Here is a 57,104-nt window from a genome sequence, read left to right as displayed (position 1 = left end):
TTAATTATAATGTTTGTTTAATGTTTATTAAATTGAAATAAATATTAAACAAAATTTGACTATTGTTAATCTTGCTCGTATAATTGTTTAGTGATAATAATAAAACATTAAACATTATGACTGCATTAGAATTCTCCAACCACATTCAGCTAGCTGCGGGTTCGTTGAAGCCGGTGGCCATGAACCTTACCCGCAACGCCGATGATGCCAAAGACCTGGTGCAGGAAACCCTACTAAAGGCTTTGTCTAACCGGGAGAAGTTTCACGCCGGTACCAATTTGAAGGCCTGGCTTTACACTATCATGCGGAACACGTTCATCAACAACTACAACAAGATTACGAAGCGAAGCAGCAATATCGACAGCTCGGAGTATCTGCAGTACCTGAACACCGACGATCGTTTCGTGACCGTTAACAAGGGCACGGCCGCCTTTGTCATGAGCGATATCAAAGCCGCCATCTCAAAACTTAACGAAGAGCACCGCAAGCCTTTTATGATGTATTATATTGGGTATAAGTATCTCGAAATAGCTGATAAACTGAATATTCCGATTGGCACGGTAAAGAACCGCATTCACATTGCCCGCAAGGAGTTGAAGAAACTGCTGCAAGTTTACGGCGACTAGCTACAACTTAAACCAGATAAATTAGTAAATTTCTAAATGACGCAAAAAAAGGTAATTGTAATCGGGGCGGGCTTTTCGGGGCTTTCGACTGCCACCAGCTTGGCAGCCCAAGGATATGAGGTGACGGTGCTCGAAAAGAATGCTACGCCCGGCGGTCGCGCCCGCAGCTTCGAAGCCGATGGCTATACCTTTGATATGGGTCCTAGTTGGTACTGGATGCCCGATGTATTTGAGTCCTACTTCAACAAGTTCGGCAAAAGTGTTTCCGATTACTATGACCTTGTTCGGCTTGACCCGTCCTATGCCGTTGTATTCGGCAAAGACGATTTTGTGGAGCTTCCAGCCTCTCTCGATGAACTTAAGGCACTGTTCGAAAAATGGGAGCCAGGAAGTGCCGCCCGCCTCGATAAATTTTTGGAACAGGCCGCCTATAAGTATGAGGTCGGAATAAACCAGCTGGTGTATAAGCCTGGCCGCTCCGTGAGTGAGTTCATGAGTCTACGCCTGCTGCTGGATGTGCTTCGGATGGATGTGTTTCAATCGATACATGCGCACATCCGCCGCTTCTTCTCGCACGAGAAAATTATCAAGCTGATGGAGTTTCCGGTGCTGTTTCTCGGAGCACTGCCGCAAAACACCCCGGCACTTTATAGTTTAATGAACTATGCCGACATCAGCCTAGGTACTTGGTACCCGATGGGCGGCATGTATAAGATCATCGAAGGGATGGTGCAGCTGGCGGAGGAGAAGGGTGTCGCATTCCTTTATAACCAGGATGTGCAAGAGATAGAGGTGGAGCAAGGTATAGCCCGCCGCGTGCGCACCGCTACGGGCATGTTCGAAGCCGATGTGGTGGTGGCCAGTGCCGATTATCACCATGTAGAAAGCAAACTGTTGGCGCCTGCCTACCGCAGCTATACCGCGAAGTATTGGGACACGCGGGTTATGGCGCCTTCCTGCCTGATATTCTACCTCGGTATTGGTAAGAGGCTTGACAACCTGCGCCATCATAATCTGTTCTTCGACGAGGACTTTGGTCCGCATGCGCACGAAATATATACTGACCCCAAATGGCCCTCCAAGCCCCTGTTCTATGTGTCGGCACCCTCCATGACAGACGCTAGCGTAGCGCCGGAAGGTTGCGAGAACCTGTTTGTGCTCATGCCGGTGGCACCTGGCCTGGAAGATACCGAGGCGCTGCGGGAGCAATACTACAACCTTCTCCTGGACCGGTTGGAGAACCTCACCAAACAGGAAGTGCGGAGCGCCGTAGTATATAAACGCAGCTATGCCCACCGCGACTTTATATCAGATTACAATGCCTTTAAAGGCAATGCCTATGGCTTGGCAAACACGCTGCTACAGACGGCCTTGTTGAAGCCCAGCCTGAAAAGCAAGAAAGTAAAGAACCTGTATTATGCCGGTCAGTTAACGGTGCCGGGACCAGGTGTGCCGCCATCCCTTATTTCGGGGCAGGTCGTGGCAAAGGAAGTGGCGAAGGATTATGCGTTGGCTCCGGGTCAGCGATTACCAGTAAGCAATTAACTCCCCTGAACCTATGGAGCTATTCAAAGACACCTGCCTGAAGTGTAGTAAACTGATCACCGAGGCCTATAGTACGTCCTTTACACTCGGCATCAAGACACTGCACCGCAAATTTCACGCGCCCATTTACGCCATTTATGGTTTTGTGCGCTGCGCTGACGAGATTGTGGACACTTTTCACGACTATGACAAGCGTAAGCTGCTAAATGAATTCAGCCGCCAGACCTACGAGGCTATTGAACAAGGTATAAGCCTGAACCCTGTACTGCACGCTTTCCAGTGTGTGGTAAACGAATATAACATCGACCGTGCATACATAGAAGCGTTCCTGAAAAGTATGGCCATGGACCTGGATGACCATGTGTACGACCCGGCTCTGTATAAAGAATACATCTATGGTTCGGCGGAAGTGGTGGGGTTGATGTGCCTGAAGGTGTTCTGTGAAGGCGACGAAGCGCTTTTTGAGCGACTCAGAAAACCAGCCTGCAGTTTGGGGGCAGCCTTTCAGAAAGTGAACTTCCTGCGCGACATGCAAAGCGATTACAAGGAGCGGGGCAGGGTATACTTCCCGGCCGTGGATATCAAGACCTTCAACAATGCCAGCAAGGAAACCATAGAAGCTGATATTGCCAAAGACTTTAAAGATGCCTACGCGGGGATACTGGCTTTGCCCCGCTCGGCACGCATGGGCGTATACCTGGCCTATGTCTATTACCTGAAGCTTTTCCGGAAAATCAAACACCTGCCGGCAACCCATATATTGAATGAGCGCGTAAGAGTACCTGATAACACAAAGTTTGCCTTACTTTTGGGCTCCTATGTCAGGTACCAACTAAATGCCATTTAATATCGTGAAGATCAGCTTAGCAATTCTTTCTGCCTTACTCATACTTTGTTCGGCGGCGCTCGCCGACAATTCCAAAGCATACAAACTGCCTGAGCTGCGCAAGCAGTTTCTGGAGGCCAGCCAGGACGGCAAGGCGGGCAAGGAGTTTTATGAGCTGCTGAGCAATTACGAGGACGGTAATCCTGTGGTGCTGGCTTACAGGGCAGTGTCCGAAGCCATAATGGCCAAGCACGGCTGGAACCCATACTTTAAAATGAAGCACTTGCAGGCCTCCGCCGAAATATTTGAGAAGGCCGTGAAACTGGACGCGTCCAACCCCGAGATCCGGTTTTTGCGCTTCACGGTGGAGCATTATGTGCCGCGCTACCTGAACATGAGCAAAAACCTGCAGGACGACAAGGCGAAGGTTATTGCGGGCTTACAGCGTCACCCAAAATCGGGATTGTCGACAGAAATGGCCCGCAGTATTCGCGATTTCCTGTTGACAAAGGACCATTGTACCGAACAAGAAAAGCAAAAACTGAGAAGTATACCGCTCTAAACCCAATGCCGCTATACCTGTATCTGAACATCTTCACCATTCTGTTTCCCCTGTTGCTTTCGTTCGACAGGAAAGTGGCTTTTTATAAAAAGTGGCCTTACCTGTGGCCAGCCATTATCATCAACGCAGTACTGTTCATCATTTGGGACGAGTTATTTACACAGGCTGGCGTTTGGGGCTTCAATCCGGAGTATCTAGTTGGTGTATACCTGTTCAATCTGCCGCTCGAAGAAGTGCTTTTCTTTATAACCGTGCCTTATGCCTGCGTCTTTATTTATGAATGCCTGAACGCCTACATCACCAAAGACCTGTTGCAGCCTTTTGCCAAAGCGATCACCTTTGTGCTTATCCCTGTGCTCTTGATCGTAGCGATCTTTAATCTTGAGAAGCTTTATACCTCCATCACCTTCACTTTGCTGGCGGCTATGTTAGGGCTGCATTACTACTTTTTCAATACTCAAAAGTTGGGTCGTTTCTATCTGGCTTATATTGTACATCTTGTGCCTTTTTTATTGGTAAACGGTGTACTCACCTACCTACCGATTGTCTGGTATAACAATAGCCATAACCTGGGCTTGCGTATTGTGTCTATACCTGTAGAAGATACAATGTACTCTATGCTCATGCTTTTGCTCACGATTTCGATCTACGAGGGTTTGAAACAGCGATTCTCGGTTAAACAATATCAACATTTGGCTGTATAAAGGTATATGCGAAACCTTCACGTCACGATCGACTCAAACTCAGGCTTTTGCTTCGGGGTAGTCTATGCCATCCAAATGGCAGAGGACATCCTGGACGAGCAGGGGTATCTCTACTGTTTGGGCGATATCGTGCACAACGATGTGGAGGTGGAGCGTCTGCAGAAGCGGGGCTTGCGCATTATCGACCATGACCAGTTGCGTGAACTGAAGCACGAATCGGTGCTGATACGGGCGCATGGCGAGCCGCCTTCAACTTATAATATTGCCCTGCAGAATAACCTGACACTTATTGACGCTTCTTGCCCTGTGGTGCTCAAGCTGCAAAACCGGATAAAAACTTCGTACGACAAAGACGAGCGAATCTTTATTTATGGCAAGCACGGGCATGCCGAAGTGATGGGGCTGCTGGGGCAGACAAGCAACAAAGGGATTGTGTTCGAAAATATAGAAGAGCTTATGCAGCACGATCTGCCGCCAAAAATTACGCTCTACAGCCAGACCACCAAAAGCACCAACAGTTTTTACAACATCAAGAACACGCTCGAGCAAAAGGGGTACGAAGTAGATTCCAACGACACCATTTGCCGGCAAGTGTCCAACCGTGACAAAGACCTTCGAAAGTTTGCCGCTCAGTTTGATAAGATTATCTTCGTGTCGGGTACTAAGTCGAGCAACGGCAAAGTGCTGTACCAGGTATGCAAGGACACGAACCCGGCCACGTACTTCGTTTCGAAGGTGGATGAAATAAAGCCCGAGTGGTTCGCCGATGGCGATAAGGTGGGGATTTGCGGTGCCACATCCACGCCAATGTGGCTGATGGAAGAGGTACGGGGATCCTTGCTGCGGGAATCGGTATAGTCAGGTATAGCATGTGCCCGAAGGCGAGCGATTATCTTTGGTCAAAATTATGGCAAGGTCAATGAAACAGGATAACAGAGGTGTAGCGATTGCGGCTATTATTGTGGCCTGCTGGTTTGGCCTGCTCTTTTACCTATTGCGCTTCCCGGTCGACTTTGCTTCGCCGCTGCCTTACCTGTTCCTGTTGTTGCAGACACACCTGTATACCGGACTTTTTATTACCGCCCACGATGCTATGCACGGGGTCGTGGCTCCCGGTCGTCCCAAGTTGAATCGCCTTATCGGCACCGTCACGGCTTTTTTGTTTGCCTATAACTGGTATCCGCGACTGCTACCGAAACATCACCAGCACCACCAACATGTAGCCACAGAGGAAGACCCAGATTACCACCACGGTTCTTTCTGGCCCTGGTACTATAGCTTTCTGAAAAACTATATCACGTGGTGGCAAATTGTATTGATGGCTATTACCTATAATGTGCTGCAGCTCTTTTTCCCGATTGAGAATGTGGTTATGTTTTGGATGGTGCCCGCTATACTGGCTACGTTTCAGCTTTTCTACTTTGGTACCTACCTACCCCATCGTGGCGAACATGCGCCCGAAAATCGGCATAAGTCAGGCACACAGGCCAAAAATCATTTGTGGGCCTTCGTGAGTTGCTATTTCTTCGGTTATCACTATGAACACCACGACAAACCCTATCTGCCTTGGTGGCAGCTGTACAAAGCAAAAGGGTAGCCGATTAAAAATCAGCTACCCTTTTGCTTTATTAAGGTATAAGCGACTTAGTGCGCGCCAGCTTCCTTTCGGCAGCAATCATCCAGCTTGTTGTAGGCACGCGGTGTGGCCGGTTTGTCGTCAGCGTCATAACCGGTTTCATTTACGGCCTTGCGGATTTTGCCTTCGTTGGTCTTCTTGCTGTCATATGTCACGGACAGCATTTTAGAGTCCACATCCAGTGTCGATGCTTTCACGCCTTTCTCGTAAGCCATCGCTTTTTCCAAGGTCTTTTTACACATGCCGCATACGGCCGAAGTTTTGATTTGAACCGTCTTTTCGTTGCCATTCTGTGCCTGCGCGCTAATTGTAGCGAAGAACATCACAAGAGCTAGACTGAGGTTTCTGAAGATTTTCATGTTCTGAATTTTTATTGGTGAATATTGGATGAGTGATAATGATTTGGTTTCGAACTAAGTCGGTGTAGTCAAGCAAATGGTATGCCGTTACTCTATTTTAAAGCGCATGCCGGCATAAATAACCCGCCCGGTAATAGGTCCCCATACCATGCTGGCGTCGAAAGCAGGGCCAAAGGGATTATCGGCTCCTCTGATCGCATCCGGCTGGCGGAAGTTCAGCAGATTCTCGCCGCCCAGGTATAGCTCCCAACGTTTGAAGGCCCGCGACACCTGTCCGTTTAAGGTATAGAATGCGTCTGACTGGCGAGCGCTCGTTGCACCGCCGTGGCTCTCCATGTAAGCAAGTGGCATTTGCCCAAAGTACTGTGTTGTGAGGTCGGCGCGCCACTTGTCGAACGGCGTTGCGAAGCCCAGGTTCACAAAGAAACGGTGCTGCGGGATCATAGGGCGCTGCTGCGTCGTGCCGTTGTAGGTGGTCTGCACATCATAGTACTTATAGGCTGTCTTCACGTCAAAGCCTTTCAGGACTTCGTACTGCAGTTCCGCCTGAAAACTGCGGGAGAAGGAGCGGCCCTGTAGGTTGTAAAAGGCAATCTGGCTGGCGCTTGTATACATGTCGGCTACCACCTGGTTTTGGAATGTGGTGTAATAGTAGTCGGTGATGAAAGCGCCCGGACGCCCGCCCAATTCAAAGTACTGCGTGAAAGAACCGCCCAGGTTCCAGGCCTTCTCCGGCTCCAGTTCTTCCCCGAACACAAAGGCACGGTTGCTGACCAAGGCCGCCGTATTCTCCGAAATCGGGTTGGCAACCCGGAAACCCTTGCCTGCCGCTAACCTGAAAATGGTGTTCTGCGTGAGGTCGTACTTGATGTTCAGACGAGGGGTGAAGACCGTGCCGTAGAGGTTGTGGAAGTCCGTGCGGGCGCCGGCCACTACGGTCAGATTTTCGGAATTGTTGAAGATGTACTCTGCGAAAATGCCCGGTACTCGTTCTGTGCGGGCTAGTCTGGACTGTTCCAGGCGCTCGGTGTAGTCATCGTAAAGGAAGCTGGCTCCCACTTTGTAGGTATGGCCCGTATGCCCGATGATGGACTGGAATATCAACCGCAGATCCCCGGTGTTCTGCTCGCCATTGTACTGCCGACGGCCATAAATGGAGTTGAACTTATGGTGCACAGCTGAGGAGATAAAGCCCAGGCTCTGGTAAGGCTTGCCCGGAAAGGTATAAGAGGTCTTGTTGTAGAAGGACAAGCGGTCCGTCTCCGACTCGGTGCCATAATGCTGATTTGGCCCAATTGGTTCTCCTTTCACGTAGTCCATTTGTCCGCCAAGTTTTGTCTCGCGCAAGGCGTTCACGCCAAACTCCGACACCCAGGTATTGCCATGGGTATACTTCCACTTATTGTACACATTGTGGTGCGTACCCAGCGCCAAATCCATAAAACCGTCATTGTTGCGGTCCACGCGGTTACCCAGGTGGTCGGAGTGCAGCATGAGCAACGTGCTCCATTCTGGGCTCACCTGCGCCGACACGTTCAGGTTGGCATCGAGCTTGGCAAGGCTGTTGCCATACAGGTTCAGGTATAGCCGTTCACTTTTCTCCGGATCCTTCAGCTTCACGTTCACCTGCCCCGAAATGGACTCATATCCGTTCAGTGCCGAGCCCATCCCTTTGATGATGTCTATCGACTCGATGTAGGTGCCCGACAGGTAGTTGAGGCGATAGGGGGTGGAGAGGCCGCGCAAGGCCGGCACATTGTCGGTGGTGAGCAAGGTATAGGCACCGTCCAGCCCCAGCATCTGTATCTGTTTAGCACCCGAAACCGCATCAGTGGTCGTTACTTCTACCGAGGCGTTCGTCTCGAAACTCTCTGCCAGGTTGCAGCAAGCCGATTTCTCCAGGTCGCGCGTCGTGATGATCTGCGAGTTGGTCGGGGTGAGGGCTGAGTAACGTGTTTGCTGTCCTTCGACCACCACTTCCCTGAGCGAGCTTGTCGGGGAGAGTGCGATGGTGATGGCAGTTTTGCCGCTGACGTCAACCGTATCGGGCTTGTAGCCCAGGTAAGACACGATAATATGTGGGCTGACGGCGTCGGAAAGCTGCAGCGTGAAGTTGCCGGCGGCATCGGTCGAAACGCCTTTAGCGGTACCCAACCACACGACGTTGGCGCCGATAAGCGGGGAATAATTGGTTTTGTCTACCACCTTGCCTGTGAGTTGCTGGGCAGTAGCGGGGTATAGGATCATTATGAAGAGTGCGAGCGTACCCAAAGCAAGGTATAGGTGTCGCACGGATTTAGCTAAAATCATCTTTCTTTTTCGTTTAAATCTTGAGCATGCAGGTATAGGCGCAGGTATAGCGCCAGCGCCGAGGGTTGCAGCAAAGACTAGACGATAAGAATACTAAGCAGGTGGAGTAGCTGAATGCCGTACAGCGGGGGGGAGCTGTCGGAGTAGGTAAGGATTCGCTGATCGGTGGCGATAGTCGGAGCCCAAGTGGTAAAAAGTGGCGTGAAGGCTACCGCAAAGAAAACCGGAACTTCCAGCGACAGGCTTTTAAGAGAAGAAACTGGTTCCAGCTTTTCAAAGGACAGCTCTGTTGTGCAGCAATCGTCCTCGTTAGCTTCTTGTGGATCAGTGTCTTGACAGCAATCATCCGCCAGCTCCTGCGCAGCAGGCATTCTCAGGCCGGTCATCAGGCACAGCTGCTCACTTAAGGCCACGCCAAAAGAGCCCAGCAAAATGCTCAGCGTCAGCAGTAGCGTAACCGTATGGTGGGGCATCTGATTCACGTCACAAATATAGGGATAATCTTCCCACTTTCATGGCAAAATTTATCCACTCTCGGGATAAAGCCCCACTTTGCTCCACATTCTCCACTTTGTCCCACTTTTGCCGAAATCGTACCAATTGTGGGGCGTCTTATACATAATTACCTGGTTAAAACATTGGTATTCAGTTGGTTGAAATATATAGTCTCTCGTATATTAACGAACGGTCATATTTTATGCAAATAAACTTATCCGCAAAATGAGGGTCCGAAATGTGGATAATGTGGATAAGTGGGGTGGATAACCGTAATTTATCCACAAAGTGGTAAAAAGTGGGAGATTGTGGTTGCGGTGTTTTGGTGAATCGTTACATTTGTATACTCCGAAAACTATACGGATATAACTGTCACAATACATGAACTTCCTGTCTGGCGAATACGAATGCAAGATTGATCCGAAGGGAAGGTTGGTTTTACCTGCAAAGATAAAAGCCAACTTGCCGGAGGCGTCTGGCAATCATGTCGTTCTGACGAGAGGCTTCGAACCTTGCCTCGTACTCTACCCAAAATCAGAGTGGAAGACGATTTACGACAAGGTGGCAGGTCTGAACGAGTTTAATGAGGAGTACCGCCAGTTTCAGCGCAATTTCTTCCGTGGCAACACGGAGATCGAGCTGGACGGCACGGGTCGATTTATCGTGCCCCGCACCATGGCCCGCTTTGCCGAACTGGAGAAAGAGGCGATCGTGGTAGGCTTAGGCAACCGTGTCGAGATATGGAACCCGGACAGGTATGAAGACTTCCTGATTAAGGACCAGCAGAGTTTCTCGCAACTGGCCGAGAAGTTTTTAGGAGATAAACCGGCGGAAGCGCCTTTGATTTAAATGGAGTACCATAGACCGGTTATGCTGCAGGAGTGCATAGACGCGCTGGCAATCAAGCCGGATGGCGTGTATGTGGATGTGACGTTTGGAGGCGGCGGTCATTCCAAGGTAATCGCCAGTAAGTTGACAACAGGTCAGCTGTACTCGTTTGACCAGGACCGCGACGCGGAGGAAGAGTCGAAAAAGATCGACAGCCCGGCTTTTACGTTTGTTCGCGCCAACTTCCGGGACCTGAAGAAGTATCTGCGCCTGTACCGCGTGAAAGAGGTAGACGGAATTCTGGCTGACCTGGGCGTGTCATCGCACCAGTTCGACGAAGCTGAACGCGGTTTCTCAACCCGCTTCGACGGGCCGCTGGATATGCGCATGGACTCTGAGTCAGGTATACCGGCAAGCGAAGTCGTGAACACTTATAGCCAGGAACAGCTGCACAAGATCTTCGGCATTTACGGCGAGGTGAAAAACGCCAAGACGTTGGCCGGTGTGATTGTCTCGCAGCGTGCCCGCCAGCCGATCGCCACAATAGGTGAGTTTAAGCAAGCGATCAGTTCCTGCACACCGCGCGGGAAAGAGAATAAATACCTGGCGCAAGTGTTTCAGGCGCTGCGCATAGAGGTAAACGACGAGCTCAAGGCGCTCGAGGAAATGCTGGAGCAGGCTGCCGAGGTGCTCAAGCCCGGCGGACGACTGGTGGTGATGTCTTACCACTCGCTCGAAGACCGGCTAGTGAAGAACTTCATCGGCAAAGGCAAGTTTTTCGGAGAGGTGGAAAAAGACCTGTTCGGGAACGAGAAAAAACCGCTCGACGCCGTCAACCGCAAGCCGATCACAGCATCCGAGCAGGAGCTGCTCGAGAACAGCCGCTCACGAAGCGCCAAACTAAGAATCGCAGAGAAAAGATAGCGAATGCAGAAATAGAATTAACCAACCGTGTAGTAACCTAAACTTAACTATGGCTCCTAACCTTATGACTAAGAAAGCTGCCGCGCCCAAGGGCAACACGCTGCGCGTGAAGCCAGAGGAAAAGGTGAAGCCGGAGGCAAATGCTAAAAACAAGGGATTCAGTCTGTTTAAGTGGCTGGACAAATACACCAACGTTGATTTTTTGTTTCAGGAAGGCGTACCGACCAAGTACCTGCCACATGTGCTTTTCCTGACAGGCATAACGCTTTTCTACATCGGCAACACCCACTACGCCGAGAAGACCATCCGCAAAATAGCTAAGATCAAAGTAGAGACGGAAGACCTCCGGGCCGACTATACGACCCTGAAGTCTGATTATATGGGTGCCAGCAAGCAGTCTGAAGTGGCGCGCAATGTGGCTCCGCTGGGCCTTGTAGAAAGTTCATCTCCACCTTATCAAGTAGAAGTTGCGGCAGATGAATATTAAAAAATCCATCGTACTGCGTGTTCGGATCGCGTTTTTGCTGGTCTGTCTGTTTGCCTGTGCCATCGTGTACAAGGTAGTGCAGATACAGGTGCTGGACGGTACCAAATGGAAGCAAATCTCGAAAGAGCGCCGCATCCGATACCAGCCGGTGCCGGCTACCCGTGGCAACATCTATTCCGACAACGAGAGCATACTGGCTACGTCGCTGCCCTTTTACCGTGTGGCCTTCGACCCGGCTATCGCCCAGGCCGAGACCTTTAACGCAGGTATAGACTCGCTGGCTATGTTGCTGTCACGTTTTTACAAAGACCAGTCACCGGAGCACTACCGTCGCAAGATTAAGAATGCGCGTCATGCCGGCAGAAGGTATATCAGGCTGAACAGTCGCCAGATCAACTACCAGGAGAAGAAGATGATGGCGAGCTGGCCGATCTTCCGGGCGGGCAAAAACAAAGGCGGCGTGATCTTCGAGAAAGTGGAGAAGCGCTTTAAACCTTTCGGGATGCTGGCAGAGCGTGCCATTGGTTTTATTAACGAGGACAAGAATGGCGCTGGTTTGGAGTATAGCTTTAACGGCGATTTGGCGGGCACCGATGGGGAGGCCCTTTTTGAGCGTATAGCGGGCGGTAACAAACCGATCTACGATGGCACGGAGGTAGCTCCGCAGAACGGCTACGACATCAAAACCACCATCGACATCAACCTGCAGGATGTGGCGGAGAACGCCCTCTACAAAGCGCTGGTGGAAAAGAACGCCGACTACGGTTGCGTGATTCTGATGGAAGTGAAGACCGGAGAGATCAAAGCGATGGCCAACCTGGGCAAGACCAAGGGAGGTTTTATCGAAGACTATAATTACGCTGTTGGTAACCAGGGACGTACGGAGCCGGGATCTACCTTTAAGCTGGCATCCATGCTGGCCTTGTTTGAGCATACCGATCTGGATCTGACGGACACCGTGGACACGGGAGACGGAAGGTACCGCATTAAGAACACAACCATGACCGACGTGAAAATCGGCGGTTACGGCAAGATCACGACGAAGGAGGTGTTTGAGAAATCCTCCAACATTGGGGTGGCAAAGCTGATCCAGGAGAACTTTAAAGACAACCCGCAGGCCTTTGTGGATTACCTGCACAAGTTCGGATTGAGCAGCACCTTGGGTTTCCAGATGGACGGCGAGGCAAGGCCATACATCAAGAACACCAGTGACAAAACCTGGTATGGCACTACGCTCACCTCTATGTCTATTGGCTACGAGATGAAGCTGGCTCCGCTGCAGACACTGGCGCTTTACAATGCCGTGGCAAACAACGGCGTGAAGGTGCAACCGATTATCGTGAAAGAGATCCGTCGTGCCGATCAGGTGATCCAGACTTTCCAGACCCGTGTACTGAACGATCGGATCGCTTCTGAGGAAACCATTAAGAAAGTACGGGCCATGCTGGAAGGCGTGGTGCAGAACGGTACCGCCAAGAACATTAAAAGTGCCGACTACAAAGTGGCTGGCAAAACCGGAACTGCCCGTAAGGTGAAAGACGGCAAGTATGTGAAGCTATATTCGACTTCCTTTGCCGGTTATTTTCCGGCTGACAACCCGAAGTATAGTTGCATTGTGATTATTGACAGTCCAAGAGGGGTGAACGTATACGGCGGCGATGTGGCCGCACCGGTATTTAAGGAAGTGGCTGATAAGGCTTACGCCCGCGATCTGGCCATGCACCAGCCGCTGCGTGCCCGGGTGGTGCCGAATAAAGACAGTTTGCCACAGGTGAAAGCCGGCAGCTTCGACGACCTGAGCCTGATTCTCAACAAAATCGGTATCAGCAGCCACTCTACCGCTACGCACGATGACGAGTGGGTGCGCGTAACACCGCAAATGCGCTCACTCAAGTTTGAGCCGAACCCGGTACAGGGCGGGCAGGTGCCTGACGTGACCGGTATGACGCTGCGCGACGCGTTGTTCATTCTGGGCAACCAGCACCTGAAAGTGCATGTGGAGGGGATGGGCAAGCGTGTAATGAAGCAATCGGTGCAGCCGGGCACAGAAATTAATAAAGAGACTAAAATTACGATCGTACTGAGCTAATGCAGCTATTACAGGACATATTAAAAGATGTAACCGTGCTGGAAAGCCATGGTCCGCTGCATGTGCCGGTCGAGTCCATTGCCTTCGACTCGCGTCAGGTGCAAGAGGGGGTGCTGTTTGTGGCCATGCGTGGCGTTCAGGTGGATGGGCACGACTTCATGGCGAGAGCCGCAGAGGCAAAAGCCGCAGCCATTGTGTGTGAGGAATTACCGGCAGACCTGGCTGAAGATGTTACTTATATCAAAGTGAATAACAGCGGTCAGGCCCTTGGCTTGATGGCTTCTGCGTTTTACGGCCATCCGTCCAGAAAACTGAAATTGGTGGGCGTGACGGGTACCAATGGCAAAACCACTTCGGTTACTTTACTGCACAAATTGTTCCGCGAACTGGGCTATCATGTAGGGATGATCTCCACAGTGCAAAACCAGATCGACGAAGCCGTTATCCCCTCAACGCATACCACACCAGACGCTGTATCGCTGAACGCGCTGTTGGATAAGATGGTGAAAGCAGGATGCGCCTATGCCTTTATGGAGGTAAGTTCGCATGCCATGGTGCAGCAACGGGTGGCAGGTATAACCTTCGCCGGCGGCGTTTTCACCAACATCACCCATGACCATTTGGACTATCATGGCACTTTTGATGAGTACATCAAGGCAAAAAAATCATTTTTTGATATGCTGCCGGCGGGTGCATTTGCCTTGATTAATGCCGACGACAAACGTAGTCCTGTCATGGTGCAGAACTCGAAAGCCGATGTGCGCTATTTCTCATTGCGCAAGGTAACCGATTTCAAAGCACGCCTGATCGACAACACGCTGCAGGGATTGCATCTGGAAATAGACGGGCACGAGATCTGGGCGAAACTGATAGGGGCATTCAATGCCTATAACTTGCTGGGAGCTTATGGCGTGGCCGTGTTGCTGGGTGAGGATCCGGTAGAGGCTCTAACGATTCTCTCGAGCCTGGACACGGCGGCTGGTCGCTTCGACTACATCGTTTCGGAAACTGAGCAGATTACCGGGATAGTGGATTATGCTCATACGCCGGATGCGCTGGAAAATGTTTTGAATACAATCCAACAAATAAGAACGCCGCTGCAAACGGTGATCACAATAGTTGGCTGTGGCGGCAACCGCGACGCGACCAAGCGCCCGGTGATGGCCGACATCGCCTGCCGCCTGAGCGACAAGGTGATCCTGACATCCGACAATCCGCGTTTCGAGGAGCCACAGGCAATACTCGAGGATATGCAGAAAGGCGTGAAGCCGCTGGACTTCAAGAAAACCCTGAGTGTGCTCGATAGGAGAGAAGCCATCCGCACAGCCTGTATGCTGGCAGGCAAAGGCGACATCATTCTGGTGGCGGGCAAGGGGCACGAAACCTACCAAGAAATCAAAGGGGTGAAGTACCCTTTCGATGATAAGCAAGTGCTGCAGGAAGCCCTACAGCAGCTTGGCAAATAAACGTTAAAAGAAAGAATTACGAACAGACGATAGATTAAATGCTCTACCATCTCTTTACATACCTTGACCGTGAATACGACCTTTTGGGGGCGGGCGTATTTCAATACATCTCGTTCAGGGCAGGTATGGCAACGCTGACATCCTTGTTGATCGCAATGATGTTTGGCGGACGACTGATTAAAATACTGCAGCGCAAACAAGTAGGCGAAAGCATTCGTGACCTTGGTCTGGAAGGCCAGATGGAGAAAAAAGGCACTCCAACCATGGGTGGTCTGATTATCCTGCTGGCTATACTCGTGCCGACCTTGCTGTTTGCCCGACTGGACAACATATACGTGCTCCTGATGATCGTTTCAACGATCTGGCTCGGGATGATCGGCTTTCTGGATGACTACATCAAAGTATTCAAAAAGAACAAAGAGGGGCTAGCCGGGAAATTTAAGGTATTAGGGCAGATCGGCCTGGGAATTATTGTAGGTTTGACCCTATACTTCAATGACGATGTGGTGGTAAGACAGTACATTTTCACGGATGGCTCTACTTCTGCCGTGAATGCCACAAGTAAGTGGGTAGACATCAAATCCATGATCACGACCATTCCTTTCCGCAAAAACAACGAGCTTGACTACTGTAATTTGTTCTCTTTTGCGGGGCCGGTTTTCGCAGACTGGTCGTGCTACCTCTATATTCCGTTTGTTATCCTGGTGATAACGGCCGTATCCAACGGCGCCAATATCACCGACGGTATCGACGGGTTGGCAGCAGGTACTTCAGCCATCATTGGAGTGACGCTGGCGATATTCGCCTGGGTATCCGGTAACACCATTTTTGCAGATTACTTGGACATCATGTTTATCCCGAACTCGGGTGAGCTGACCATTTTTGCGCTGGCTTTTGTCGGCGCCTGTGTTGGTTTCCTGTGGTATAATTCCTATCCGGCACAGGTTTTTATGGGGGACACAGGTAGTTTGGCTATTGGGGGTATTATTGCGGTAATGGCCCTAATTGTTCGAAAAGAGCTGCTTATACCTATCCTATGCGGTATTTTCCTGATAGAGAACCTATCGGTGATGTTGCAGGTGAGTTACTTCAAGTACACAAAGAAGAAATACGGTGAAGGCCGACGCATTTTCAAGATGTCGCCGCTGCACCATCATTACCAAAAGAACGGCTACCACGAATCCAAGATCGTTTCACGCTTCTGGATTGTGGGCATTATGCTGGCGATTTTGACTTTGGCAACGCTGAAACTAAGATAGTTGATCGTTAATCGTTATTCGTCAATCGAGAAGGCTAAAAGAGAAACAGACTGAGGTATGAAAGAAGTGAAGGATTATAAAGAGCTTGATGTTTGGAAGAAGAGCAGAACGCTTGCAAGCAGCATTTATAATCTTTCAATGGATTTCCCGAAAGATGAAATCTACGGTTTAACGAATCAGATGAGACGGGCGGCAGTATCGGTTGCCTCAAATATCGCTGAAGGGTGTGGAAGGCAGCACGCGAAAGATGCGGTACAGCTGTTTTATATTGCCAGAGGTTCACTATATGAGTTGGAAACTCAGCTTTACATTGCGTCTGACCAGAAATTTTTGGGACCGGGCGCATTAAACACTGTTCTGACCGAAGTAACAAGTTGCAAGCAATTGTTGAACGGCTTAATCAGATATTTTAGAGGACTTGGTGTTCCACGAACAACGAACAACGAATAACAGGCAACGAAAATGAAACTAGCGATACTCGGAGCGGGAGAAAGTGGCGTGGGGGCAGCATTGCTGGCCAAGGCGAAGGGACTCGACGTGTTTGTGTCCGATATGGGGCAGATCAAAGAGGTATACAAAGCCAAACTGGCAACAGCGGCTATACCTTATGAAGAGGGAACCCACACCTTTGAGCGCATACTGGAAGCCAACGAGATCGTCAAAAGCCCGGGTATACCAGACAAGGCAACTATCATTCAGGAGGCCATCAAACGGGAGATCCCTGTTATCTCGGAGATTGAGTTTGCCGGCAGGTATACCGACGCAAAGTTTATCTGCATCACGGGCACCAACGGCAAGACCACCACTACCTTGCTCACTTACCATTTGCTTAAGAGCGCAGGTATAAACGTGGGGCTGGCCGGAAACATTGGCGAGAGCCTGGCAGAGAAAGTAATTGAAAACAAACACGAGTACTACGTGGTGGAGCTGAGCAGTTTTCAGCTCGACAACATGTACAAGTTCAAAGCACACATAGGAGTACTGTTAAATATTACGCCAGACCACCTAGACCGGTATGGCTATGACATGAACAAGTACGCCGCCTCCAAGTTGCGCATTGCGCAGAACATGAGCGGCGCGGACTACTTTATCTACAACAACGATGATGATATTATCCGTAATGCGTTCGATTCTGCGTCTTTTGGCGGAACCACAATCCCATTCTCGCTCCAGGCAACGGAAGGTGCGAAGGTACTATGTGAAGGAACGCATGTTAAAGTAGGCGTGAAGTTCTACGAAGGCGACATCGACGCCTCCCGCTCTGCCCTGATCGGCAAGCACAACCAGTACAACACCATGGCTGCCGTGGCTGTTGCCAAGCTGATGGGTGTGGAAGACAGGCAGATTGAAAAAGGGTTGGAGACATTCGAGAACGCTGAGCACCGCTTGCAGGTGATTACGGTCTCAAAAGAAGTTACCTACATCAACGACTCGAAAGCGACTAACGTCGAAGCTGTGTATTATGCCCTGGAAGGCATAAAGCAGCCGATCATCTGGATCGCCGGCGGGGTGGACAAAGGCAACGACTACAGCGTGCTGACCGAACTGGCCAAAGAGAAAGTCAAAGTGCTGGTGTGTCTGGGGAAAGATAACGACAAGCTGAAAGAAGCGTTCGGGCGGATTGTACCAGTAGTCGTGGAGACGACTTCGATTGAGTATGCGGTGCGCATGGGGAAGCTGCTGGCAACGCCTGGCGATGTGGTCCTGTTGTCGCCGGCCTGCGCAAGTTTCGATTTGTTCAATAATTACGAGCACCGGGGGCAACGCTTCCGGGAGGCCGTGGAGAAGATAGTTTTGAAAAAGTAAGATTTTTAACATTTAGCCAAAGGGAATATGATCAAGCAGTGGTTGCAGCGGAACCTGAAAGGGGACGCGGTGCTTTGGGGCATCGTGCTGATGTTCTCGCTTATCAGCATGGCGGTCGTGTATTCGGCCACCGGTACCTTGGCGTACAAACAGAAAGATGGGAACACAGAGTACTTCCTATTCAAGCACTCTTCCCTGATCTTCATTGGTCTGGCCTTTATGTGGCTGGCCCACAAGATCGATTACCGTTATTATTCCCGTCTGTCCTTGGTGGCGCTTATTCTGTCGGTGCCGCTGTTGCTCTACACCTTCTTTTTTGGATCGAACATTAACGAGGCATCCCGTTGGATCACGATCCCGGTTATCAACCAGACTTTCCAGCCTTCGGATTTAGCAAAGCTAGCGCTGATTTCATACTTGGCCAGTATGCTATCAAAAAAGCAAGATAAGCTTGATGACTGGAAACGTAATCTATTGCCAATTTTTGCCTGGACTGGCTTTATTTGTGCGCTGATCGCCCTGACGAACACCTCAACAGCGGTTTTACTTTTCCTGACAAGCCTCTTGTTAATGTTCATTGGTCGTGTCCCGATGAAATCGCTGGCAGTTTTTGTAATAGCAGGTGCCATGCTGGGTGGAGTAGGTTTAGCAGCGGGTCAGCGTTTGGGCACTGCTATCAGCAGGGTAGAAGCCTTCTTTAACGAATCTGAAACTGCTTTCCAGTTGGAGCAGTCTTACATCGCCATCGCCACAGGCGGCGTGGTTGGCAAGGGGCCAGGTAACAGTGATCAACGCGATATTTTACCGCACCCTTATTCCGACTTTATCTATGCGATCATATTGGAAGAGTATGGGTTACTGGGTGGTGCCTTGGTGCTCTTCCTATACCTTGCGTTGCTCTACCGTGGTCTCGTAACAGTTACCAAAAGCAATGGTGCCTTCGGGGGATTGCTGGCGGCGGGTCTTAGTTTCAGTCTGGTATTACAGGGCATGATCAACATGGGGGTGGCCGTTGGGTTGGGTCCGATCACGGGCTTGCCTTTGCCATTGCTGAGTATGGGGGGAACCTCGCTTATTTTCACAGGCATCTCGCTGGGCATTATTCTGAGCGTAAGCCGCACCGTGAAAGACGAAGAGACATTGAATGTAATAGTAAAAGCAAATGCCTGATCAGAAACAACCATATCGTTTCATCATAAGTGGCGGCGGCACAGGCGGGCATATATATCCGGCTGTAGCTATTGCTAACCAGATCAGAGCAGTATACCCGGATGCGGAGATTCTGTTTGTTGGCGCGATCGGGCGTATGGAAATGACGCGTGTGCCGGAAGCGGGGTATAAGATCGTGGGACTTTGGATCAGCGGACTTCAGCGCCGATTGACATTGGATAATCTGTCGTTCCCCTGGAAAGTGATTTCGAGTATCCGGATGTCGCATAAGATTATCCGTGAGTTCAAGCCGGATGCCGTGGTAGGCGTGGGGGGCTATGCCAGCGGACCGTTGCTTTATGCGGCTACTTCCAAAAAGATCCCGGCGCTTATTCAGGAGCAGAACTCCTACGCCGGCATCACCAACAAGCTGTTGGCCAAACGGGCGCAGAAGATCTGCGTAGCCTATAAAAACATGGAGGCTTTCTTCCCGGCAGAGAAACTTGTCCTCACTGGTAACCCGGTGCGGCAGGATATCATGGAAATACAGGGAAAGAGGAAAGAGGCGTTGCTTCACTTCGGGCTGACATCTGAAAAGAAAACTATCTTGGTGATAGGCGGAAGCCTGGGAGCCAGAACCATAAACGAAAGTATAGCGGCTGGCCTGCCATCTATTGTAGAGGCCGGCTACCAGCTGATCTGGCAAACTGGACGTGGCTATCACGAAAAAGCGCAGGAATTGGAGAAGCCTTATGCCAATCAAGGTATACGAGCTTTCGATTTTATCCGGCAGATGGACCTGGCCTATGCCGCCGCTGATGTAGTCGTGTCGAGAGCAGGCGCTCTGTCCATTTCAGAACTTTGTTTGGCTGGAAAACCGTCGATTTTGGTGCCTTCGCCCAATGTAGCCGAAGATCACCAGACGAAGAATGCCATGGCGCTGGTGCAGGAACACGCCGCCTTGTTGGTGCGCGATGTGGAGGCACAACAGGAATTGGTGCCGGCTGCTTTGCAACTGGCAGGAGACGAGCAGGAACAACAGCGACTTTCGCAGCACATATTGAAATTGGCGCGGCCAAATGCCGCTGTCGATATTGTAAACGAGCTTTTTAAACTGATCAAGTGAGACTGGAAGATTATAGATATATCTATTTCCTAGGCATTGGCGGTATCGGCATGAGCGCCATTGCCCGCTGGTTCTATGCCAAGGGTTTTCCGGTGTGGGGCTACGACAAGACCCGCACTCCGCTAACGGAGGCGCTTGAGCAGGAAGGTATACTGGTGCATTATGAAGATGATGTTAACCAATTGCCGGAGCAGATTCTGGCAGACAAGGCCGCAACCTTGGTTATATTGACGCCGGCTATACCTGCTGAGCATACCGAGTGGACTTTCCTGAAGGAACAGGGCTATACCATTAAGAAACGCTCGGAAGTATTGGGTATCATCACCGCTTCTGCCTATACCATAGCCGTGGCGGGTACCCATGGGAAGACAACCACTTCCTCCATCGTGACACACCTGCTGCACCATGCCGGGGTAGATTGTTCGGCTTTCCTGGGAGGTATAGCGACCAACCTGAATTCCAATTTGCTGATCAGCAGTGGCAAGGCAACAGAGGAAATCGTGGTGGTGGAGGCCGATGAGTATGATCGCTCTTTTTTGACTTTGTACCCGGATATCGCCATTGTGACATCTGCCGATCCGGACCACCTCGATATTTATGGTGACCGGGAGGAGATGATCCGGACTTTTCAGAAGTTCATCAGCCAGATAAAACCGGGAGGCTACCTGATATTGCAGCGCGACACAGACCCGCGCCTGACTGATAAAGTACAGGAGGGAGTAAACGTGATCCGGTATAGTTTGCAGGAGGGAGATGGGCATGTGCAGCACATGGAGATCGACGGACACTGGTTTAAATTTGATGCCCGAACACCCTTCGGTAACATAGCATGTTTGAAGCTTGGACTGCCTGGTTATCATAACGTTGAGAACGCACTGGCTGCCTTAGTGGCGGCTCAGATAAGGCAGGTTCCGGCGGATAAACTGGTGGCCGGCATGGAGAGTTACAGAGGGGTAAAGCGGCGCTTTGAAATTGTGTATGAAGGGGAAGGGAAGGTATACATCGACGACTATGCGCATCACCCAAAAGAGATCGATGCGTTTATGACGTCGCTGCGCGCTATGTACCCAAACAAGAAGTTAAAAGTGATATTTCAGCCGCACCTGTTCTCGCGCACACGAGACTTCGCAGACGAGTTTGCAGAGAGCCTGAGCAAGGCGGACGAGCTGGTGTTGCTGGACATATACCCGGCACGGGAAAAGCCAATCGCGGGAGTGACTTCCCAGATGATTCTCGACAAGGTAACTAGTCCGGTAAAGCAGCTGATTCAGAAAGATAAAATATTGCAATATTTGGCCGAAAACCCCAATTTTGAGGTATTGGCGACGGTCGGAGCCGGTGATATTGATACGTTAGTGAAGCCTATCAAAAATATTTTAGAAAATTAGTGCCATGGGCTTGAATAGTAAAATAAAATCTTTAATTTTTGCAGGTTGTAGCATTGTCTCTATCACTGCTCTGGCAGGATTTGCATCTTCACGCCAAAATGAAAAAAAGTGTGAAAAAGTGTCAATAAATATTGATAATGAGTACAACAATTACTTTATTGGGGATGAAGAAGTAAGAGACCTTTTGACCCGTGAAGGAGAGCGTAAATTAGAAGGATTGCCCAACCAGCAAATCGATCTGAAAAACCTTGAAAAGCGCATTGAAGCGCATAGTTTTGTGAAGGAGGCAGAAGTGTTCAGAGGATTGGATGGGAATATACAGGTAAGCATTAAACAAAACAGGCCTATAGCTAGAATTATACGACCAGATCAGGATGTCTACATTGACGCAGATGGTAACATGCTGCCCCTCTCAGAGAGATACACCGCTCGTGTAATACCTATTACGAAGACCATGGCCAACCGACCGTTCGGCAGGGATTTCTTCCAGGACTCTACAGGCCAGGCTTATATTTCCTTACTGCAGTTCATTGAGACTGATGAGTTTTGGAAAGCCCAGTTAGCCCAAATGCATATCGATGGGAAGGGCAAAGTTTATTTCTTGCCACAGGTTGGGGAGCATACCATTGAATTTGGAAAGCCGGAGCAAGCGGAAGAAAAATTCAAAAAGTTAATGGTCTTTTATAAAGAGGTGCTGCCCGTGATGGGATGGGACAAATATAAAAGAGTGAACGTGGAGTACGAAGATCAGATTATTTGTGAATAACATATACAGTATATGCAGAACGACAAAATAGTAGTAGGCTTGGACATCGGCACAACCAAAGTTTGCGCACTTGTTGGTCGGAAGAATGAGTATGGAAAGCTGGAAATCCTGGGGATGGGCAAAGCCATTTCGGAAGGTGTAGTGCGCGGTATTGTCAGCAACATCGACAAAACCGTAGAGGCGATAAAGAAAGCGATCCGTCAGGCTGAGGAGCAATCAGGTATCAACATCGGGGTAGTAAACGTGGGGATTGCCGGGCAGCACATTAAAAGCCTGCAACATAACGGTAGCATCACACGGCAGGTAACGGACCACGAAATAACGGTTGATGATGTGAATCGCCTGACAAATGACATGTACCGTCTGGTGACCCCTCCGGGAAGCGAGATCATTCATGTGATGCCGCAGGAATACAAAGTAGACTACGAGGAAGGTATAGTAGACCCGGTTGGTATGTCGGGCGTGCGTCTGGAGGGCAACTTTCATATTATCACCGCTCAGTCTAATGCCATCAATAACATCAACAAATGCATCTCGCGTGCCGGACTGGAGATTGATAATCTGATCCTGGAACCGCTGGCCTCGTGCATGTCTGTGCTGAGTGACGAAGAGAAAGAAGCCGGCGTTGCGCTGGTGGACATCGGAGGCGGTACAACGGATCTGGCCATTTTCAAGGACAATATCATCCGGCATACGGCAGTTTTGCCTTTCGGCGGCAATATCATCACCTCTGATATCAAACAGGGCTGCATGGTGATGCAAAACCAGGCAGAGCAGCTGAAAGTTAAGTTTGGGAAAGCGATTGCCGACGAAGCCTCTGAAAATGAGATCGTTTCGATTCCAGGCTTACGTGACCGTACGCCGAAAGAGATTTCCCTGAAAAATCTTGCTTACATCATCGAGGCAAGAATGGAGGAGATTGTGGAACTGATCTACGCAGAAATTGTTCGTTCTGGATACGCCAACAACCTGGCTGCCGGCATCGTGATTACTGGTGGTGGTGCGCAATTGCAGAATTTGGTACAGCTGGTAGAATACATTACAGGTATGGATACCCGTATCGGGTACCCGAACGAGCATTTGGGCAAGTCGAAGATCGACGCAGTGAAGAGCCCAATGCACGCAACTGGCGTAGGCCTGGTGCTGGCCGGTTACCAGTCGCTGGATCAGCGCACCGGAAACTTTGTGGAAATACCGCAGCAGAAGGAGTTCTCAAAGCCGGAAGCTACGAAGACTGTCAGCAAAGATGGAAACGGCATTGGCCTGTTCCAGAAGATCAAGGGCTTTTTGTCTGACGATATCGATTAATTGAGAAGCAAAATTATTAGAAACCCATAATAGCAGGAGATTTTAGCATGACTTCAATGTACAGTTTTGACTTGCCGGCAAGCGGTAAGTCTATCATTAAGGTGATTGGCGTCGGAGGTGGAGGCAGCAATGCGGTAAACCACATGTATAGCCAAGGCATCAAGGATGTGGAGTTCGTGATCTGTAATACAGATATGCAGGCTTTGAAGAGCAGCAGTGTTCCTAATAGACTACAAATAGGCTTGAACCTGACAGAAGGACTTGGTGCTGGCGCCAACCCTGAAAAAGGCAAACATGCTGCCCTCGAAAGCAAGGAAGAGATCCGTGAGTTACTGAGCAACGATACCAAGATGGTGTTTATCACGGCAGGTATGGGTGGCGGTACCGGTACTGGTGCAGCCCCGGTAATTGCCAAGGTTGCCAAAGAACTGGGTATCCTGACAGTAGGAATCGTAACGGCCCCTTTCGTGTTCGAAGGCAAGAAAAAGAAACTTGCTGCCGAAAACGGTATCAAGGAGCTGAGCGAGAACTGCGACACAATCCTGGTGATCCTCAATGATAAGCTGCGTGAGATGTTCGGTAACCTGACCATCCGTGAGGCTTTTGCAAAAGCTGACAACGTATTGACGACAGCTGCTAAATCAATTGCTGAAATTATCACCGTTACAGCCGAGGTGAACGTCGACTTTGAAGACGTGAAGACTGTGATGAAAGACTCTGGAGCTGCAGTGATGGGTTCTGCAACTACAGAAGGGGAGGGCCGTGCCCTTCGTGCCGCTGAAGAAGCGCTTTCTTCTCCTTTGCTTAATAACACTGACATCCACGGTGCTCAGAAGATCCTCCTTTCTATCATGTCTGGTGAGCAGGCTGAGCTTGAAATGGACGAACTGACTGAGATCACGGAATACATCCAGGACAAAGCCGGTCAGGAAGCCGAAGTTATTTTCGGTCACGGGATCGATTCTTCACTGGGACAGAGCATCCGGGTAACTGTTATCGCGACAGGTTTTGCGAGTGATGCCGATACGATCATCGAGCCTAAAAAAACAGTTTTTGACCTGGAGAGCCAAAAAAAAATTGAAGTAGCAGAGCCAGCAATGCCGGAAGCGGCTGAGGTTGTGAATTTTGTGGCGAAGCCTGTAATAGCACCTGTAGCGACCGCTCCTCAGCAAGCTGCCCCTCAGTTTGAGGTTCGCAGACCAATTGTTGAGCAACCACAGGCACCTGCGCCTCAGCAGCCGCAAGCTCCTGCTCCGCAGCAACAGCAGCAGCAACAGCAGTATCCGCAGCAGCCGCAACGTGTGGTTTTTGAGCTGGATGGTTTCTCCTCCCAAGACAACAACAGCAATGCCGCTTACACCGCTTCGCACCAGGAGGATTTAGCTACGAAGGAAGCAAAGCGCCTGACAGAGGAGCGTGAGTTAATGCAGCGTAGAGCTGAAGAAAGACGTGCCCGCCTCAGAATGCTGAGCAGCGAGATCACGACAGAGGCTATCAAGGAGAAACTGGATGTGCCGGCATATTTGCGCCGTAACGTCGCACTCGATAATGTAGTGCACTCCTCTGAGCGCAACATCTCTCGTTTCAATTTGAATGATGACAACGAAATACTAGGCGACAATCGTTTCCTGCACGATAATGTTGATTAGTACTATTGGTTTCTAAATAATGAAAAGAGCCTGCAAGCAATTGCAGGCTCTTTTTTTATGCAAGGACTTGCCTACGGCTATCTCAAATAGGAGCAAACATGGCAGGGTATAGGTCTTATAAGCTGTCGCCTTTCAGTGTCTCAGTAGCGTTGCCGGATGGTGTTCCTATACCTTAGAATTGCCTTTTTAAACTCTGACTAGTCTTCTTTCTTAGAAATGCAGGAACTGATCGATTTGCTGATTCAGCAGTTCCAGGTATAGCTCATTTGTAATAGTGGTGCCGTCGAAGTTTTTATCGATTTGGGCCAGTCGTGGTTTTAATGCCAGCACATGCATACCCAGATAATTGAAAATATCAGTGAGGTGGCTCATGGCAAGGCCGCTGCCCTGCACACCAGACGATAGGCCTACCAGGGCGGCCTTTTTGTTCTGGAAGGTGTTTGGGTATGCAAGCCCATCTATAAAAGCCTTGAGCACGCCCGGAAAGGAGCCGTTGTACTCCGGCACGATAAACACGAACTTGTTAGACTCACCGATCATGCTGCTCAGTTTGTTGAAAGTTTCATTGGTGCCAATGTTGTCATACAATGCCGAAGAGGTAAAATCAGCAGGTAAATCGGCTAGGTCGAGTATTTGGTATGCCGTGTTGCGCTGCTCAAGAAGCCTGGCATAAAGATTGGCGACTGCCCTGGAGTTAGATGCAGGTCTGTTTGTGCCGGTTATTATGGTGATCATGCAGTATGGGGTGTTTTACCTTAAACAGGTTGTATGGTCTTCGGTTTAAAAGAAGAACTGCTATTTACGATATGCTCTCTAAATAAAACAAAAAAGGCGAGAACAGTATGCCTGCCTCGCCTTTTTAAAATAATGTTGGAGTGCTTAGGCTACGTTCTCAGAACTTGCTTTAGCACCCAGATACTCACGGTTCATCATGGCGATGTTGTCCAGGGATATACCTACCGGGCACTCAGCAGCACAGGCTCCTGTGTTAGAGCAGGCACCAAAGCCTTCGATATCCATTTGGGCAACCATGTTCTCCACACGTGTTTTGCGCTCCACCTTGCCTTGTGGCAACATGGCCAGCTGCGATACCTTCGCGCTCACAAACAGCATGGCAGAGGCGTTCTTACAAGCCGCTACGCAGGCGCCGCAACCGATACAGGTAGCTGCGTCAAACGCTTTGTCAGCGATTGTTTTAGGTATAGCAATCTCGTTTGCGTCTGGTACACCGCCTGTGTTCACAGACACGTAACCACCGGCTTGCTGAATTCGGTCAAAGGCAGAACGGTCAACCACGAGGTCTTTGTATACCGGGAAAGCAGCTGCTCTCCAAGGCTCGATCGTGATGGTGTCGCCATGGTTGAAGTGGCGCATGTGTAGCTGGCATGTAGTAGTGCCACGCTCCGGACCGTGTGCACGGCCATTGATGAACAGGCTACACATACCGCAAATGCCTTCACGACAGTCATGATCGAAGGCAACCGGCTCTTCGCCTTTTACCAGCAACTCTTCATTGAGCACGTCCAGCATTTCCAGGAACGACATATCCGGGGATATACCGTTCAGTGGGTAAGTTACCAGCTGTCCTGCTGAGTTTTTATCTTTTTGGCGCCAAATCTTCAATGTGAGGTCCATTGGTTTAGCATTTGGATTACTTCCAGCCATTTCTTTATTAATTACGAATTAAGAATTATGAATTAAGAACTTTTAATTGTCTGTTGGCAGACCCATTACTCATTCCTAATTATTAATTAATCATTACTTGTAGCTACGCTGCGTTAGCTTCACGTTTTCGAACTTCAGTTCTTCCTTGTGCAAGATCGGGTTACCGCTAGTGCCGGCATACTCCCAAGCTGCCACATAGGCAAAGTTCTCGTCGTCGCGCAGGGCCTCGTTCTCAGGCGTTTGGTACTCCTCACGGAAGTGACCGCCGCAAGACTCGTTGCGGTGCAGCGCATCGTCTACCATAAGCTCACCCAACTCCAGGAAGTCAGCTACGCGGTGTGCCTTCTCCAGTGTCTGGTTCAGCTCTTCGTTCACACCCGTTACCTTCACGTCCTGCCAGAATTCATCGCGCAGCTTGCGGATTTCCTGCTTGGCAAACTGAAGTCCTTCCGCGTTACGGGCCATACCGCAGTAGTCCCACATAAGCAAGCCAAGTGCCTTGTGGAAATCATCCACCGTGCGGTTTCCTTTAATAGAAAGAAGACGGTCGGTGGTGGCTTTTACGTTCTGCTCCGCCTCTTTAAAGGCAGGGTGATCAGTGCTCACCTTATCGTAAGGTGTTTGCGCCAGGTAGTCACCAATGGTGTAAGGTATAACAAAGTATCCATCGGCCAGACCCTGCATCAGGGCCGAAGCACCCAGGCGGTTTGCGCCATGGTCAGAGAAGTTACACTCGCCAGTGGCATACAGGCCCGGGATGTTGGTCATCAGGTTGTAATCTACCCAAAGACCACCCATAGTATAATGCACGGCAGGGTAGATACGCATTGGTTTTTCGTATGGGTTCTCGTCTGTGATCTTGGCATACATCTCAAACAGGTTACCATACTTGGCAGCGATAGCAGGCTGCCCTTCACGCTTGATCGCGTCAGCGAAGTCAAGGTATACAGCAAGGCCGGAAGCACCTACGCCACGTCCTTCGTCACACATCAGTTTGGCGTTGCGTGATGCCACGTCGCGTGGTACGAGGTTACCGAAGGCAGGGTATTTGCGCTCCAGATAGTAGTCGCGGTCTTCTTCTTTGATATCGTTTACTGAGATTTCTCCTTTGCGCAGGCGCTGAGCGATCTCAACCGTTTTAGGTACCCAAACACGGCCGTCGTTACGCAGCGACTCAGACATCAGCGTCAGCTTAGACTGGTATTCTCCGGAAACAGGTATACAGGTTGGGTGAATCTGCGTGAAGCAAGGGTTTGCGAACAGAGCACCTTTCTTGTGCGCTCTCCAGGCTGCCGTGGCGTTAGAGCCCATGGCGTTGGTAGAGAGGAAGAACACGTTGCCGTAACCACCTGTTGCCAGCACCACGGCGTGTGCACTGTGCGACTCCACTTTACCTGTGATCAGGTTGCGCACTACAATACCACGGGCTTTGCCGTCCACCATTACTAAGTCCAGCATTTCGGTGCGCGGGAACATCTTCACTTTACCGTAAGCGATCTGACGGTTCAGGGCAGAGTAAGCACCCAGCAACAGCTGCTGTCCCGTTTGGCCACGGGCGTAGAACGTACGCGATACCTGCGCACCACCGAACGAACGGTTGGCCAGCAGTCCGCCATACTCACGTGCGAAAGGAACACCCTGCGCCACGCATTGGTCAATGATGTCTACAGACACCTGTGCCAGACGGTAAACGTTTGCCTCACGTGCACGGTAGTCACCACCTTTGATGGTGTCGTAGAACAGACGGAAGATCGAGTCACCGTCGTTCTGGTAGTTTTTGGCGGCGTTGATACCACCCTGTGCCGCGATAGAGTGTGCGCGGCGAGGAGAATCCTGGAAGCAGAACGCCTTCACGTTGTAGCCCAGTTCGCCTAATGTGGCAGCAGCAGAAGCACCGGCAAGGCCAGTACCAACCACTATAATGTCGTATTTACGCTTGTTGGCTGGGTTCACCAGCTTCACATTGAATTTATGCTTATCCCATTTTTCGGCTAAGGCACCTTCCGGGATTTTTGAATCTAATATCATAGCAACTATTGAAAGTTTATGTTATGCAGCGAAAAAGAAGTAGATCGGAATGATGGCAAAGCCAAAGCATACCAGAACAGAGAAAACAACACCGAAAGTTTTAATGAACGGCGTGTACTTTTTGTGCGTAAGACCCAGCGACTGAAACGCACTCTGGAAACCATGGATTAAGTGGTAGGCCAGGGCCACCATAGAAATCACATAAATAACAACATACCACCAAATCTGGAAAGATTGCACCACCTTCAGGTATAGGTTGTCATAGTCTACATTGTCAATCACTACACCATCAAGACCTTCAAGACCTGCTACACCACCAAAGCGGGCAGGTACGAAGAAATTCCAAAGGTGGATGATCAGGAAAACAAGGATCACGGTGCCTAGCAGGCCCATGTTGCGCGATGACCAAGTAGAATTCTCCTGCGGGTGGTTTTCTGAATAGCCAACAGGGCGAGCCGTCTTGTTGCGGCGCGTTAACACCAGGGCATCGTAAATGTGGAACACAAAGCCCAGCACCAGCACAATTTCCATGGTGCGGATAATGGGGTTGTTCGCCATGAAGTGAGAGTAGAGGTTAAAAGTCACACCATCGTCACCCTTGAATAGCGTCAGGTTTCCTATCAGGTGGACTACCAGAAAGGAGCACAGAAAAAGACCCGTTATAGACATGATGATCTTACGGCCGATTGTACTGGAAAACGTTTTAGTAAACCAATTCATCTGTATTTGTTAGAAGGTTAAATAATAAAGCTTTTTAATGCTCAAAGGTACAAGCAGACCCCTTATAAAACAATTTAAATAGCATATTTTGAATCAATCTAAATTGCAATGCGTAGGACTGAAAACCATATACAATTAACCCACTTATCTTTCATTTGTTGACAATAAAAAGGTAAAATATCAGTTTTCATTTTACCTTTGTTCAGCGCCAAATCTAACCCTACGCTTATGCCAAATAGTTTACGCTTGAGGTATTGCTTGCCTGGCCGCTTCGTGCTGTTGGTATTTGTATTGTTGTTAGGATTTGCTTACGAGGCTCAGGCAACTCATATCCGGGCGGGTGACATCACCGCCCGTCGGGATAACGCACCAAACCCGAACCCCCGCAAGTTCACCTTCACCATGGTCATTTACACAAAGACCAGCTCTCCTGCCGACGACCCCTTCGTGTTGATTTCGATGGGAGACGGCACTACCGTGCGGGTAGAGCGGCAGTCCGTGACCCCCGTGAAGCCAGATGTGGACCGGGAGGTATTTCAGTGGGAGTATACCTATGCCAATGCGGGCACCTACATTGTGACGTGGGTGGGGGAGAACCGGAACGGGGGAATCCTGAACATGGCAGCACCTACCGACCAGCTTTCCTTCTCTATCTCCACCACCATCTCCATCAACCCACTCCGTGGACTTAACAGCACCCCGGTACTGACGGTGGCCCCGATAGACGAGGCAACGGCAGGGGAAAGATGGGTGCACAACCCGGGCGCTATTGACGCCGACGGTGACAGTCTTTCTTTTAAGCTGATCCAGCCGCAGTACCGAAACCCATCCGGCGTGATCACCAATGTGCCCGGTTACCGCGATCCGCATACCGTTGACAATTGCCGGAACGCCACCAATACCGGGGCTTCTACCTTCACCCTGGATCCTGTTACAGGCCAGTTAACGTGGGATGCACCCTGCCGGCTCGGTGAATACAATGTGGCCTTTGTCGTAGAAGAATGGCGTGTGACAGCCGCCGGGGCCGTACTGATAAGCAAAGTAGTGCGCGACATGCAAATACTCGTTGTAGATGCCCGTAACCGGCCACCGGTGCTGGTTCCGCGCGACACCTGTATTGTGGCCGGCACCACCTTGACCACGACCATCACGGCCACCGATCCGGATAACCACCCGATTACCCTGACCGTGCCGGGCACAGGCGGCATTCTGCCTCCGGCCACTTTTACGATCACCCAGAATCAGCCTGGTCGCGCTGCAGGCCGTCTGGTGTGGAACACTACCTGCGAAAATGTGCAGGCCAGGCCATACCAGCTGATATTCCGGGCTGAAGACAATCCGCCGCCGCCGTCCAGACAGCTGGCCGACTTGCAACCCTACCGCATTACGGTGGTGGGGCCGCCCCCTCAGAATCTGATGGCAAATGCCGAAGACCGCAACGTGCGCCTGACCTGGGACCGCTATACCTGCCAGAATGCCTCGACCATACGCATTTACAGGCGAGAAGGGCCTTCCGGCTTTGTGCCGGGCCCTTGCGAAACGGGCGTGCCCGCCAGTACAGGCTATGTGCTGATCGCTGAAGTGAGCAAAGACCAAACGGAATACTTTGATGATAACAACGGACAGGGGCTCGCTGCCGGGGCAGAATATTGCTATATCATTTATGCCGAGTTCCCGCTCCCTGCAGGTGGCAAAAGCATCGCCTCGATGGAGGCTTGTGTGGTGCTGGAGCGCGATATTCCGTACATCACCAACGTAACCGTGGACCGCACCGACGTAACCAACGGGCAGATCACCGTTCGCTGGACACAACCGGGACCGGGTATAGAAAGACTGAATCCTCCGTTTGAGTACAGGCTGTTCCGTAAGGTGGGACAGGAGCCGGGAGGGACCTACCAGCAGGTGTTCACTTCCCGCAGACTGTCAGACACCGTGTTTGTGAACTCCGGACTGAACACCGAAGCGAATGCATACCGTTATAAACTCGAGTTCTACAGCACCAGAACCCCAGGGGGCACAGCGCCAAACATGCTGCGTGACAGTACCTCTGCTTCGAGCGTGCGACTTACCGCAGTGCCAACCAGTACGCAGAATAACCTTTCTGTCGCCCTGAACTGGACGTACAATGTACCCTGGCGAAATGAAGTGCTCCAGCACCAGGTATACCGTGTAGAAGGTGCTAACCTGGTTGAAATTGGCAGCGTGTCGGCCACAGCGACCAGTGGCACGTTTACCGACCGTGGCAGCGCCAGTGCCCCACTAGAACGCGGTAAAACCTATTGCTACGTAGTCCGGACGCAAGGCTCTTACCAGATAGATGGCCTGCCGGAGCCTTTGCAGAACTTCAGCCAGCAGGTATGCGTCAATATTCCACGTATCGTCTGTCCGCCTCAGCTCAGCATTGATGCGCTCAACTGTGAAGCCTTTTTTGCCAACCCAACGCAACCACCCTACCAGAACGTGCTGACCTGGGTACCACAAATCACAGGCGACTGTACCGACGAAATTGATTTTTACTCGGTGTATTTCAGAGGGCCAGGGCAGGAGGAGTACCAGAGAATAGCCACCACCAAAGAGACTACTTACACCCATACCGGGCTGGAGTCTTTCGCCGGCTGCTACTATGTGACAGCCACCAGTTTGTCTGGGGAGGAAAGTGAACCGAGCAATGAGGTGTGCAAAGACAATTGTATCTTCTTCCTGCTGCCTAACATTATCACCCCGAACGGCGATGGCAAGAATGACGTCTTCAGGCCAGACAGAAGGGCGGCGTTCATTCGCTCTACCAATTTCAAGGTGTTCAACCGCTGGGGTGTGAAAGTATACGAAAGCAGCCAGGACCCCTACATTAACTGGCCAGGCACTGACAATGACGGCAAACGTTTGACGGACGGGGTGTACTATTACGAAGCTGAAGTTGAATTTATTACCGTAGATCCAGCACAGGAAAGAAACACCTACAAAGGCTGGGTGGAGATCGTACGCTAATGACAAAGGAGGAACTGGAGCGGCTGCAGGGTTTGCCCATCGTGTTTTATGATGGCACCTGCGGCTTTTGCCAGGCCAGCATTCAGCTTGTGCTCAGGTATAACAAAAGGCAGAACCTACGCTTTGCCGCCCTGCAATCGGGTTTGGTGGAGCAGCTTGTGTCACCGGCGCAAGTGCCCAATCCTATGCCCGACTCCATTCTTTTCTTCGAAAACGGTCGGCTCTATACCGAGTCCGAAGCCGCTCTCCGAATTGCCCGCCATCTCATTTTTCCGTGGTCGGCGCTTTACTATTTCAGGTTTATTCCCTTATCTTTCCGCGATTTTGTGTATCGCTTCGTGGCGAAGCACCGCTACCGCATAGCAGGCCGCAACGAAGCCTGCCTGCTGCCCAGCCCCGAAGAGAGGGCCAGGTTTGTGGCGTATTAAATTGTTAAATGGTTAAATTGCTTTATTGTTAAATTGTTGGTGGGGCTTTGGCTTGAACTACGGCAATTGCTGTTGTGTGATTTTATATACTTCCGAGCCAAGTCTACGTGCAGATTTGTATATACCATGGTAAACATTGGTTATCTGCAGTACCGCCTAAGTAAGGTATAACTAGGGCTTACTGTAGACACAGACAGCCATTTATCAGTTTAACAATTAAACCATTTACCAATCAACCATTCAACAATAACAAGCAACAACCAGCAATCAACTATCAACAATATACATTAGCATGAAGAAGGCATACGTTTTCCCGGGACAGGGGTCGCAGTTTGTAGGTATGGGCAAGGACTTGTATGAGCAGCACGAAGCGGCTCGCCAGCTGTTCGACAAGGCGAACGAGATACTTGGTTTCAACATTACCGAGATCATGTTCAACGGTACTGACGAGGAGCTAAAGCAGACCAAAGTGACACAGCCGGCTATTTTCCTGCACTCCGTGGCGCAGGCAGCTGTTGCCAAAGATTTCCAGCCGGATATGGTGGCAGGTCACTCACTGGGCGAATTCTCTGCGCTGGTAGCCAGCAAGGTGCTGAGCTTTGAGGATGGTCTGCGTTTGGTATCGAAGCGTGCGCTTGCCATGCAGGCTGCCTGCGAAGCCAACCCGTCTACTATGGCTGCTATTCTGGGCCTGGAAGACGCGAAAGTAGAGGAGGTATGCGCCGCAGTGGAAGGCGAAGTGGTGGTTGCTGCCAACTATAACTGCCCGGGTCAGCTGGTGATTTCAGGCTCCAACAAAGGGATAGAGATCGCTTGTGAGAAAATGAAGGAAGCCGGCGCCAAGCGTGCACTGCCTTTGCCGGTTGGTGGGGCGTTCCACTCGCCGCTCATGAAGCCAGCCGAAGAGGAACTGGCCAAGGCGATCTATGAGACTACTTTTAGCCAGGGTATATGCCCGATCTACCAGAACGTAGACGCGCTGCCGCACACCGATCCGGAAGAAATCAAGCAAAACCTGGTAAAACAGCTGACCGCGCCGGTTCGCTGGACACAGTCGGTGCAGCAGATGGTAGCAGACGGTGCCACGCATTTTGTGGAGTGCGGACCAGGCAAGGTGTTGCAGGGACTTGTGAAGAAAATCGAGCGTACAGCGGAAGTAAGCTCAGCAGAGTAGGCATAAGCCATACCTGATACGAAAAGCCCTTTCTGATGTGAAATCAGGAAGGGCTTTTTTATGGACAGGCTATTCGGGGTATAGCCTGGGTATAGGGAGCAAACTCTTTGTTTTTGAGTACCCATAGGCCACTCTTTTCTTCCAGTTCACCGGTTTTCATCCAGATGGTGTCAGCCTCTATTTTGAAAATTCGCTCCTCTTTTGCCGTTACGCCTTCGGCCATGTAGGTATAGGTTGCTGTCAGAATACTGTCCTGTAATGTACCTGCCAGCGTGCCTTTCATGGTGTCTTTTTGGGAAGGCAGCCAATGCAGTATGCCTGTTACGGAATCTCCCTGTATGGTCAGGCGGATGAGCAGCGAATCGATGGCCTCTCCGGCGATGGTGGCTGGGCTACCTTTTGTTACCTGCAGAAAGCAAAGTTGCCGGACGGCATCCTGGCCTGGCTCAGGTATAGCGGGTGTGATTTTGGTATGTTCTTGCTCACCTGAGTTGCAGGAGACCAACAGATAAGGGAGAGTTAGGAGAAGGGTTAGTAGCGGGAGCTTTTTCATAGGTATACTACGAAGAGCCTGGTATTCAGGACATAGTTTATTTACCGGAGATAATAGACAATGGGAGCATCAGGCAGGTATAGCGGGAGCTGCTATACTTCGGTGACCGCCTCTAGGGGCGTTACTCCCATCCTGCTAAGCTCGTCTGAGAGCCTGGCTAGCTCTTTCCGGACAGTATCCCGCTCATAAAGTTGCGCTTCCGAGAGGTAAAGTATCCGGGCCAGGTATAGATTATCCTGTAAGTGGAGTTCCTGCACCAGCCGATTCAGAAGTGCCTGGTTTTGGCCAATATAGATCATGGGGGCAATCTCGACTGTGATGTTCTTTTGCTTGGGATGGATGATGTCGACCCTGAAAGAGTAGTTGCCCACTTTGCCGATCAGGTAAGTGGAGAGCTCCTTGATGATGGCGTTATACCCTTCCACAGCTCCCTCAAAGCCCAGTTCTGTAAAGGCGGGAAGGTCGAAGATGCGTTTCTTTTGCTGTAGCTTATTGTAATTATTCAGAAGCGCTATCAGAATCACGCCAGTTGCCAATATGGCCGAATAGAGCAAAGACCCCGGCAGGCGTTGCCCAATAACATGCATAGAAAAGCCATTCCTGAAGAGGGCAGGTATAAAAGTGAACGGCAGCGCCAACAGGAAAATAGTTAGGAAACCCCGTACTAGGCTTGCGCTTTCTGTTTTTATAATGGCGAAAAGGTCTTTCATGAAAGATACACGGCGACGGTAGTCGTGTTATATAAATACGTTTTTCTTTTTCAGGGTGCCTAAGCTGAAGCAATAAGCTGGTGAGTGTCTGCTGAACTTATGTAACAGGCGTAAAAGGCCGTACCTCCAACTCATCCGGGCAATTCTCCAACAGCGTCACTATACTCTTGCCTAGTACCGGATGTGTCATTTCTGGCGCAATCTCAGCCAATGGCAGTAATGTGAAGCGGCGCAGGTGCAACCGGGGGTGGGGGATGGTCAGGCGCGGGGTCTGAAAGGCGAGGTCATCGTAAAACAAGATGTCGATGTCGATGACGCGGGCACCCCAATGCTCCTGGCGCACACGGCCGAGTTCCTGCTCTATCTGATTGATCAGGAACAGGATGTATTCAGGGGTGTGCTCCGCCCATACCTCCACCACCTGGTTTAGGAAAGCGGGTTGGTCGGTGTTGCCCCAGGCAGCCGTTTCGTACAAGGCAGAGCTGCGCACAATGGGACCCACCTGGGCAGCAATGCGGTCGCGTGCCTGTGACAGGTAGCTGTTGCGGTCACCCAGGTTCCCGCCCAGCAGCAGGTATACTTTAGGCATGTTTCCCGAAAAAGGCAATGCTCAGATCAGCGGCAGTTTGGGCAGCTTCCGGAAGTTCTTCTTTCTCATAAGGATGCTGCCCTCCGAAAGAATGATCGGCGCCGGGAAGCAAGTGCAGCTCGGCGTCTGGTTTCCAGGTGTGCAGGTCGAGCGCCATTTGTACGGGTAGCGTTTCGTCTTCCTCGCCGTGCAGGATGAGCAGGGGCTGCTTCATTTTTTTGATTACTTTCGGTATATCCAGCCGCTCGACATTCTCCAGGTAGTCCTCGACAATTTGATAATAAAGCGGCATGCGCTGGCCGGTGCGGAAATTCGTTACCCACTGCACTCCTTCTTTCTTCCACTGCTGCTGCTCCAACTCGTCCCAACGCTGGTCAAAGTCGTTCACGGCAGCCCAGGTGGCTACGGCTTTCACACGCGGGTCTTCGGCGGCTTTCAGTATCACGGACCCGCCTCCGCGGCTGTGGCCAATCAGGTAAATGCGGCCAAGGTCCATCTCGCTCAAAGGCAGCGGACCATCTTGGTCGTGCACCAAATCGATCAGCGACTTGAGGTCCTCTAGTTCTATGCTGAAGTTGTTGCGCCCGAAAGCCTCCATGTCGTGCACATCGGCATAGTTGTCGACAGAGGTACCGTTGTGGGAGAAGTTGAACTTGATGAACACAAAGCCCCGCTCGCCGAAATACTGCGCCAGCAGATTGAAATGTCCCCAGTCCTTGAACCCCTTGAAACCGTGGGTATAGATCACGACTGGCTTTTGGGTTCCGTCCTGGGTATAGGTGGCGTCGGCGGTGAAGGGCCGCTCATGCTCCGGGTATACAACGAAGTCTACTTTCAGTGTCTCTGCCATGGTGTTGTGCTGTGTTATCAGAAGGCAATATAGTTAATTTTGGCAAGCGGCAAACACGTGTCGGCTTGCACGGTTTGTCAGGTATGCTGCAGTGCCTTCCGATTGAAGTATTTAAACGCCGATTTGGAGTTCATGTTTGGAAACCACTCCTGCAGATAGTAATATTGCGGAATAACACATGAGCATTAGCCTAAAGGAAATACAAGCGCCCATCGCGCAGGAGATGGAGCTGTTCGAGAAAAAGTTCAGGACTTCGATGAAGTCTAAAGTGCTGCTGCTCGACAAGATCATGAGCTACATCGTGAAGCGTAAGGGCAAGCAGATGCGGCCGATGTTCGTGTTCTTCATGGCCAAGCTCTTCCGGGGCGATGCCATTGGCGATGCTACCTACCGCGGCGCAGCCCTCATCGAACTGCTGCACACGGCCACCCTCGTGCACGACGACGTGGTGGATGACGCGAACTATCGCCGCGGTTTCTTCTCCGTGAATGCCCTCTGGAAAAACAAGATTGCCGTGTTGGTGGGTGACTACCTGCTCTCCAAAGGCCTGCTGCTCTCATTACAAAACGACGATTATGAGTTGCTCAAAATCGTGTCGAATGCTGTGAAGGAGATGAGCGAAGGGGAGTTGCTTCAGATTGAGAAAGCCCGTCGCCTGGATATCGATGAGTCTGTGTATTTCGACATCATTCGTCAAAAAACCGCGTCTTTAATTGCCTCTTGCTGCGCAGTGGGAGCTGCCTCGGCCGGAGCCTCTAAAGAGGACATCGAAAAAGCGCGTCTGTTCGGTGAAAAAGTAGGTATTGCCTTCCAGATCAAAGACGACCTGTTTGACTATGGCACTGCTGAGATCGGCAAACCGGTAGGTATAGACATCAAAGAGAAAAAGATGACTTTGCCGCTGATCCATGCCTTGCGCGAAGCCGACTGGATGACCCGCCGCCGGGTGATCTACAATGTGAAGAACAACAATGGCGACAGCAAGCGTGTGCAGCAGGTGATCGACTACGTTAAAACTTCTGGAGGTATACACTACACCATTGAGGCCATGAACCGCTACCATGCCGAGGCGCTGGCTATTCTCCATACCTTCCCGGCATCCCCTTCCCGTACCTCCCTGGAGCAGCTGATTGCTTATACCATCGAAAGGGAGAAATAGAATTGTTAAATTGTTGATTGCTGAATTGTTTTAGCCTCCTAAGTGTGCGAGAGCTGAGTTATCAGCTATGCTTGACTGGTTAAGGCGGACCCGTTTCACAATTCTTATGTCATTTCGACGAAAGGAGGAATATGAACTGATGGAAACTTCAGGAATAGATCCAGCTATCTCATTAGCATTCGAGATAACATTTTCTCTTACGCTTCTTTGATGCTGCAAGCACGCGTCTATACCTGCTATACCTAATACATAGCCAAACAGAAATATCTGTAAACTTCCCCCCAAAATCTGTAAATCCGGATCCGCACAACGTAGGTAATTTTAGGCATGCAAAAGAACCTATGAAAAAATGAGTCTCAACACCAACACCTGGAACCGGCTGCGCTATACGGTATACCTGCCGGTTTACGACCTTATTGCTGACCGTGTCTTCCGGAGGCACCGAAAGCGCTCCGTCCAACTACTGCAAGCCAAACCCGATGATCGTATTTTCCTTGTTGGAGCCGGCACTGGCCTGGACCTGCCATACCTAAAAGGCTATACCTGCATCACCGCCAACGACATCACACCCGGTATGATTACCAAGCTGAAAGCACGGGCCGAAAAGCTGGGTATACCTGTCGACGCCCATGTCATGGATGGCCAGCAACTCACCTACGCCGACAGTATTTTCGACGCTGTAATCCTGCATCTGATCATCGCGGTTATACCTGACCCGGTTGCCTGTATACAGGAAGTGGAGCGGGTTTTAAAACCGGGCGGTGCTGTTATGGTTTTCGACAAGTTCTTGCCGGACGGGCAGAAGCCGTCTTTGCTCCGCCGCCTTTTCAACCAGGTCGCCAGCACGCTTTTTTCGGATGTCAACCGCAGCATCGGAAATATCGTCAGCCATACCTCGCTGCAGGTGGAGTTGAATGAGTCGGCTGCTTTTGGCGGTACCTTCCGGATTGTGCGGTTGCGGAAGCCTCTATAAAACAGCCAAGGCCGCTACTTTAACTGTAGCGGCCTTGGCTATACCTGCCCGATCAACGAACAACAATCAACGAATAACGATTACTTCTCCGCCAGCAGCTCGTCCATGGTTTTGTTAAAGTCCGTTACCCATTCCTCGTAGTATTTGCCAGTGCCCGGGCCTGAGAAGCCGGTGTGGATTTTGCGCACTTTGCCCTGACGGTCAATGAAGATGGTAGTAGGGAAGGAGAGCACGTGGTTAAGAGCAGGAAGCGCCTGTGCTGCAGCTTCTTTGTCAGCCGGTCCGGCGTATAGCAAGTCGTACTCAATGTCGAAGCGCTCTTTCATTTTATTTAGTCGAGGCACGGCATGCTCGTAGCCTTTGGTGCGCTCAAAACCTAGTCCGATGATCTCCAAACCGCGGTCTTTGTTTTTGGCATAGTATGGGGCCAGATACTTCGTTTCGTCCATACAGTTCGGACACCAGGAACCGAGCAGCTGTACCAGCACCACTTTGCCTTTGTATTTGTCATCACTCAGCGATACTTGCTTGCCATTCACATCCGGGAACGTGAACGACAGCGACTCATACCCAGGCTTTAGGTAAGTCAGCTCGTTGGCATTGGCCAGTTGTGCGTTTTCGTTACGTTTGGCGGTCCAGGTTTCGTAGTCGTAGAGACCTGCAAAGTACTCGCCCTTCAACGATTGCTCGTCACTTGGCGTAGCAGTAAACAGGTAATCGTGGTTACCGTCGAAAGTAGACAGTTTGAGTTGATTTCCCTCTACCTGTCCTTCCAGGTAGCGGTAATCACCTGTCTGCGTAATGAAAGTGCCCGTCACATGGTTGTCCTTTTGCTCAAACACGCCGATGGCCGGGTAGCTTTTGCCGTCTTTTTTGGTGAAAGTCACTTCCCACTTGCCGCTAAAGTCATAGCTAGGGGCTGCCGGGTTCTCTTTGAAACGGTTGGTCTTGCCGTGCTCTGCCGTGAAGGGCACTGAGTAGCGCTTGCTCAGGTCGTTGCGGGTGAAGCGGCCGGCCATCTTGTCGCCATCCACTTTTGCGATCAGGTCGGCATCAAAAATATGCAGCCTAATTTTAAGCGAGTCGCCTTCTTCCTTTATTTCATTTACCAGAATGCGCTCATCGGCATTCACGAGGTATAGCACGGTGCTGTCGCCCCTAGTCTCTGCCTCCATGATGAAGGGAATCTCTTGCCCTTGCGCCTGCAAGACTACTCGCCATGGGCCGGGCTTGATGGTATTGCCTTCGTTATCGTGTGATGTGGTAGAGCCACAGGAGCTTAGGAGCTGCGTCAGGGACAAGGCCAACAACAAAATCAGCTTTATCGGGGTATTAAAACAAGTATGTCTCATACCCCAAAATTACAAGAAGGATTTGTGAAATGCGAAACTTGGGAGCAATAGCCGCAAAGGTTGTGGAAATCTAATATTCATACGGCCTAATGTTGTGCTTAAACACTCATATTTCGTACATTTGTAGACTTCACAAGGAAGCATTAAAAAAATTAACAATAGCAAAACTATGGCATTTGATTTAGGAATGATCAAGGCAGTTTATGCCGGGATGGCCGAGCGTGTGAATGCTGCCCGTACGAAAGTAGGCAGACCGCTTACCCTGACAGAGAAAATACTGTACGCACACCTTTACGAAGGTCCGGCGACAGGGGCACACGAACGTGGTCAGTCTTACGTAGATTTCGCTCCGGACAGGGTAGCGATGCAGGACGCAACCGCGCAGATGGCCTTGCTTCAATTCATGCAGGCCGGCAAGCCACAGGCGGCTGTCCCTTCTACCGTGCATTGCGACCACTTGATACAGGCACGCATCGGCGCTGATCAGGACTTGCAGGACGCTTACGACGAAAACAAAGAGGTATACGATTTCCTTGCCTCGGTTTCAAATAAATATGGCATCGGCTTCTGGAAGCCAGGTGCGGGCATCATCCACCAGGTAGTGCTTGAAAACTACGCTTTCCCGGGCGGTATGATGATCGGTACAGACTCCCACACCCCAAACGCGGGTGGTTTAGGTATGATCGCGATCGGTGTTGGCGGTGCAGATGCCGTTGACGTGATGGCAGGTATGCCGTGGGAGCTTAAATTCCCGAAAGTGATCGGCGTGAAGCTGACAGGCAAACTGAATGGCTGGACTTCACCGAAAGACGTGATCCTGAAAGTGGCTGGTATCCTGACTGTAAAAGGTGGTACTGGTGCGATCGTGGAATACTTCGGCGAAGGCGCTGAGTCTATGTCTTGTACCGGTAAAGGCACGATCTGTAACATGGGTGCTGAGATTGGAGCCACTACTTCAGTGTTCTCTTATGACAACAGCATGCGTGAGTACCTGCGCGCCACAAACCGCGACGAAGTGGTAGAACTGGCTGACGAGGTGGCCGAGCACCTTCGTGCCGACAACGAAGTATACGCTGACCCGGCTGCTTTCTACGATCAGCTGATCGAGATCGACCTTTCTACACTGGAGCCGCACGTAAACGGCCCGTTCACGCCGGACGCTGCCTGGCCAATCTCTCAGTTCGCCGCTGTGGTAAAAGAGCACAACTGGCCTGCTAAACTGGAAGTTGGTCTGATCGGATCTTGCACGAACTCATCTTATGAAGACCTGACCCGCGCTGCTTCTATTGCAGAGCAGGCGGTATCTAAAAAACTGGTAGCCCAGGCTGAATTTACCATCACACCGGGTTCTGAAATGGTACGCTATACCACAGCCCGAGACGGTTTGTTGGATACCTTCGCTCAGATGGGCGGTGTGGTACTGGCAAATGCCTGCGGACCATGCATCGGCCAGTGGGCGCGTCACACCGACGACCCTACCCGCCGTAACTCTATCATCACATCCTTCAACCGTAACTTCGCCAAGCGTAACGACGGTAACCCGAACACGCACGCGTTCGTGGCTTCTCCTGAGATCGTAACGGCCTTTGCCATCGCCGGTGACCTGACTTTCAACCCATTGGTTGACAAGCTGGTTAACTCAGACGGACAAGAAGTAATGCTGGACGAGCCTAAAGGTATCGAATTGCCAACGCAAGGTTTCGCCGTAGAAGACGCTGGCTATGTAGCGCCAGCTGAAGATGGTAGCAGCGTAGAGGTTGTAGTTGATCCGAAGTCTGATCGTCTGCAGTTACTCGAAGGCTTTAAGCCATGGGAGGGCACCGACCTGAAAGGTCTGAGACTTCTGATCAAAGCGCAAGGCAAGTGTACGACTGACCATATCTCGATGGCTGGTCCGTGGTTGAAGTACCGTGGTCACCTGGATAATATCTCCAACAACATGCTAATCGGCGCAATCAACGCCTTCAACGGAGAGTCCAACAAGGTATACAACGATATGACGCGTGGTTACGACACGGTGCCTGCAACTGCCCGTACTTACAAAGCTGCTGGCATCGGTACTGTGGTTGTAGGCGACGAGAACTACGGTGAAGGTTCATCACGTGAGCACGCAGCTATGGAGCCGCGCCACTTGGGTGTTCGTGCCGTTATCGTGAAGTCATTCGCGCGTATCCACGAAACCAACCTGAAGAAGCAGGGTATGCTGGGTCTTACATTCGCTAACAAAGCAGATTACGACCTGATCGAGGAAAACGACTCAATCGATATCCTGGGTCTGGAGAACTTTACGCCAGGTCAGCCACTGAAAGTGGTATTGACGCACAAGGACGGTTCTCAGGACGCCTTCATGGTAAACCATACCTACAACGAAGGTCAGATCGAATGGTTCAAGGCTGGTTCAGCGCTTAACCTGATTCGTTTGCAGCAGAAGCAGAACGCCTAGTTGCTGTAATAGTTGCCAAAAATAGAAAAGCCCCGCTCGAAAGAGTGGGGCTTTTTTGGTTGCTATACCTGGCTAGTTGCTGTGCTTCTAAACTATGGCCGCATGATGACCAGGCGTTTAACAAGGGTGTTGTCTTTGTAAGTGATCCGGACGATGTAAACCCCTTCGGCTATACCTGTCAGATCGTAAACGGCTTCTTTCTGGCTAAGTGCTCGCAGGGGTGGTGTCACCCGTTTGCCCAAGGCATCGAACATAGACAGCATGGGAGCAGCCCCCCCGGAAGGCAATGACAGCCTCAGCTCATTGCTGGCAGGGTTGGGGTATAGCATAAAAGCTCCGTTCTCCTCATCTTCAATTCCAGTAGGGGCAGACTCCAGTACTTCAATCCGTCGGCTGACTGTATCATTATTACAGCCGTAGTCACTGCCTACCACGAGTTTCACCTCATAGTTGCCGGGTGCAGCATAGGTATACAAAGGCTCTTTGTCTGTGGAAGTGTCGCCATTGCCAAAGTCCCACCGCCAGGTCTTGCTATACCTGCTTTCATTTCTAAAGCTGATAAGCTGACCCGCCTGTAATTTTTCTTGCTCCTGCGCAATGCTGAACTTGGCTTCGGGGGCGCTTGCCACGGTATAGGCAACAGAAACCAGCGGGCTATCAAACAGGGAGTCAGCGTTGCATACATACACCACCGTGCTTTGGCTCAGGGCAGGCAGTTGGTACTTGGCGCCCGTGGCCAATAGGGTCACTTTTTCCTTGTCGGCAAAAAACTTGAATTTCGTTCCTCCGGTTGGAGTGACAGTGGCCGAAGACCCTGCACATACTGTATCCCCCTTTACCACCGGAGCCGGTCCGGATTTCAGGCGTTGGTACTGCAACTGGGCAGCCCCGGCGTGCTTTTTCAATTGTTCTAAATTGTCGCCGGCCACAACAGCGAAGGCCACTAATTGAGTGGCTCCTGGCGGCAAGTTCTTGGCCGAGGTTCCTACCACATGCGATACATCGTTTCCGCTGCCGCTTCCCCAAGCCTTTTTTCGGGTCACGCCACTTGAGAGTGACCTGTATTTCTCTTGCGTGTTAAAACCATCCGCAATGGCGAAAGTGGAGGAACCACCTGCCAGGTTGTCGATAGCATAATAGGAGGGGGCGGTTTTTGAGAGTAGCTTGATGCCCGCATAGGGCAGGGTATAGCCCAGGTTATAGACGTACCCCATGCTGTTTTTCTCGTCCCAGTCAGCAACATTCAGGTACTGGTCGCCAATGTTCCAGTCTGCAAAAAGACCAGCATGCAGGGTCTTGATGGTATCGTTTGTGATATTCGTGATGTGGTATTCGAGTATAATGTAATCGGCGTCCTGCTCCTGGCTCCAGGCCATCCCTTTGTACTTAACCTGAACGCCCGCCTGATCTGGAGCCGGATGTTTGTCCTGCATCAACCCCCTTATTTCCTGGTCAGCCGAGTTGGTGTTGTGGTACAGGCGGATGGAGTTGGCGGGTACAAAATCATTGTCTGTTTGCCACGAAGCGTTACGCACATTGTCAGATACGCGGGTTGGATCTGAGGCGACCAACAGGCCACCCTCAAAGAGCATGGAGCTGCTGCCTTTGTAGGTAATACCTATGCCTTGTTTGAAGTTGTAGCCGTTATAGCCCAGGTTTCCCTTGCTGTTGAGCGTAATCTGCAGGTTGTTGGCCGTCAGGGTGATGTAATCCGGGTTGACAGGCAACTGGAAATATTGGAAATCCGTGTAGTTGCCATCGACATAACCCAGTCTGAAAGTAGCCAGGGCGTTAACCGGAGCATCTGGGTTCACCACTATTTTAAAAGGGCGGCTGGTGTTATGGACAGAAGCCAGTGTGGCGATCTTTCCGGGCGTAAAGTCCTCCTGCAAGATGGTAATGAATGGAGAAGAACTGGATAGCTTTACCTGCAATGCATTGGTAGGATCGAGGTAATTGGTCAGGTTAATATGGATAAGCAGGGTGTCGCCTACCTGAGCGGCCTTTTTGTGTGCAATTTCAAAAGACGTACAGCGAACAGATTTAGCCTGCAAATCCTTTACTGCTCTTTTGACGTTTAACCGGCCCTTCCCCAATTTTTCTAAGTAGAGCGCGTTTCCTGGCAGGTGGTAAATATCGTCGGATGTAACCCGTAGGCGCTCCATTACCTGCATGGCATTTAGGTGGGGCAGTCGTGAGCGCACCAGGGCCGCGGCTCCAGCCACGATAGGAGAGGCATAGGAAGTGCCGGTTCCGTTTGCATAGGAGTTATCGCGGGTCATGGAGGTGGTATACACACTGGCGCTGGGCGCAGTAATGTCTATCCTGTAGTTCCAGGTGTGGTTTTTGGTCTTCACATCGTTGGTGATGCCCCCCACAGAGAGCACATTGTCGTAGGCAGCCGGGTAGATGTTCACCATGGCGTTGGTATTACCTCCAGCTGCCACGATCACCACATCACGCTCGAATACGGCGTAATTGATGATGTCCTGCTCATACTGTGATGAGCCCTCGCCTCCCCAGGACAGGTTAATGATACTGCAGCCCTTGTCGGCGGCATACACGATGGCCTCATATCCGGCAAAGCTTCCAACTGCCGTAGACGGGAATACTTTGATCGGTATAAACTTGGTGTTGAATCCCACGCTGGCAATTCCTACTTTATTGTCAGAGTCGCCTATGGCTGCACCAGCTACACCTACGCCATGCCCTTTCCAGGGCGAGTCATCGTTTGGGTCATTGTCCCTGTCGGCAAAGTCCCAGCCATTGTAGTTGTCTACCAAACCGTCGCCGTCATTGTCTATACCGTCAATCGGGTCGTCGTAATTGATCTTTACTTTCTTCTTGATGTCCTCGTGGGTGAGGCGGAAGCCCGTGTCCAGTATGCCGATCACGATGTTGGTGTCGCCTTTCACAACGCCCCAGGCACTATAGGCCTTTATCAGTTTCAGGTATGCCTGCGTGGTTTTGGTAGAGTCAGATGAGGGGTCGTTAGGTTGGTAGAGCGGTACGCGCTGGTACAGCGGCTCTACATAGGCCACCATGCCAGTGGCCATGAGCGTGCGCTGCACTTCCTCAAAGGACTGGCTGGGGTTGTAGGAGAGTTCGTAAATCAGGGAGAGGTCCGAGTTGCTTTTGCGGGCATTGGCGGAGGGAGCCTTACCCGGAAATTTTTGATGAACGGATTTAGCGCCCACGTGCTCCAGTGCTGCCTGCAGCAAAGCCGTATTGCCGGAGGCCGTACGCAACTGGCTGCCTTGGGGAGCCTTTAGTTTATAGACTACTGTATAGGGTTTGGTGGCACTGCCTATCGCTCTACCGGCCGGCAGCTCTTGAGCGGCTAGGTATACCATAGAGGCTAAAAAGAAAAATATACTTGTTAAACAGCGTTTAAGCACTGGCCAAGGGGTAAACATTAGATCATAATTAAACTATTAGGTAAAAAGACCCGAAGGCCCGGTGTTAGCAAAAAGAGCGCGGCGAAATTTCAATCCAGCATCCCGCGCTTATCAAAAAAATACGTAACTTTCCAACAATTGATTCTAATATATGTGTTTAATTATATAAAAAAAATACTATGACGTCAGAATTGAAAAATAAACATTTATCTACCATAGATACAGCTGTGAAAGCACTGCATACGCGGAGTTTTTTTGCGCAGTATCCAGAAAATCCGATGCCGGAAATCTATGGTGAAAATGCTGACAAAGAGGGCCGTGAGAAGTACAAAGCTTTTCTGAACAACAAATTTACAGAGTTGTTGCAAGAAAACCCAACAGCTTGGGTAGGGCAGGAAGAATCTCCTTACGAGCAGCAGCCGCTTGGCGTAAAATATCCCTATTTTAGTGTCGATACATTGATTGCCCGTGCTGACGAAGCGTACCATGAGTGGCGCAAGGTGAAACCCGCCGACCGTGCCGCCGTGCTGGTCGAGTCGTTGGAGCGCATGAAGAACCGCTTCTTTGAGATTGCCTATGCCACCATGCACACCACCGGACAGGCATACATGATGTCCTTTCAGGCCTCGGGCCCACATGCCGCTGACCGTGCCCTAGAGGCCATTGCAGCCGGTTACGAAGAGCAGACCCGATTCCCGGAGCACATGGAGTGGGAGAAACCAATGGGCAAATATAACCTGAAGCTGAACAAAAGCTGGCGTGCCGTTCCGAAAGGTATAGGCCTGGTAATAGGCTGCTCTACCTTCCCGACCTGGAACACAGTGCCGGGCATGTATGCAAGCCTTGTTACCGGCAATCCGGTTATCATCAAGCCGCACCCGAAGGCGGTGTTGCCAATCGCGATGGTGGTGGCGGAAGTGCAGAAGGTGCTGGCCGAAAATGGGCTGAACCCTTACATCTGCCAACTGGCTGTTGACGCCGACGATCACCTGATCACGAAAGAGCTGGCTGAAAACCCGAAGGTGAAGCTGATCGACTATACAGGCGGAACAGAGTTCGGAAACTACATAGAGAGCCTGCCTGGCAAGACCACATTCACGGAGAAAACCGGCGTAAACTCCATCATACTGGATTCGGTACAGGACCTGGACAAAGTGGCCCAGAACCTGGCTTTCTCGCTAAGCCTTTACTCCGGCCAGATGTGCACGGCTCCGCAAAACTTCTTTGTGCCAGAAACCGGTGTGCAGGTAAACGGGGAGGTCGTGCCTTACGAGGAGGTAGTACAGAAACTGGCCGACGCAGTAACCGGGCTGGTGAACAACCCAAAGGCAGGTCCGCACATATTAGGTGCCATCCAAAATCCGGCTACGTCGGAGCGTGTGAAAGAGGCCGCTTCTGTTAAAGGCAAAGAAGTACTGAGCACCTGCGATTTCAGCAACCCGATGTTTGCCAATGCCCGTACCTGTACGCCTGTGATCTATGAGGTGGACGCCACCGAAAAGGAAAGCTACAGCCGTGAGTTGTTCGGGCCGGTTGCTCTGGTTATCAAGACCAAAAACACGGATCAGTCTATTGAGCTGGCCAAAGAGATGGCCATGAACTACGGTGCAATTTCATGCGGTGCCTACACCACAGACGAGGACACTAAAGAGAAGATTATGGATGAGATGAGTTTGGCGGGAACACCAGTGAGCTTCAACCTGACAGGCGGTATCTATGTGAACCAGAACGCCAGCTTCTCTGACTTCCATGTGACGGGTGGCAACCCAGCGGGTAACGCTTCGTTCACCAACCCGGAGTTTGTGATCAAACGCTTTACGTGGGTAGGTTTCCGTGAGCCTGCTATGAACTAAGCCAGGTATAGCCTGCCTATGCAAAGCCCCGACACTGACAGGTGCCGGGGCTTTCTTGTCTGAGGAGATTGCCTTATTTGAACAGGTCGTCCATGTCTTTTTTGAGGTTGTCGAGGCCGTCGCGCAGGCCCTGCCATTTGCTTTGGGTGTCTTCCTGGTCGCCGAGTTTCTGGGCAATCAGTTCCCGCTTGGCCTCCAGGGCCGCAATGTGCTCGTGGTAGGTATGGTTGGAGTCGGCTGCCGTCGCGTTTACGCGCCCTTTCAGGATCTTGATCTTGTGATCCAGTTCGTCTAGACTTTTCTCAATTTCTTCCCGGGTGAGGTTTTTGGGAGCCCGCATGTTTTCTGGTTTCAGGTTATAAGTGTCCATGTCTTATGTCGGTTATCAATCGATTTGTAGTAGCCAGTGGCTGGCAGTATTCCTCTAAATACTCAAAAAGCTCTTAAAAGGATGTATGCTATTATGTTTAGGGAAACGATAAGTATTCCCTCGTATTGTTTTTAATGATTGGAAGGCATTGCTTGTGAAGATGTAGGGCTATAAAGTTGGATCTTATTTTCCCGACGCTGGCTGACAGCAGATTCAAAGTTTAACATAAGATTGCCAAAGCCATACTTTCTAATTCGGCGTCTATGTTGTAGATTTGCGATAATTGGGGATACTGCATGCATCGCCTACTCATAATACCCCTATACCTGGAGCGCTTTTAATTTTGGCTATATTGAACATTAATTGTTTTCGATATGTTAGTGCCACAACTAGCCATAACAAGGATTGGGAAGAGAATAAAGCAAGGTTTTTTTGTCAGCTCCGCAGCTTGTATAGTTGGGACTTGCATGGCAGCCAGTAAACTAGAACTATAGAAAAAACTACATCTATGAAGGGAGCATCAGAAATGCTTGATTTAGTATTGTTGGTGGACGATGATGACACAACAAATTATCTGAATAAGCGCCTGCTGAATGATATGCAGGTGGCCAAAGAGGTGATGGTGTTGAAAAACGGCAAAGAGGCGATTGACTACTTGTCGAAAGCTTGTGGCGAAAAGCGCGTGGAAACCTACAAATGCCCGGACCTGATCTTTTTGGACATCAAAATGCCGACAATGGATGGCTTTGAGTTTTTGGAAGAGTACCAGCGGCAGGGGCTTGACTCGTCAGACCATGTTATCATATTGATGCTCACCTCTTCGGCTAGTTTCTATGACTTGGAGCGAATCAAGAGCTTCAAAAAGGTAAAGAAGCACTACTCAAAGGCGTTGACGGTCTACGATGTGAAGGAAATACTGGCTGAGTTCTTCAACCAAAGGAAAAATAAAGACTAGTTTTGAACCTTATGAAAAACCAAAGCCTGCATACTTAAAGTGTGCAGGCTTTTTTTGTTTAGTCCGTCTCCTGTTCAGTCACAAGTTCGTTTAGAGGCCAGGTAAAGACGAACCTGGAACCTCTCCCTTTAGATTCTACCCAGACTGTGCCGGCTTTTTCTTTCAGGATGCGCCTCACAATGGCAAGCCCCAGACCTGAGCTGTCATTTCGGGTCAGGTTATGGCCAAGCGCCTCGTACTTGCTGAAAATTTGCTTCTGGTCTTCATGTGATATGCCCGGCCCGTTATCCCGTACTATAAACCGAAGCTGATGGGGGTGTTGCTCACAGTAAATGTCAATCTTAGCCTCCTCCGGCTTGTCATGGTACTTCACAGCGTTGTTGATTAGGTTGCTGAAAATCTGGTAAAGGTAGATTTCCTGCGTGTAAAGCACCGGCAGCTCTTCAGAAAAGGTAACCCTGACGGAAGCAGGGACATGAAGCGACTCCATGACTTTGTGCAGTACCTGGCGTACAGATACAATTTGGCGGTGCAGGCTGTGGTGGCCGGCTAACGAGTAGGCCAGTATACCTGTGATCATCTTGTCCATTTTGTAGGCCTGCTCGCGCAACATCGGCAACAGGGAAGCAGCTTCCTCCGGGTTGGCCGCCTTCAGGCAGGATTCAAACAAGTTGACAATTCCGTTGATGTTCTGCAGCGGGGCCCGCAGGTCGTGCGATACGGTATGGGCAAAGGCGTCGAGGTCGTCGTTTACTTTCTGCAGCTCCAGGTTCTTCCGCTCTTTCTCCTCAGACAGCAACTGTATTTCCGAGTTCGATTGCTGCAGCTGGATGTTCAGGCGACGTATCTCCTGCAACTGCTGTTCTGCCTCCAGGTTGCGGATACGAAGCTTCTCTAGCAGATCCAGGAGTTGTATGTTCTGCTTCTTGATCTCTTCGTAAGGCGATATGTCCTTGTCCTCATCAAACTCGCGCAACCACAGCTCTTGCAGGCTCTTGGTAATAATCGGGGCCTTGGCAGGTATGCGCTTGCGCAATGTCACATGTGTCCCTTGCTCGTTTTCAGTCTTTATCTTAAAGATGTCGACCAGCTTGCGGGAGTTCACGATGCCCATCCCTTTGCCAGTGTGGCTGGCACCAAAATGAGCCCGTTCGTAAATATAATCCAGGTTGCCGATGCCCCTGCCCCGATCCGATACAATGGCCTCCAGTAAATTGATTCCTCCTTCGCCAACCAAACTGAACTGAATCGTTCCACTGCCTACATGCTCCACCACATTGCGGCAAATCTCTGATACGGCCGTCGCAAACTTGGTTTGGTTAGACAGGGTCATGCCTGTTTTTTCCGAGAGCTGCATGGCCCGCTTATAGGCCAGCACGACATCGAGTTCATTGGAGATGTTTATCTTGAGAAGGCTCCGTTGCATGGTATCAAATTTTGGCTTTGCATACCAGTACGAGTGTGTCGTCAGTATGCCGACTGTGGTCTTTGTAAAGTACGGCTGCAATGGTGGTTGCCATGTGCCGCTGCAGGTTTGGGTATTTGTTGAGATCCCACCGTGACTTGAGTCCGTCGCTGTGCACGATCAGTATTTTGTTGCGGCTCCACTCCAACTGCTGGTTATTGAAGGTTCCGGGAACATTGTGGCCTAGGATACCATTGTAGGAGATCACGCTTTTATAAGGCACATTCCCGATACCGCCCTCCATGGAGAACATTTTACCGGCTATGTTGCCAATTCCGCAATAGTTGAGCTGATGCTGGTAGGTGTCGATAAAAGCGACAAAGCCCACAGCACCGCGTGTGCGACGTATGTTGCCGTGGATAGTACGCAGGGCTTCGGCCGGGTCGCTCTGTGGATGATCGCAGAAAGTCTTGACACCAAGCTGCGCTACATCCTTGGCGTTTGTACCGTGCCCGAGTCCGTCCAGGGCCAACAGGTATACGCCGTTCTCTCTATGGATCACCGCAAAGCCATCGCCACAATCCACTTCCTTGGGCTTGGATACCATCACGCTGCCAACTTCGTAGCGATGGCTGGAGAGGCGCGGCACACTTCCACTCTTGTATACCTGTGTTACGATCACGGTGCCCACCTGGGGGTAGGAGTACAGGTCGAATACGTCTGATTGCCTTTTGATGGCTCCCAGCCCCTCGCCGGCAGACCCGTAAGTGGAAACACCATCCTCCATCATGCGGGCCGGGTCGCTCATACCCGACCCGTTGTCCAGGCAGATGATCTCTATTCCTTTGATTGGCTTGCCGATGGCTTTTACCAACAGCTCACCTCCCTCCGGAGAAAATTTCTCCAGATTGGTGAGCATCTCAGACACAATGATGTTGACCTTGCCGACAGCCGCCTCTGAGAGGGCGAAACTTTCAGCAAGTCGGGTAATGTCTTTTTTTGTTAAGCTAGCGAAGCTTCTGTCCGGTACAGTAAATCGGTAATGTTGGTTAACGTCCATGTTTCCAGTGGATAACAGTAACAGTGGTGCCCTGACCAGGTTGGCTTTTCAGATCAAACTCGTTGACGAGCCGCTTGGTGCCAGGCAGTCCGAGCCCTAGGCTGCGGCCAGTCGAAAAACCGTCGCGCATAGCCAGAGCGATGTCCGATATACCAGGCCCCTGGTCCGTAAAGGTAAGTCTTACGCCGGTTTTGGCATTTTGGCTGACAATTTCCAGCAGTACTTCTCCACCATTTGCATACTTGAGCATGTTTCGCACCAGTTCGCTTGCGGCGGTAATTAATTTAGTTTGGTTCACAAGGCTCATCCCGATCCGGGTGCAGAATTCGCGCACACGGTTTCGGAAAGGGACGACATCCTGCTCACGCACGATTTCCATCGTGTCTTTACTCATCACGATCATCCTGGTCGTCCTCCTCGTCCTCGTCTTGTGCCAGGTCTGATCCCAGTTTTTTGTTTAGAAGTTCCATGCCCTTTTCTACGTTCAGGGCGGTGTAGACGCCTTGCAGTGTCAGGCCTAGTTCTACCAGCGTGATAGCTACGGCAGGCTGCATACCTACTACTACTGTCTCCGCATCCATTATGCGTGACATGGAGGCAATGTTCCCCAAAATACGACCCATAAAAGAGTCGACAATGCTAACGGCTGAAATATCGATCAGCACGCCGCGGGCCCCGGTTTGGCTAACCATACTGATCAGGTCATTCTCTAGGTTCAGGGCCAGCCTGTCGTAGAGATCCACCTGTATGGTCACCAGCAGGAAAGGGCCCATTTTTAAAATTGGTATCCTTTCCATCGATCTATCTTGAGAAATTTAGTCCTAGTTTTTTTTCTGAACGGCGCACTTCCAGATTGGTCATGCTGAAGGCCAGTTGCAGGGCGCTTGCCAGGCTGGCTTTGGTCTTGATGTTGGAAAGGTCGATCCCCAGGTGCACAATGGTCTGCGCAATCTCAGCACGTATACCGCTGATAATACACTCAGCCCCCATCAGGCGTGTAGCGCTTACTGTTTTGATCAGGTGCTGAGCTACCAGCGAGTCGACGGCAGGCACACCGGAAATATCCAGAATGGCAATGTTGCTGCCTGTGTTCACGATCTCCTGCAGTAGGTTCTCCATTACGATCTGGGTGCGGGCGCTGTCCAGTGTACCGATGATCGGCAGGGCCAGAATGCCGTCCCATACACGGATCACAGGCGTGGATATCTCGCTGATCTCATCTGTCTGGCGCAAGATCACCTCTTCGCGGCCTTTGATGAATGTCTCGAACGTAACGATGCTCAGGTTGTCGAGCAGATTATTGATGGCGATAAGTTCTTTGTAAAGCGTGGTCGGGTCCTCGGCTCTCTCCTCAACAAGGATTTCGCTGAGCGCTTTCTTAAGACTGAGCACATAAGCCCCTGTCTCGCGTGGGCTGAAGCCTTGGCGAGCCCTGGTAATGGAGATGTCGCGTAGCGTGTCTGTCACCTGCTCAAACTCCTGGGCGTAAATGTTGCCATAATTTTCCTTGGAGATGGCTCTAAGCAAGGCGTCGAGCATGTCCTGTGACTGACGCTGCAATTCCTCGCTGGTCATGAGGTCATCACGAAGCGATGCCTCTGATAATTGGTTTTGCATCCATAGTTCGAGAATGCGGTTTCGGTTTTTTTCTAGTACTTGTGCCGTAGTGTTCATGATTGGGCCAAACGAAGCTTGATGATTGATTGTTCTGAAGATAGTTTTAAAAGATTGCAAAAGCCTTTAACGCTTCAAAGTGGTAAGGCTATTGCGGCTAAGTTACGAACTTTAAAACTCAGATAGACCTTTAATGCACCTTTATTAAAAATAAGTTTCAAGAGTAGGTATAGCGTATGCCAGTCTTTGTTGTTTTTGTCGCACATATCGTGTTAGCACCTTGGCAAACAAGTTGCATGACCGTTCAGGAGCGGAACAAGCTAGGTAGAGAAATTAAGGCAGAGAGTTTACCCTGCTGCACGCCTGAAAAGCTGCGGGCTCTACTTGATTTAGGTATAGAAAACCTATTAGTAGTATAAATGGGTAGGGATATACCTGTTTAAATTTAAAACTAACAAAAGTGAAGGGCCTGAAGTTTTTCTTCAGGCCCTTCTTTTACCAGAGTAGCGGGATTCAATTTTGAGATTATAAGTCACTCATGCTTGTAAGACACCCTTTATTATTTGCGATGAGCCAGTGTTACCCATTGGTGCTTAGTTTTGATATGCTCCAGAAGAATAAGTAAGCTCGTAGCTATGTGTGTAAATTTCAAATACAATACCGAAAGGATCTTGAACATAACACATTTTGTAAGGCTTATCATTTGGATAATATTCTCTAATTGGCATTCTCTGCTTACCACCTGCTGAAACAATCTTATCAACTAAATTTTCGATGTTTGGATCTTGGACGCAAAAATGAAATAAACCTGTACTGAATGGATTAAATTCTGGAGTTTCTTTGATTCCATGTGGAAAGGAAAATAATTCAATTCCAATTCCGTCTGATGTTGACAGGTGCGCTATTTCAAATTGCTCCCAATCTTCACCAAAAACATCAATACACATTTGTCCTATAGCTGTATCGCTTTCTTTTTTAACTGTTGAAGGTGCCATTATTGTATACCATCCCATTACTTCTGAATAAAATTTCACAGCCTCTTTAATGTTTGGCACTGTAATTCCAATGTGTGAAAACGACCTTGGGTAGGTTTCTTCTTTTTTCATATCTGGTAATTTATTTTCTAGACTACAAAATAAGAGTATATTTGTCTGTATGTCAATAAGTTACCTAAAAGTGATATAGGTTACTAAAAGAGTTATTTGCTGATAACCAATATTTTATGATTTTGAGATGAGTAAAATTTATTGTCCTCTTAACTATACGATGAAATTGATTGGAACAAAATGGAAACCTCTTGTCTTGTTCCATCTGTTGGAAGGACCTGTTCGTTCTGGCGAACTCCAACATAAGATTCCAGAAATTTCTAATAAAATGTTTACTCAAACTGTCCGAGAACTAGAAAAGGATGAGCTTATTACTCGGAAAGTATACCCCGTAGTTCCTCCAAAAGTCGAATACGAATTAACAAAAAAAGGTAGGTCGTTAGAATCTATATTAAGAAGTCTGGACTTATGGGGTAAGGAAATGTCTGCTTTCTGATTAAGCAAAATCTACGTGGCATCTGTAGGTAATTAATGCAGATTGAAAGATGACGGGTTAAAAAACTCCACTATAAGTGCCTAGAGATGTAAAAAATGGCTTAGAGTTCTCAGAGGGGCAATTTTGCCTAAGATTCTGCGTCACTTTTGCGTCAGTAGAAAGGGCCTCTACACGTTGTAAAGGCCCTTTTCTGTCGGAGTGGCGGGATTCGAACCCACGACCTCCAGCACCCCATGCTGGCGCGATACCAGGCTACGCTACACCCCGGAAATTTTCTGCAACATAGCAAAAACACGGCATTACTGCAATTGCTGCTGACTGGAATTATCCGGCTCTTTAATTTCTGAAATATCTGAAGCAACGCCAATAGCTCACAAATTAATAATCCGAATAACAAACACAGCGTGGGCACCATCAAAAAGCCCTGTAAGTTTTCGTTTACAGGGCTTTTTGAGTAATTCTTATACCTTATATTTCCACTTTATGAGACACTTCATATACCTGGAAAGGTATAGTAGCTCAGCGTATTAATGGAACATATAAATTCTGACCAAAGCAATAGCCGTCATGAGCAGCCAAATGGAATTGAGCACCCAGCTGGCGTGTGCCTTTTTCGACACAGCGTATAAGATCAGGAAAAAGCAGCCAAAGATATTCATTGCCAGGTATTCCACCGATTGGCTGCTGATTATATTCAGACTGTTCAGGCTGAAAGCCGAGAGTGAAAAGAAGGCGCCGGCCCAACCAAGTGCTTCACCCAGATATTTACGTAATGACAACATGGCAATCGACTATTATTGTTTATTGCAAAGTAAGTAGGTGCGCCTGGTCATAAAAATGCTAATATTGGCTTGACTAATGCGAAAAACAAATCAGTTCAAATGGATCTTCAGCAGATAAAATATTTCCTGGCACTGGCACAAGAGCTGCATTTTTGGAACACGGCCGAGCGCATGTTCATCACCCAGTCAGCACTGAGTAGGCAAATAAAAGCATTGGAAGATGAAATAGGCATTCAGCTTTTTGAGCGAAGCAAGCGAAGCGTGAAGCTGACCGCTGCGGGGGCTTTTTTGAGAGAGCAGTGGACGCCGTTGCTGGATGAGATCAATCGGATGCATCTGCAGGCAAGAAAGATTCACGAAGGCGCATATGGCATTGTCAGAATCGGATACCCCGGTTCTATTGCTTATGGTTTTATGCCTGAGCTCATCACCCGAATTTCGCACAGCTTGCCTGAGCTAAAGGTCGATTTGGTGGAGCCAACCGATATCAGTTTTGAACAACTACTTCTGAGTTACCAAATGGACATTGCTTTCAGGCGAGATCCCGCAGAAAACCCGGCACTGCAATCAATTTGCCTTTACTCCGAGCCATTTGCGCTGGCCGTTCCTTCCAACCATCACTTAAATGAGCATAACTTCGGTGGACTGCAGGACTTAAAGGACGAGAAGTTTATATTGTCAAGTTTGACGCACACCACGTTTTATGTGTCAAGCCTGCGTCAGATTTTTGAAGATCACCACTTTAGCCCAAATGTGTATATCGAAACCGACTATGGGGGAATGACCCTTGGACTGGTTTCCAAAGGGCTCGGCGTAACCATACTGCCTTATTCCTATTCATTTAGTGCGCTGCCCAACGTCCGTTTTATTACCCTGCCTTACACCGTAAACCTTTATGTAACCTGGAGGAAAGATGACAAAAGCCCAGTCCTGCGGAATATCCTACAACAGGTACAGGATACAGCCTTGAAATTTATGCCCGATAGCAGCGGACAGGCTCGGTCGTAATTTGTGCCGGCAGGACACGTAATGCAAAAGAAGATCTCCTCAGAAAAAAATATTGGTTGTGGTCTACAATGTATGATGCGGGAATAAGTATGGCAGCAAGGGTGTTTACAGGAAGTTATGTGCGAGATAACTATCCAGGTAAATTGCCCCTACTGCCACAGTATGAAGGTAGTAAAA

At 50.2% G+C, this 57,104-nt stretch carries 52 protein-coding genes and 1 tRNA gene; 31 read left to right on the top strand and 22 right to left on the bottom strand.

Going from position 1 to position 57,104, the window contains the following annotated elements; translation table 11 throughout:
- Nucleotides 1-116: 116 nt before the first annotated feature.
- From H9Q13_RS16100 to H9Q13_RS16070, 7 genes are read left to right on the top strand one after another with little or no spacing between them, the layout of a single operon-like run.
- Nucleotides 117-626, top strand: a complete 510-nt coding sequence (locus H9Q13_RS16100; protein WP_191184839.1) for an RNA polymerase sigma factor — start codon at nt 117-119, stop codon at nt 624-626.
- A 36-nt stretch (nt 627-662) separates the two neighbouring features.
- A complete protein-coding gene (locus H9Q13_RS16095) occupies nt 663-2,171 on the top strand; it encodes a phytoene desaturase family protein (RefSeq protein WP_191184838.1) in 1,509 nt (502 codons plus the stop codon).
- A 13-nt stretch (nt 2,172-2,184) separates the two neighbouring features.
- The gene (locus tag H9Q13_RS16090; protein ID WP_191184837.1) at nt 2,185-3,018 is read left to right on the top strand and encodes a phytoene/squalene synthase family protein; all 834 of its coding nucleotides are present in this window, start codon (nt 2,185-2,187) and stop codon (nt 3,016-3,018) included.
- Nucleotides 3,019-3,022: 4 nt separating this feature from the next.
- Nucleotides 3,023-3,559, top strand: a complete 537-nt coding sequence (locus tag H9Q13_RS16085) for a hypothetical protein (RefSeq protein WP_191184836.1) — start codon at nt 3,023-3,025, stop codon at nt 3,557-3,559.
- Between the two features lie 5 nt (nt 3,560-3,564).
- Nucleotides 3,565-4,263: a lycopene cyclase domain-containing protein gene (locus tag H9Q13_RS16080; protein WP_191184835.1), complete on the top strand. Its 699-nt coding sequence runs from the start codon at nt 3,565-3,567 to the stop codon at nt 4,261-4,263.
- A 6-nt stretch (nt 4,264-4,269) separates the two neighbouring features.
- A complete protein-coding gene (locus H9Q13_RS16075; protein WP_191184834.1) occupies nt 4,270-5,121 on the top strand; it encodes a 4-hydroxy-3-methylbut-2-enyl diphosphate reductase in 852 nt (283 codons plus the stop codon).
- 49 nt (nt 5,122-5,170) lie between these two features.
- The gene (locus tag H9Q13_RS16070; protein ID WP_191184833.1) at nt 5,171-5,860 is read left to right on the top strand and encodes a fatty acid desaturase; all 690 of its coding nucleotides are present in this window, start codon (nt 5,171-5,173) and stop codon (nt 5,858-5,860) included.
- Between the two features lie 47 nt (nt 5,861-5,907).
- On the opposite strand, the gene H9Q13_RS16065 is transcribed toward H9Q13_RS16070, so the two are convergent.
- From H9Q13_RS16065 to H9Q13_RS16055, 3 genes are all read right to left on the bottom strand, one after another.
- Nucleotides 5,908-6,258 carry a heavy-metal-associated domain-containing protein gene (locus tag H9Q13_RS16065; protein ID WP_224744336.1) on the bottom strand — a complete coding sequence of 117 codons (351 nt, stop codon included), beginning with the start codon at nt 6,256-6,258 and terminating at the stop codon, nt 5,908-5,910.
- A gap of 87 nt (nt 6,259-6,345) precedes the next feature.
- Nucleotides 6,346-8,568, bottom strand: coding sequence for a TonB-dependent receptor (locus H9Q13_RS16060; RefSeq protein WP_191184832.1), 2,223 nt, complete (start codon nt 8,566-8,568; stop codon nt 6,346-6,348).
- Between the two features lie 77 nt (nt 8,569-8,645).
- The gene (locus H9Q13_RS16055) at nt 8,646-9,041 is read right to left on the bottom strand and encodes a hypothetical protein (protein ID WP_224744351.1); all 396 of its coding nucleotides are present in this window, start codon (nt 9,039-9,041) and stop codon (nt 8,646-8,648) included.
- Nucleotides 9,042-9,444: 403 nt separating this feature from the next.
- On the opposite strand from H9Q13_RS16055, the gene mraZ reads away from it, so the two are divergent.
- The 14 genes from mraZ (at nt 9,445) to ftsZ (ending at nt 25,308) form a co-directional block, all read left to right on the top strand.
- The gene (gene mraZ, locus H9Q13_RS16050) at nt 9,445-9,912 is read left to right on the top strand and encodes a division/cell wall cluster transcriptional repressor MraZ (RefSeq protein WP_191184831.1); all 468 of its coding nucleotides are present in this window, start codon (nt 9,445-9,447) and stop codon (nt 9,910-9,912) included.
- On the top strand, nt 9,913-10,815 hold the full coding sequence (gene rsmH, locus H9Q13_RS16045) for a 16S rRNA (cytosine(1402)-N(4))-methyltransferase RsmH (RefSeq protein WP_191184830.1): 903 nt from the start codon (nt 9,913-9,915) through the stop codon (nt 10,813-10,815). It begins immediately after the preceding gene.
- A 64-nt stretch (nt 10,816-10,879) separates the two neighbouring features.
- On the top strand, nt 10,880-11,302 hold the full coding sequence (locus H9Q13_RS16040) for an FtsL-like putative cell division protein (protein WP_394367982.1): 423 nt from the start codon (nt 10,880-10,882) through the stop codon (nt 11,300-11,302).
- Nucleotides 11,292-13,391 carry a penicillin-binding protein gene (locus tag H9Q13_RS16035; protein ID WP_191184828.1) on the top strand — a complete coding sequence of 700 codons (2,100 nt, stop codon included), beginning with the start codon at nt 11,292-11,294 and terminating at the stop codon, nt 13,389-13,391. The genes H9Q13_RS16040 and H9Q13_RS16035 overlap by 11 nt, the downstream gene beginning before the upstream one ends.
- Nucleotides 13,391-14,857: a UDP-N-acetylmuramoyl-L-alanyl-D-glutamate--2,6-diaminopimelate ligase gene (locus tag H9Q13_RS16030; protein WP_191184827.1), complete on the top strand. Its 1,467-nt coding sequence runs from the start codon at nt 13,391-13,393 to the stop codon at nt 14,855-14,857. Before H9Q13_RS16035 ends, H9Q13_RS16030 begins: the two co-directional genes overlap by 1 nt.
- Nucleotides 14,858-14,895: 38 nt before the next feature.
- Nucleotides 14,896-16,116 (top strand): phospho-N-acetylmuramoyl-pentapeptide-transferase, encoded by a 1,221-nt coding sequence (mraY, locus tag H9Q13_RS16025; protein WP_191184826.1) that lies wholly within the window; start codon nt 14,896-14,898, stop codon nt 16,114-16,116.
- 57 nt (nt 16,117-16,173) lie between these two features.
- Entirely contained in the window at nt 16,174-16,566 is a 393-nt protein-coding gene (locus tag H9Q13_RS16020) for a four helix bundle protein (protein WP_191184825.1), read from the top strand.
- A gap of 12 nt (nt 16,567-16,578) precedes the next feature.
- Nucleotides 16,579-17,922, top strand: a complete 1,344-nt coding sequence (gene murD, locus H9Q13_RS16015) for a UDP-N-acetylmuramoyl-L-alanine--D-glutamate ligase (protein ID WP_191184824.1) — start codon at nt 16,579-16,581, stop codon at nt 17,920-17,922.
- 27 nt (nt 17,923-17,949) lie between these two features.
- Complete coding sequence (locus H9Q13_RS16010) at nt 17,950-19,092, top strand: FtsW/RodA/SpoVE family cell cycle protein (RefSeq protein ID WP_191184823.1); 1,143 nt, start codon at nt 17,950-17,952, stop codon at nt 19,090-19,092.
- On the top strand, nt 19,085-20,197 hold the full coding sequence (gene murG, locus H9Q13_RS16005; RefSeq protein ID WP_191184822.1) for an undecaprenyldiphospho-muramoylpentapeptide beta-N-acetylglucosaminyltransferase: 1,113 nt from the start codon (nt 19,085-19,087) through the stop codon (nt 20,195-20,197). Before H9Q13_RS16010 ends, murG begins: the two co-directional genes overlap by 8 nt.
- A complete protein-coding gene (gene murC, locus H9Q13_RS16000; protein WP_191184821.1) occupies nt 20,194-21,585 on the top strand; it encodes a UDP-N-acetylmuramate--L-alanine ligase in 1,392 nt (463 codons plus the stop codon). Before murG ends, murC begins: the two co-directional genes overlap by 4 nt.
- A 4-nt stretch (nt 21,586-21,589) precedes the next feature.
- Nucleotides 21,590-22,351 (top strand): cell division protein FtsQ/DivIB, encoded by a 762-nt coding sequence (locus tag H9Q13_RS15995; protein ID WP_191184820.1) that lies wholly within the window; start codon nt 21,590-21,592, stop codon nt 22,349-22,351.
- A gap of 12 nt (nt 22,352-22,363) precedes the next feature.
- Nucleotides 22,364-23,659, top strand: a complete 1,296-nt coding sequence (gene ftsA, locus H9Q13_RS15990; protein ID WP_191184819.1) for a cell division protein FtsA — start codon at nt 22,364-22,366, stop codon at nt 23,657-23,659.
- A gap of 47 nt (nt 23,660-23,706) precedes the next feature.
- A complete protein-coding gene (ftsZ, locus tag H9Q13_RS15985; RefSeq protein ID WP_191184818.1) occupies nt 23,707-25,308 on the top strand; it encodes a cell division protein FtsZ in 1,602 nt (533 codons plus the stop codon).
- Nucleotides 25,309-25,518: 210 nt separating this feature from the next.
- Here the strand turns inward: ftsZ and H9Q13_RS15980 are convergent, their stop codons facing one another.
- From H9Q13_RS15980 to H9Q13_RS15965, 4 genes are all read right to left on the bottom strand, one after another.
- On the bottom strand, nt 25,519-26,043 hold the full coding sequence (locus H9Q13_RS15980) for an NADPH-dependent FMN reductase (protein WP_191184817.1): 525 nt from the start codon (nt 26,041-26,043) through the stop codon (nt 25,519-25,521).
- Between the two features lie 144 nt (nt 26,044-26,187).
- Nucleotides 26,188-26,943, bottom strand: coding sequence for a succinate dehydrogenase/fumarate reductase iron-sulfur subunit (locus tag H9Q13_RS15975; RefSeq protein ID WP_191184816.1), 756 nt, complete (start codon nt 26,941-26,943; stop codon nt 26,188-26,190).
- 123 nt (nt 26,944-27,066) lie between these two features.
- Complete coding sequence (locus H9Q13_RS15970) at nt 27,067-29,001, bottom strand: fumarate reductase/succinate dehydrogenase flavoprotein subunit (RefSeq protein ID WP_191184815.1); 1,935 nt, start codon at nt 28,999-29,001, stop codon at nt 27,067-27,069.
- A 21-nt stretch (nt 29,002-29,022) separates the two neighbouring features.
- Nucleotides 29,023-29,721, bottom strand: coding sequence for a succinate dehydrogenase cytochrome b subunit (locus H9Q13_RS15965; protein ID WP_191184814.1), 699 nt, complete (start codon nt 29,719-29,721; stop codon nt 29,023-29,025).
- A gap of 228 nt (nt 29,722-29,949) precedes the next feature.
- On the opposite strand from H9Q13_RS15965, the gene H9Q13_RS15960 reads away from it, so the two are divergent.
- The 3 genes from H9Q13_RS15960 to fabD all read left to right on the top strand — a co-directional run bounded on the left by H9Q13_RS15960 (nt 29,950) and on the right by fabD (nt 34,311).
- Nucleotides 29,950-32,709 (top strand): T9SS type B sorting domain-containing protein, encoded by a 2,760-nt coding sequence (locus tag H9Q13_RS15960; RefSeq protein ID WP_224744335.1) that lies wholly within the window; start codon nt 29,950-29,952, stop codon nt 32,707-32,709.
- Entirely contained in the window at nt 32,709-33,137 is a 429-nt protein-coding gene (locus H9Q13_RS15955) for a thiol-disulfide oxidoreductase DCC family protein (protein ID WP_191184813.1), read from the top strand. Before H9Q13_RS15960 ends, H9Q13_RS15955 begins: the two co-directional genes overlap by 1 nt.
- Nucleotides 33,138-33,429: 292 nt before the next feature.
- A complete protein-coding gene (gene fabD / locus H9Q13_RS15950) occupies nt 33,430-34,311 on the top strand; it encodes an ACP S-malonyltransferase (RefSeq protein WP_191184812.1) in 882 nt (293 codons plus the stop codon).
- 58 nt (nt 34,312-34,369) lie between these two features.
- Here fabD and H9Q13_RS15945 read toward each other — a convergent pair whose 3' ends face one another.
- From H9Q13_RS15945 to H9Q13_RS15930, 4 genes are all read right to left on the bottom strand, one after another.
- Complete coding sequence (locus tag H9Q13_RS15945; RefSeq protein ID WP_191184811.1) at nt 34,370-34,864, bottom strand: hypothetical protein; 495 nt, start codon at nt 34,862-34,864, stop codon at nt 34,370-34,372.
- 92 nt (nt 34,865-34,956) lie between these two features.
- Nucleotides 34,957-35,574, bottom strand: a complete 618-nt coding sequence (locus tag H9Q13_RS15940) for a hypothetical protein (protein ID WP_191184810.1) — start codon at nt 35,572-35,574, stop codon at nt 34,957-34,959.
- A gap of 97 nt (nt 35,575-35,671) precedes the next feature.
- The gene (gene folK / locus H9Q13_RS15935) at nt 35,672-36,163 is read right to left on the bottom strand and encodes a 2-amino-4-hydroxy-6-hydroxymethyldihydropteridine diphosphokinase (protein ID WP_191184809.1); all 492 of its coding nucleotides are present in this window, start codon (nt 36,161-36,163) and stop codon (nt 35,672-35,674) included.
- On the bottom strand, nt 36,156-37,013 hold the full coding sequence (locus H9Q13_RS15930) for an alpha/beta hydrolase family protein (RefSeq protein WP_191184808.1): 858 nt from the start codon (nt 37,011-37,013) through the stop codon (nt 36,156-36,158). The genes folK and H9Q13_RS15930 overlap by 8 nt, the downstream gene beginning before the upstream one ends.
- Before the next feature lie 178 nt (nt 37,014-37,191).
- Here H9Q13_RS15930 and H9Q13_RS15925 point away from each other — a divergent pair, with 178 nt between their 5' ends.
- Both H9Q13_RS15925 and H9Q13_RS15920 read left to right on the top strand, forming a co-directional pair.
- On the top strand, nt 37,192-38,172 hold the full coding sequence (locus tag H9Q13_RS15925) for a polyprenyl synthetase family protein (protein ID WP_191184807.1): 981 nt from the start codon (nt 37,192-37,194) through the stop codon (nt 38,170-38,172).
- A gap of 349 nt (nt 38,173-38,521) precedes the next feature.
- Nucleotides 38,522-39,145 carry a class I SAM-dependent methyltransferase gene (locus H9Q13_RS15920; RefSeq protein ID WP_191184806.1) on the top strand — a complete coding sequence of 208 codons (624 nt, stop codon included), beginning with the start codon at nt 38,522-38,524 and terminating at the stop codon, nt 39,143-39,145.
- Between the two features lie 80 nt (nt 39,146-39,225).
- Here H9Q13_RS15920 and H9Q13_RS15915 read toward each other — a convergent pair whose 3' ends face one another.
- A complete protein-coding gene (locus tag H9Q13_RS15915) occupies nt 39,226-40,497 on the bottom strand; it encodes a peroxiredoxin family protein (protein WP_191184805.1) in 1,272 nt (423 codons plus the stop codon).
- A 169-nt stretch (nt 40,498-40,666) separates the two neighbouring features.
- On the opposite strand from H9Q13_RS15915, the gene H9Q13_RS15910 reads away from it, so the two are divergent.
- Nucleotides 40,667-42,940: an aconitate hydratase gene (locus tag H9Q13_RS15910; RefSeq protein WP_191184804.1), complete on the top strand. Its 2,274-nt coding sequence runs from the start codon at nt 40,667-40,669 to the stop codon at nt 42,938-42,940.
- A gap of 92 nt (nt 42,941-43,032) precedes the next feature.
- On the opposite strand, the gene H9Q13_RS15905 is transcribed toward H9Q13_RS15910, so the two are convergent.
- Nucleotides 43,033-46,293, bottom strand: coding sequence for a S8 family serine peptidase (locus H9Q13_RS15905; protein WP_224744334.1), 3,261 nt, complete (start codon nt 46,291-46,293; stop codon nt 43,033-43,035).
- Nucleotides 46,294-46,517: 224 nt separating this feature from the next.
- Here H9Q13_RS15905 and paaN point away from each other — a divergent pair, with 224 nt between their 5' ends.
- On the top strand, nt 46,518-48,191 hold the full coding sequence (gene paaN / locus H9Q13_RS15900; RefSeq protein WP_191184802.1) for a phenylacetic acid degradation protein PaaN: 1,674 nt from the start codon (nt 46,518-46,520) through the stop codon (nt 48,189-48,191).
- Nucleotides 48,192-48,264: 73 nt separating this feature from the next.
- Here the strand turns inward: paaN and H9Q13_RS15895 are convergent, their stop codons facing one another.
- Complete coding sequence (locus tag H9Q13_RS15895) at nt 48,265-48,561, bottom strand: sll1863 family stress response protein (RefSeq protein ID WP_191184801.1); 297 nt, start codon at nt 48,559-48,561, stop codon at nt 48,265-48,267.
- Nucleotides 48,562-49,069: 508 nt separating this feature from the next.
- Here H9Q13_RS15895 and H9Q13_RS15890 point away from each other — a divergent pair.
- Nucleotides 49,070-49,516 carry a response regulator gene (locus tag H9Q13_RS15890; protein ID WP_191184800.1) on the top strand — a complete coding sequence of 149 codons (447 nt, stop codon included), beginning with the start codon at nt 49,070-49,072 and terminating at the stop codon, nt 49,514-49,516.
- A gap of 58 nt (nt 49,517-49,574) precedes the next feature.
- Here H9Q13_RS15890 and H9Q13_RS15885 read toward each other — a convergent pair whose 3' ends face one another.
- From H9Q13_RS15885 to H9Q13_RS15860, 6 genes are all read right to left on the bottom strand, one after another.
- Nucleotides 49,575-50,942, bottom strand: a complete 1,368-nt coding sequence (locus tag H9Q13_RS15885; protein WP_191184799.1) for a sensor histidine kinase — start codon at nt 50,940-50,942, stop codon at nt 49,575-49,577.
- A gap of 4 nt (nt 50,943-50,946) precedes the next feature.
- Nucleotides 50,947-51,981, bottom strand: a complete 1,035-nt coding sequence (locus H9Q13_RS15880; protein ID WP_191184798.1) for an ATP-binding protein — start codon at nt 51,979-51,981, stop codon at nt 50,947-50,949.
- The gene (locus tag H9Q13_RS15875; protein WP_191184797.1) at nt 51,971-52,375 is read right to left on the bottom strand and encodes an anti-sigma regulatory factor; all 405 of its coding nucleotides are present in this window, start codon (nt 52,373-52,375) and stop codon (nt 51,971-51,973) included. The genes H9Q13_RS15880 and H9Q13_RS15875 overlap by 11 nt, the downstream gene beginning before the upstream one ends.
- Nucleotides 52,368-52,778: an STAS domain-containing protein gene (locus tag H9Q13_RS15870; RefSeq protein ID WP_191184796.1), complete on the bottom strand. Its 411-nt coding sequence runs from the start codon at nt 52,776-52,778 to the stop codon at nt 52,368-52,370. The genes H9Q13_RS15875 and H9Q13_RS15870 overlap by 8 nt, the downstream gene beginning before the upstream one ends.
- Before the next feature lie 4 nt (nt 52,779-52,782).
- The gene (locus H9Q13_RS15865) at nt 52,783-53,655 is read right to left on the bottom strand and encodes an STAS domain-containing protein (RefSeq protein WP_191184795.1); all 873 of its coding nucleotides are present in this window, start codon (nt 53,653-53,655) and stop codon (nt 52,783-52,785) included.
- 533 nt (nt 53,656-54,188) lie between these two features.
- Nucleotides 54,189-54,701, bottom strand: a complete 513-nt coding sequence (locus H9Q13_RS15860) for a lactoylglutathione lyase family protein (RefSeq protein WP_191184794.1) — start codon at nt 54,699-54,701, stop codon at nt 54,189-54,191.
- Nucleotides 54,702-54,828: 127 nt separating this feature from the next.
- On the opposite strand from H9Q13_RS15860, the gene H9Q13_RS15855 reads away from it, so the two are divergent.
- Nucleotides 54,829-55,137, top strand: a complete 309-nt coding sequence (locus tag H9Q13_RS15855) for a winged helix-turn-helix transcriptional regulator (RefSeq protein WP_191184793.1) — start codon at nt 54,829-54,831, stop codon at nt 55,135-55,137.
- A 193-nt stretch (nt 55,138-55,330) separates the two neighbouring features.
- On the opposite strand, the gene H9Q13_RS15850 is transcribed toward H9Q13_RS15855, so the two are convergent.
- Nucleotides 55,331-55,404, bottom strand: a tRNA-Pro gene (locus H9Q13_RS15850).
- Between the two features lie 260 nt (nt 55,405-55,664).
- The gene (locus tag H9Q13_RS15845) at nt 55,665-55,919 is read right to left on the bottom strand and encodes a CBU_0592 family membrane protein (RefSeq protein WP_191184792.1); all 255 of its coding nucleotides are present in this window, start codon (nt 55,917-55,919) and stop codon (nt 55,665-55,667) included.
- A 99-nt stretch (nt 55,920-56,018) separates the two neighbouring features.
- Between H9Q13_RS15845 and H9Q13_RS15840 the strand changes: the two genes are divergently transcribed.
- Nucleotides 56,019-56,927, top strand: coding sequence for a LysR family transcriptional regulator (locus H9Q13_RS15840; RefSeq protein ID WP_191184791.1), 909 nt, complete (start codon nt 56,019-56,021; stop codon nt 56,925-56,927).
- Nucleotides 56,928-57,104: the final 177 nt, after the last annotated feature.

The organism is Pontibacter aquaedesilientis, assembly GCF_014773225.1.
Classification (GTDB): domain Bacteria; phylum Bacteroidota; class Bacteroidia; order Cytophagales; family Hymenobacteraceae; genus Pontibacter; species Pontibacter aquaedesilientis.
Note: the sequence above shows the minus strand (reverse complement) of the source record. Positions and strands in the feature narration are given on the sequence as shown.

Excerpts from the sequence above, each read along its gene's own strand:
- H9Q13_RS16100 (WP_191184839.1), top strand. The coding sequence starts at position 117 with ATGACTGCATTAGAATTCTCCAACCACATTCAGCTAGCTGCGGGTTCG.
- H9Q13_RS16095 (WP_191184838.1), top strand. The coding sequence starts at position 663 with ATGACGCAAAAAAAGGTAATTGTAATCGGGGCGGGCTTTTCGGGGCTT.
- H9Q13_RS16090 (WP_191184837.1), top strand. The coding sequence starts at position 2,185 with ATGGAGCTATTCAAAGACACCTGCCTGAAGTGTAGTAAACTGATCACC.
- H9Q13_RS16080 (WP_191184835.1), top strand. The coding sequence starts at position 3,565 with ATGCCGCTATACCTGTATCTGAACATCTTCACCATTCTGTTTCCCCTG.
- H9Q13_RS16075 (WP_191184834.1), top strand. The coding sequence starts at position 4,270 with ATGCGAAACCTTCACGTCACGATCGACTCAAACTCAGGCTTTTGCTTC.
- H9Q13_RS16070 (WP_191184833.1), top strand. The coding sequence starts at position 5,171 with ATGGCAAGGTCAATGAAACAGGATAACAGAGGTGTAGCGATTGCGGCT.
- H9Q13_RS16065 (WP_224744336.1), bottom strand. The coding sequence starts at position 6,258 with ATGAAAATCTTCAGAAACCTCAGTCTAGCTCTTGTGATGTTCTTCGCT.
- H9Q13_RS16060 (WP_191184832.1), bottom strand. The coding sequence starts at position 8,568 with ATGATTTTAGCTAAATCCGTGCGACACCTATACCTTGCTTTGGGTACG.
- H9Q13_RS16055 (WP_224744351.1), bottom strand. The coding sequence starts at position 9,041 with ATGCCCCACCATACGGTTACGCTACTGCTGACGCTGAGCATTTTGCTG.
- mraZ (WP_191184831.1), top strand. The coding sequence starts at position 9,445 with ATGAACTTCCTGTCTGGCGAATACGAATGCAAGATTGATCCGAAGGGA.
- rsmH (WP_191184830.1), top strand. The coding sequence starts at position 9,913 with ATGGAGTACCATAGACCGGTTATGCTGCAGGAGTGCATAGACGCGCTG.
- H9Q13_RS16040 (WP_394367982.1), top strand. The coding sequence starts at position 10,880 with ATGACTAAGAAAGCTGCCGCGCCCAAGGGCAACACGCTGCGCGTGAAG.
- H9Q13_RS16035 (WP_191184828.1), top strand. The coding sequence starts at position 11,292 with ATGAATATTAAAAAATCCATCGTACTGCGTGTTCGGATCGCGTTTTTG.
- H9Q13_RS16030 (WP_191184827.1), top strand. The coding sequence starts at position 13,391 with ATGCAGCTATTACAGGACATATTAAAAGATGTAACCGTGCTGGAAAGC.
- mraY (WP_191184826.1), top strand. The coding sequence starts at position 14,896 with ATGCTCTACCATCTCTTTACATACCTTGACCGTGAATACGACCTTTTG.
- H9Q13_RS16020 (WP_191184825.1), top strand. The coding sequence starts at position 16,174 with ATGAAAGAAGTGAAGGATTATAAAGAGCTTGATGTTTGGAAGAAGAGC.
- murD (WP_191184824.1), top strand. The coding sequence starts at position 16,579 with ATGAAACTAGCGATACTCGGAGCGGGAGAAAGTGGCGTGGGGGCAGCA.
- H9Q13_RS16010 (WP_191184823.1), top strand. The coding sequence starts at position 17,950 with ATGATCAAGCAGTGGTTGCAGCGGAACCTGAAAGGGGACGCGGTGCTT.
- murG (WP_191184822.1), top strand. The coding sequence starts at position 19,085 with ATGCCTGATCAGAAACAACCATATCGTTTCATCATAAGTGGCGGCGGC.
- H9Q13_RS15995 (WP_191184820.1), top strand. The coding sequence starts at position 21,590 with ATGGGCTTGAATAGTAAAATAAAATCTTTAATTTTTGCAGGTTGTAGC.
- ftsA (WP_191184819.1), top strand. The coding sequence starts at position 22,364 with ATGCAGAACGACAAAATAGTAGTAGGCTTGGACATCGGCACAACCAAA.
- ftsZ (WP_191184818.1), top strand. The coding sequence starts at position 23,707 with ATGACTTCAATGTACAGTTTTGACTTGCCGGCAAGCGGTAAGTCTATC.
- H9Q13_RS15980 (WP_191184817.1), bottom strand. The coding sequence starts at position 26,043 with ATGATCACCATAATAACCGGCACAAACAGACCTGCATCTAACTCCAGG.
- H9Q13_RS15975 (WP_191184816.1), bottom strand. The coding sequence starts at position 26,943 with ATGGACCTCACATTGAAGATTTGGCGCCAAAAAGATAAAAACTCAGCA.
- H9Q13_RS15970 (WP_191184815.1), bottom strand. The coding sequence starts at position 29,001 with ATGATATTAGATTCAAAAATCCCGGAAGGTGCCTTAGCCGAAAAATGG.
- H9Q13_RS15965 (WP_191184814.1), bottom strand. The coding sequence starts at position 29,721 with ATGAATTGGTTTACTAAAACGTTTTCCAGTACAATCGGCCGTAAGATC.
- H9Q13_RS15960 (WP_224744335.1), top strand. The coding sequence starts at position 29,950 with ATGCCAAATAGTTTACGCTTGAGGTATTGCTTGCCTGGCCGCTTCGTG.
- H9Q13_RS15955 (WP_191184813.1), top strand. The coding sequence starts at position 32,709 with ATGACAAAGGAGGAACTGGAGCGGCTGCAGGGTTTGCCCATCGTGTTT.
- fabD (WP_191184812.1), top strand. The coding sequence starts at position 33,430 with ATGAAGAAGGCATACGTTTTCCCGGGACAGGGGTCGCAGTTTGTAGGT.
- H9Q13_RS15945 (WP_191184811.1), bottom strand. The coding sequence starts at position 34,864 with ATGAAAAAGCTCCCGCTACTAACCCTTCTCCTAACTCTCCCTTATCTG.
- H9Q13_RS15940 (WP_191184810.1), bottom strand. The coding sequence starts at position 35,574 with ATGAAAGACCTTTTCGCCATTATAAAAACAGAAAGCGCAAGCCTAGTA.
- folK (WP_191184809.1), bottom strand. The coding sequence starts at position 36,163 with ATGCCTAAAGTATACCTGCTGCTGGGCGGGAACCTGGGTGACCGCAAC.
- H9Q13_RS15930 (WP_191184808.1), bottom strand. The coding sequence starts at position 37,013 with ATGGCAGAGACACTGAAAGTAGACTTCGTTGTATACCCGGAGCATGAG.
- H9Q13_RS15925 (WP_191184807.1), top strand. The coding sequence starts at position 37,192 with ATGAGCATTAGCCTAAAGGAAATACAAGCGCCCATCGCGCAGGAGATG.
- H9Q13_RS15920 (WP_191184806.1), top strand. The coding sequence starts at position 38,522 with ATGAGTCTCAACACCAACACCTGGAACCGGCTGCGCTATACGGTATAC.
- H9Q13_RS15915 (WP_191184805.1), bottom strand. The coding sequence starts at position 40,497 with ATGAGACATACTTGTTTTAATACCCCGATAAAGCTGATTTTGTTGTTG.
- H9Q13_RS15910 (WP_191184804.1), top strand. The coding sequence starts at position 40,667 with ATGGCATTTGATTTAGGAATGATCAAGGCAGTTTATGCCGGGATGGCC.
- H9Q13_RS15905 (WP_224744334.1), bottom strand. The coding sequence starts at position 46,293 with ATGGTATACCTAGCCGCTCAAGAGCTGCCGGCCGGTAGAGCGATAGGC.
- paaN (WP_191184802.1), top strand. The coding sequence starts at position 46,518 with ATGACGTCAGAATTGAAAAATAAACATTTATCTACCATAGATACAGCT.
- H9Q13_RS15895 (WP_191184801.1), bottom strand. The coding sequence starts at position 48,561 with ATGGACACTTATAACCTGAAACCAGAAAACATGCGGGCTCCCAAAAAC.
- H9Q13_RS15890 (WP_191184800.1), top strand. The coding sequence starts at position 49,070 with ATGAAGGGAGCATCAGAAATGCTTGATTTAGTATTGTTGGTGGACGAT.
- H9Q13_RS15885 (WP_191184799.1), bottom strand. The coding sequence starts at position 50,942 with ATGCAACGGAGCCTTCTCAAGATAAACATCTCCAATGAACTCGATGTC.
- H9Q13_RS15880 (WP_191184798.1), bottom strand. The coding sequence starts at position 51,981 with ATGGACGTTAACCAACATTACCGATTTACTGTACCGGACAGAAGCTTC.
- H9Q13_RS15875 (WP_191184797.1), bottom strand. The coding sequence starts at position 52,375 with ATGAGTAAAGACACGATGGAAATCGTGCGTGAGCAGGATGTCGTCCCT.
- H9Q13_RS15870 (WP_191184796.1), bottom strand. The coding sequence starts at position 52,778 with ATGGAAAGGATACCAATTTTAAAAATGGGCCCTTTCCTGCTGGTGACC.
- H9Q13_RS15865 (WP_191184795.1), bottom strand. The coding sequence starts at position 53,655 with ATGAACACTACGGCACAAGTACTAGAAAAAAACCGAAACCGCATTCTC.
- H9Q13_RS15860 (WP_191184794.1), bottom strand. The coding sequence starts at position 54,701 with ATGAAAAAAGAAGAAACCTACCCAAGGTCGTTTTCACACATTGGAATT.
- H9Q13_RS15855 (WP_191184793.1), top strand. The coding sequence starts at position 54,829 with ATGAGTAAAATTTATTGTCCTCTTAACTATACGATGAAATTGATTGGA.
- H9Q13_RS15845 (WP_191184792.1), bottom strand. The coding sequence starts at position 55,919 with ATGTTGTCATTACGTAAATATCTGGGTGAAGCACTTGGTTGGGCCGGC.
- H9Q13_RS15840 (WP_191184791.1), top strand. The coding sequence starts at position 56,019 with ATGGATCTTCAGCAGATAAAATATTTCCTGGCACTGGCACAAGAGCTG.